The sequence below is a fragment of the Runella sp. CRIBMP genome, assembly GCF_009905605.1.
Lineage (GTDB): Bacteria > Bacteroidota > Bacteroidia > Cytophagales > Spirosomataceae > Runella.
Genome location: NZ_JAAAKZ010000023.1, coordinates 1 through 57,671 on the forward strand (window position 1 = coordinate 1; position 57,671 = coordinate 57,671).

At 45.2% G+C, this 57,671-nt stretch carries 49 protein-coding genes (1 of these 49 running past the window's edge); 20 read left to right on the forward strand and 29 right to left on the reverse strand.

The window, feature by feature from the left end; translation table 11 throughout:
- From GVN20_RS27095 to GVN20_RS27155, 13 genes are all read right to left on the reverse strand, one after another.
- On the reverse strand, positions 1 to 5,321 hold a 5,321-nt coding region (locus GVN20_RS27095), incomplete at its 3' end, for a Calx-beta domain-containing protein (protein WP_166561354.1).
- Positions 5,322 to 5,586: 265 nt separating this feature from the next.
- Complete coding sequence (locus tag GVN20_RS27100) at positions 5,587 to 5,883, reverse strand: DUF6916 family protein (protein WP_114464135.1); 297 nt, start codon at positions 5,881 to 5,883, stop codon at positions 5,587 to 5,589.
- A gap of 13 nt (positions 5,884 to 5,896) precedes the next feature.
- Positions 5,897 to 6,385 (reverse strand): GNAT family N-acetyltransferase, encoded by a 489-nt coding sequence (locus GVN20_RS27105; protein WP_166561355.1) that lies wholly within the window; start codon positions 6,383 to 6,385, stop codon positions 5,897 to 5,899.
- Positions 6,386 to 6,398: 13 nt separating this feature from the next.
- Complete coding sequence (locus tag GVN20_RS27110) at positions 6,399 to 6,914, reverse strand: phage tail protein (protein ID WP_166561356.1); 516 nt, start codon at positions 6,912 to 6,914, stop codon at positions 6,399 to 6,401.
- A 91-nt stretch (positions 6,915 to 7,005) separates the two neighbouring features.
- Positions 7,006 to 7,515, reverse strand: a complete 510-nt coding sequence (locus GVN20_RS27115; RefSeq protein WP_166561357.1) for a phage tail protein — start codon at positions 7,513 to 7,515, stop codon at positions 7,006 to 7,008.
- Between the two features lie 35 nt (positions 7,516 to 7,550).
- Positions 7,551 to 8,060, reverse strand: coding sequence for a phage tail protein (locus tag GVN20_RS27120; protein WP_166561358.1), 510 nt, complete (start codon positions 8,058 to 8,060; stop codon positions 7,551 to 7,553).
- A gap of 347 nt (positions 8,061 to 8,407) precedes the next feature.
- Positions 8,408 to 9,049 (reverse strand): hypothetical protein, encoded by a 642-nt coding sequence (locus tag GVN20_RS27125; protein WP_166561359.1) that lies wholly within the window; start codon positions 9,047 to 9,049, stop codon positions 8,408 to 8,410.
- A 97-nt stretch (positions 9,050 to 9,146) separates the two neighbouring features.
- Entirely contained in the window at positions 9,147 to 9,470 is a 324-nt protein-coding gene (locus GVN20_RS27130; protein WP_114464154.1) for a hypothetical protein, read from the reverse strand.
- Positions 9,471 to 9,877: 407 nt separating this feature from the next.
- Positions 9,878 to 11,014: a hypothetical protein gene (locus GVN20_RS27135; protein WP_114464142.1), complete on the reverse strand. Its 1,137-nt coding sequence runs from the start codon at positions 11,012 to 11,014 to the stop codon at positions 9,878 to 9,880.
- Between the two features lie 14 nt (positions 11,015 to 11,028).
- Entirely contained in the window at positions 11,029 to 12,270 is a 1,242-nt protein-coding gene (locus GVN20_RS27140; RefSeq protein WP_114464143.1) for a toprim domain-containing protein, read from the reverse strand.
- 39 nt (positions 12,271 to 12,309) lie between these two features.
- Positions 12,310 to 13,290, reverse strand: a complete 981-nt coding sequence (locus GVN20_RS27145; protein ID WP_166561360.1) for a hypothetical protein — start codon at positions 13,288 to 13,290, stop codon at positions 12,310 to 12,312.
- Between the two features lie 12 nt (positions 13,291 to 13,302).
- On the reverse strand, positions 13,303 to 14,247 hold the full coding sequence (locus tag GVN20_RS27150) for a ParA family protein (RefSeq protein ID WP_114464146.1): 945 nt from the start codon (positions 14,245 to 14,247) through the stop codon (positions 13,303 to 13,305).
- A 672-nt stretch (positions 14,248 to 14,919) separates the two neighbouring features.
- Positions 14,920 to 15,192, reverse strand: coding sequence for a hypothetical protein (locus tag GVN20_RS27155; RefSeq protein WP_166561361.1), 273 nt, complete (start codon positions 15,190 to 15,192; stop codon positions 14,920 to 14,922).
- 176 nt (positions 15,193 to 15,368) lie between these two features.
- On the opposite strand from GVN20_RS27155, the gene GVN20_RS27160 reads away from it, so the two are divergent.
- The gene (locus tag GVN20_RS27160; protein ID WP_166561362.1) at positions 15,369 to 15,773 is read left to right on the forward strand and encodes a nuclear transport factor 2 family protein; all 405 of its coding nucleotides are present in this window, start codon (positions 15,369 to 15,371) and stop codon (positions 15,771 to 15,773) included.
- A 43-nt stretch (positions 15,774 to 15,816) separates the two neighbouring features.
- Here GVN20_RS27160 and GVN20_RS27165 read toward each other — a convergent pair whose 3' ends face one another.
- Together GVN20_RS27165 and GVN20_RS27175 are read right to left on the reverse strand one after the other, a co-directional pair.
- Positions 15,817 to 16,995, reverse strand: coding sequence for an ATP-binding protein (locus GVN20_RS27165; RefSeq protein ID WP_166561363.1), 1,179 nt, complete (start codon positions 16,993 to 16,995; stop codon positions 15,817 to 15,819).
- Between the two features lie 1,080 nt (positions 16,996 to 18,075).
- A complete protein-coding gene (locus tag GVN20_RS27175) occupies positions 18,076 to 18,819 on the reverse strand; it encodes a DeoR/GlpR family DNA-binding transcription regulator (protein WP_166561365.1) in 744 nt (247 codons plus the stop codon).
- 237 nt (positions 18,820 to 19,056) lie between these two features.
- Between GVN20_RS27175 and GVN20_RS27180 the strand changes: the two genes are divergently transcribed.
- Together GVN20_RS27180 and GVN20_RS27185 are read left to right on the forward strand one after the other, a co-directional pair.
- Entirely contained in the window at positions 19,057 to 22,242 is a 3,186-nt protein-coding gene (locus GVN20_RS27180) for a SusC/RagA family TonB-linked outer membrane protein (protein WP_166561366.1), read from the forward strand.
- A gap of 21 nt (positions 22,243 to 22,263) precedes the next feature.
- Positions 22,264 to 23,589, forward strand: a complete 1,326-nt coding sequence (locus tag GVN20_RS27185) for a RagB/SusD family nutrient uptake outer membrane protein (RefSeq protein ID WP_166561367.1) — start codon at positions 22,264 to 22,266, stop codon at positions 23,587 to 23,589.
- Positions 23,590 to 23,775: 186 nt separating this feature from the next.
- Here GVN20_RS27185 and GVN20_RS27190 read toward each other — a convergent pair whose 3' ends face one another.
- From GVN20_RS27190 to GVN20_RS27245, 12 genes are all read right to left on the reverse strand, one after another.
- Positions 23,776 to 24,519 (reverse strand): RraA family protein, encoded by a 744-nt coding sequence (locus GVN20_RS27190; protein ID WP_166561368.1) that lies wholly within the window; start codon positions 24,517 to 24,519, stop codon positions 23,776 to 23,778.
- Positions 24,520 to 24,571: 52 nt separating this feature from the next.
- Positions 24,572 to 25,384 carry an SMP-30/gluconolactonase/LRE family protein gene (locus GVN20_RS27195; protein WP_166561369.1) on the reverse strand — a complete coding sequence of 271 codons (813 nt, stop codon included), beginning with the start codon at positions 25,382 to 25,384 and terminating at the stop codon, positions 24,572 to 24,574.
- A 2-nt stretch (positions 25,385 to 25,386) separates the two neighbouring features.
- Positions 25,387 to 26,652, reverse strand: coding sequence for an MFS transporter (locus GVN20_RS27200; protein WP_166561370.1), 1,266 nt, complete (start codon positions 26,650 to 26,652; stop codon positions 25,387 to 25,389).
- Positions 26,649 to 29,549, reverse strand: coding sequence for a glycosyl hydrolase 2 galactose-binding domain-containing protein (locus tag GVN20_RS27205; RefSeq protein ID WP_166561371.1), 2,901 nt, complete (start codon positions 29,547 to 29,549; stop codon positions 26,649 to 26,651). Before GVN20_RS27205 ends, GVN20_RS27200 begins: the two co-directional genes overlap by 4 nt.
- 37 nt (positions 29,550 to 29,586) lie before the next feature.
- Positions 29,587 to 30,378, reverse strand: coding sequence for an SDR family NAD(P)-dependent oxidoreductase (locus GVN20_RS27210; RefSeq protein ID WP_166561372.1), 792 nt, complete (start codon positions 30,376 to 30,378; stop codon positions 29,587 to 29,589).
- A gap of 1 nt (position 30,379) precedes the next feature.
- A complete protein-coding gene (locus GVN20_RS27215) occupies positions 30,380 to 31,807 on the reverse strand; it encodes a cellulase family glycosylhydrolase (protein WP_166561373.1) in 1,428 nt (475 codons plus the stop codon).
- A gap of 11 nt (positions 31,808 to 31,818) precedes the next feature.
- Positions 31,819 to 33,009 carry an enolase C-terminal domain-like protein gene (locus tag GVN20_RS27220; protein WP_166561374.1) on the reverse strand — a complete coding sequence of 397 codons (1,191 nt, stop codon included), beginning with the start codon at positions 33,007 to 33,009 and terminating at the stop codon, positions 31,819 to 31,821.
- A 31-nt stretch (positions 33,010 to 33,040) separates the two neighbouring features.
- Positions 33,041 to 34,369, reverse strand: coding sequence for an endo-1,4-beta-xylanase (locus GVN20_RS27225; RefSeq protein ID WP_166561375.1), 1,329 nt, complete (start codon positions 34,367 to 34,369; stop codon positions 33,041 to 33,043).
- A gap of 2 nt (positions 34,370 to 34,371) precedes the next feature.
- Positions 34,372 to 35,268: a LamG domain-containing protein gene (locus tag GVN20_RS27230; RefSeq protein WP_166561376.1), complete on the reverse strand. Its 897-nt coding sequence runs from the start codon at positions 35,266 to 35,268 to the stop codon at positions 34,372 to 34,374.
- A 7-nt stretch (positions 35,269 to 35,275) separates the two neighbouring features.
- On the reverse strand, positions 35,276 to 36,727 hold the full coding sequence (locus tag GVN20_RS27235) for a RagB/SusD family nutrient uptake outer membrane protein (protein WP_166561377.1): 1,452 nt from the start codon (positions 36,725 to 36,727) through the stop codon (positions 35,276 to 35,278).
- Positions 36,728 to 36,760: 33 nt separating this feature from the next.
- The gene (locus GVN20_RS27240) at positions 36,761 to 39,748 is read right to left on the reverse strand and encodes a TonB-dependent receptor (RefSeq protein WP_166561378.1); all 2,988 of its coding nucleotides are present in this window, start codon (positions 39,746 to 39,748) and stop codon (positions 36,761 to 36,763) included.
- A gap of 191 nt (positions 39,749 to 39,939) precedes the next feature.
- On the reverse strand, positions 39,940 to 40,677 hold the full coding sequence (locus GVN20_RS27245) for an IclR family transcriptional regulator (RefSeq protein ID WP_166561379.1): 738 nt from the start codon (positions 40,675 to 40,677) through the stop codon (positions 39,940 to 39,942).
- A 574-nt stretch (positions 40,678 to 41,251) separates the two neighbouring features.
- Here GVN20_RS27245 and GVN20_RS27250 point away from each other — a divergent pair.
- From GVN20_RS27250 to GVN20_RS27310, 14 genes are all read left to right on the forward strand, one after another.
- Positions 41,252 to 41,443, forward strand: coding sequence for a hypothetical protein (locus tag GVN20_RS27250; protein WP_166561380.1), 192 nt, complete (start codon positions 41,252 to 41,254; stop codon positions 41,441 to 41,443).
- A 310-nt stretch (positions 41,444 to 41,753) separates the two neighbouring features.
- Entirely contained in the window at positions 41,754 to 42,194 is a 441-nt protein-coding gene (locus tag GVN20_RS27255) for an HYC_CC_PP family protein (protein WP_166561381.1), read from the forward strand.
- A 120-nt stretch (positions 42,195 to 42,314) separates the two neighbouring features.
- Entirely contained in the window at positions 42,315 to 42,878 is a 564-nt protein-coding gene (locus GVN20_RS27260; RefSeq protein ID WP_114464113.1) for an AraC family transcriptional regulator, read from the forward strand.
- A gap of 35 nt (positions 42,879 to 42,913) precedes the next feature.
- A complete protein-coding gene (locus tag GVN20_RS27265) occupies positions 42,914 to 44,401 on the forward strand; it encodes a multicopper oxidase family protein (protein ID WP_166561382.1) in 1,488 nt (495 codons plus the stop codon).
- A 7-nt stretch (positions 44,402 to 44,408) separates the two neighbouring features.
- On the forward strand, positions 44,409 to 45,695 hold the full coding sequence (locus tag GVN20_RS29965) for an efflux RND transporter permease subunit (protein ID WP_166561383.1): 1,287 nt from the start codon (positions 44,409 to 44,411) through the stop codon (positions 45,693 to 45,695).
- Positions 45,692 to 47,626 carry an efflux RND transporter permease subunit gene (locus tag GVN20_RS29970; RefSeq protein WP_114464116.1) on the forward strand — a complete coding sequence of 645 codons (1,935 nt, stop codon included), beginning with the start codon at positions 45,692 to 45,694 and terminating at the stop codon, positions 47,624 to 47,626. Before GVN20_RS29965 ends, GVN20_RS29970 begins: the two co-directional genes overlap by 4 nt.
- Complete coding sequence (locus GVN20_RS27280; RefSeq protein ID WP_166561384.1) at positions 47,613 to 48,884, forward strand: TolC family protein; 1,272 nt, start codon at positions 47,613 to 47,615, stop codon at positions 48,882 to 48,884. Before GVN20_RS29970 ends, GVN20_RS27280 begins: the two co-directional genes overlap by 14 nt.
- Positions 48,859 to 50,352 (forward strand): efflux RND transporter periplasmic adaptor subunit, encoded by a 1,494-nt coding sequence (locus GVN20_RS27285; RefSeq protein ID WP_114464117.1) that lies wholly within the window; start codon positions 48,859 to 48,861, stop codon positions 50,350 to 50,352. The genes GVN20_RS27280 and GVN20_RS27285 overlap by 26 nt, the downstream gene beginning before the upstream one ends.
- Positions 50,349 to 51,557 (forward strand): efflux RND transporter periplasmic adaptor subunit, encoded by a 1,209-nt coding sequence (locus GVN20_RS27290; RefSeq protein WP_166561385.1) that lies wholly within the window; start codon positions 50,349 to 50,351, stop codon positions 51,555 to 51,557. The genes GVN20_RS27285 and GVN20_RS27290 overlap by 4 nt, the downstream gene beginning before the upstream one ends.
- Positions 51,558 to 51,641: 84 nt before the next feature.
- On the forward strand, positions 51,642 to 52,115 hold the full coding sequence (locus GVN20_RS27295; protein WP_166561386.1) for a DUF3347 domain-containing protein: 474 nt from the start codon (positions 51,642 to 51,644) through the stop codon (positions 52,113 to 52,115).
- Positions 52,115 to 52,882, forward strand: a complete 768-nt coding sequence (locus tag GVN20_RS27300; RefSeq protein WP_166561387.1) for a hypothetical protein — start codon at positions 52,115 to 52,117, stop codon at positions 52,880 to 52,882. Before GVN20_RS27295 ends, GVN20_RS27300 begins: the two co-directional genes overlap by 1 nt.
- Positions 52,883 to 52,909: 27 nt before the next feature.
- Positions 52,910 to 53,185 (forward strand): hypothetical protein, encoded by a 276-nt coding sequence (locus tag GVN20_RS29860; RefSeq protein ID WP_229599202.1) that lies wholly within the window; start codon positions 52,910 to 52,912, stop codon positions 53,183 to 53,185.
- 194 nt (positions 53,186 to 53,379) lie between these two features.
- Positions 53,380 to 53,667 carry a hypothetical protein gene (locus tag GVN20_RS29865; RefSeq protein WP_229599203.1) on the forward strand — a complete coding sequence of 96 codons (288 nt, stop codon included), beginning with the start codon at positions 53,380 to 53,382 and terminating at the stop codon, positions 53,665 to 53,667.
- A 35-nt stretch (positions 53,668 to 53,702) separates the two neighbouring features.
- Positions 53,703 to 54,917 carry a DUF563 domain-containing protein gene (locus GVN20_RS27310; protein ID WP_229599204.1) on the forward strand — a complete coding sequence of 405 codons (1,215 nt, stop codon included), beginning with the start codon at positions 53,703 to 53,705 and terminating at the stop codon, positions 54,915 to 54,917.
- 324 nt (positions 54,918 to 55,241) lie between these two features.
- Here the strand turns inward: GVN20_RS27310 and GVN20_RS27315 are convergent, their stop codons facing one another.
- Positions 55,242 to 55,403 (reverse strand): Tn3 family transposase, encoded by a 162-nt coding sequence (locus GVN20_RS27315; RefSeq protein WP_114464124.1) that lies wholly within the window; start codon positions 55,401 to 55,403, stop codon positions 55,242 to 55,244.
- Positions 55,404 to 55,534: 131 nt separating this feature from the next.
- Entirely contained in the window at positions 55,535 to 55,687 is a 153-nt protein-coding gene (locus GVN20_RS27320) for a hypothetical protein (RefSeq protein WP_206023385.1), read from the reverse strand.
- Between the two features lie 93 nt (positions 55,688 to 55,780).
- Between GVN20_RS27320 and GVN20_RS27325 the strand changes: the two genes are divergently transcribed.
- The 3 genes from GVN20_RS27325 to GVN20_RS27335 all read left to right on the forward strand — a co-directional run.
- Positions 55,781 to 56,251: a flavodoxin gene (locus tag GVN20_RS27325; protein ID WP_166561388.1), complete on the forward strand. Its 471-nt coding sequence runs from the start codon at positions 55,781 to 55,783 to the stop codon at positions 56,249 to 56,251.
- Between the two features lie 88 nt (positions 56,252 to 56,339).
- Positions 56,340 to 56,795, forward strand: coding sequence for a (2Fe-2S)-binding protein (locus tag GVN20_RS27330; protein ID WP_114464130.1), 456 nt, complete (start codon positions 56,340 to 56,342; stop codon positions 56,793 to 56,795).
- 38 nt (positions 56,796 to 56,833) lie between these two features.
- A protein-coding gene (locus GVN20_RS27335) for a xanthine dehydrogenase family protein molybdopterin-binding subunit (protein ID WP_166561389.1) crosses the window boundary here: on the forward strand, positions 56,834 to 57,671 show its start. The gene runs 1,424 nt beyond the window's last position; only the first 838 of its 2,262 coding nucleotides appear in the window; its start codon is at positions 56,834 to 56,836; its stop codon lies beyond the right edge, outside the window.

Here is a 57,671-nt window from a genome sequence, read left to right on the forward strand (position 1 = left end):
CCCGCAGCAAAGGTTACTACTTGGTTGGTGATGCCGGTGTAATCATTATCGGCCGTGGTGGCGGTGCCATCTGTGGTTGAGAAATTTACCGTCACTGCTACATCCACTGGATTACTTAATGAAACACTAAACACCTGGGGTGTTATCGCTTCTGACTGACTCACATTGCCGACCAAAGCTACCGTGGCCGCGTCGTCGTTCGTTATGGTGCCTGTCTGTGGGCTGCCCGCCGTAGTCACTTCCACAGGAGCAAGCGTAATAGCTCCCAAAGCCACCGTAAAGGCTTCATCCAATTCGACTTTGTTATCGCCATTGACCAACACAGTAATCGTTTTTTGTTCTCCCGACGTTCCCGTAAATGTCAATGTACCGTCGTTATCGGTATAATCGTTATCGGCCGTAGAAGCGGTGCCGTTAGTGGTGGTATAAGCTACCGACAAGCCACCCTGTACGGGGTTATTAAGCGTAGCCGTGAAAGTGTAACTGGTCGTACCTGCGGATCCTTCGTTTTTGGCAGTGCCGCCACTGAGCGTAACTACGGCCGCATCGTCGTTGGTAATGGTACCTTGCCCTTGCCCATCGGAAATGGAACCATTGCTTAAATTGGACAGGTTTACGAAGAAGGTTTCATTGGGTTCTACCTTTAGGTCTCCGTTGAGCGTAATGACAATATCCTCTGAGGCATCCCCAACTGCAAAAGTAAGCATTCCATTTTTGGCAACATAATCATTGTCGGCAGTGGTGGCCGTATTATCAGCGGTTTGATAATCAATGGTTTCAGCCGTAGCTGTGCTGTTACGCGTTACCGTAAAAGTCAGGGTTGTTGTTCCTGAATTTCCTTCTGAAATGGTGGCATCGCTGATGCTGAAAGAAAGGTCATTATCCTGAATGGTTCCCAACCCTTGATTATCAGCGAAGGTGACATCCGCTGCTCCCATAATATTGGTCAGATTCACAAAGAAAGTTTCGTTTGATTCGCCAACAACATCTCCCAAGACGGACACTGAAACGGTCTGCGTTTGTCCAGCACCGTTTGCCGGAAACGTTAATGTACCAGAATTAGTGGTATAATCCCCACCAGCGTTAGCAGTGCCGGGAGCGGTGGCAAAATCAACCGTCACAGCGGAGCTTACCACTTGACTGAGGGTTACGTTGAAGGTAAAAGTTGTGGTACCCGCATCCCCTTCCGCCTGCGTCACATCGTTGATAGAAATCGTAGCGGCATCGTCGTTGGTAATGGTGCCGGTACCGGTGCCCGAAGGCCCTGAAATGACTACATTTCGCCCGGAGGCCACTACCGAGCTCAGCGACACTGTAAAGGTTTCATTGGGTTCTACTTTCAGGTCACCGTTGACTACTACGTTAAATGTTTTGGTTTCTCCAGCCGTACCCGTAAAGTTGAGGGTCGTACTGTTGGCCACATAATCATTGTCGGCGGTGGTCGCGGTACCGTTTGTAGTGGCGATATTCACCGACGCAGCGGCATCAATAGCTTTGTCGAGGGTAACAGTGAAGCTGTAATTCTGGGTTCCAGCATTTCCTTCATTCTGAGAGACACTATTGACCGAGAAGGTGGCTTGGTCGTCATTGGTAATGCTTCCCGCTCCAGTCGCATCGGTCAGGATTACTCCAGCGGGTGCTCCCGACAAAATCACCGAAAAGGCTTCATTTAATTCCACAATATCATCGGCATTGACAGACACATTCACCGTGGCCGTTGGACTTCCATTTGCCGCAAAGCTCACGGTACCATTGGTGATAGCGGTAAAATCCGTTCCACTGACGGCTGTTCCTCCCAGGGTATTAACCGTCAAATCAAAAGCGGTCGTAACGTCATTGCGCGTAACGGTGAATCCAAAAGTAGTCGTTCCTCCACCGTTACCTTCCGCCAATGTTACATCAGAAATGGTAACGTTTATCGGCGTTTTAAACCCAAAATCAAGGGTCGTATTGTTTTCTACTAAACCACCAGCAAAGTCTAGCGTAATGGCCTGACTCGCAATTGACCCCGAAAGAGCATCTTGCCCGTTGTCGTCATTATCGGTATTATTGTCGGGATCAGGAGCAGCTCCTTGCGGGCTTGACAGTAACCCATCAAGCTCTTGCCCTGCGCCAAACTCGGCGGCGGGAATTTGTACGATATAATCACCAGAACAAAGGTTTGAGAAAAGGTATAGACCTCCACCGGCAGTGGTGGTGGTGCTTACAAAAGCGTCTGTACCATCCAGTACTCCCGGAACTGAGCCATTGTCCTGATAAAGGTTAACGACCACGCCAACGATGCCTGCATCGCCCCCGTCAAAGGTGCCATTTTTATTATTGTCTCGGTATACCAGATTGCCCAGGCTGTGTTTGCTGAGTTGGGTCACCGTTGGGTTAACAGGGCTTCCGGCTACATCATCCGTCTGAATGGTGGTGAAGTTGCCGCCACTCACAGTGCCTTGATTGGAGATTTGACATACACCAGCAGGCAAAGGAGTATCGATGGATACTTGGAATTTGATTATAATATTTTGTCCGGCAGGCAGCAGAAAGCCTCCTACACCACCCACCGTTACAGTTTCTCCGGATAATACCACAGCTCGGCGAGCGGCTTCTTCCACTTCGTTGGTTGCCTTGGAAGGACCCGGAATGGTTGTCAGCGCATCGGGTTCATTTTTGACTTCTTCCCGCACTTGAGCTACTTCAACCTCAGGCCTATCTTTCTCTATAATAGCGAGCGGTTCGGCGGCAATGCGGGCGGCAGAGTGGCCGGGTGTAAGACAGGTAGCGGTACTAACAAAGTAGGCAGGAGTACCGGTTTCGGTTTGCAACATACCTCCTGTGTTAGTGTTGCCCCTATCTGCCCAATAGGTAGGGACGTTGGGGCCGTCGTCTCCCTGCAGGCGCAAATCACCCGAGGTAGGGTCAAGATCTCTAACCCGGATGGCTCGCGTGCCTGAAGGACCAGTGACATTGTTGTTTAGTACATCACTACAGAGGATGTTGAATTCATCATTAGCTACTCCGGTTCCACCCACTCTCAGTTCAATACCTTCTGTACTGTTTGCATCTCTCGTAATGTTATTATTGTCTACAAAAAAATCAAGGCGACCGGCTGAGGTTGTAGCAACCCGGGCAATTCCTAAGACGGTTTCTTGACCATTGACATTGGTAATGTTGGTATTGCTGCGGATTTCGTATTTGGCTGAACTGTTTTGTTCATGCAGCATTCGTATGGTCGCAAATATTGTAGCTGCAGCGTTACTATGGCCAATATTGGTATTATTATTGAGTCGACCATTCAAAGTAGAAGTGTTAAAGGTAGAACTGAGTACTGCTACTTCATTAGAAGCTTCAATATCCGTGCAGTTAACGATATTGTAATTGATGGTTGCCGTACCTACTGACCCCACTTCAATCCCTGCCATAGGGGTTCCAAAACGCTGAACCTTACAGTTGTTAATGTTAATATTCATGGTAGAACTACCCTCAGCAATGACTTGGATCCCTTTCGTGCCCGCTCTTTGGAAAAGGCTATTCGTAAGATTAATCGTAGCGGTAGCCGATGATTGAGTACGGGCTTCAAAACAATCCGCTCCAGTTGGGTCATTGAAAGTACAGTTATTGACCGTCAAATTAAGCGACCCGGTGTTGTTGATGAGGTGGAAAGTTCGAACGGCGGATGTTTGAAACGTAGAGTTGGTAATGGAACAGGTGCCACTCAGGTTGCGGAACTTCAGGGCATTTTCATCTTCAGAACTAGCATCACCATTGTTCACGGCAGTACAGTTGTCCATGGTAAGATTGCTCACATTCAAGCCCACAATACCGTGCTCTTTAGTAGCCCCGATGTCTATATTATGAAATGCAACCGTATTTACTATATTCATGTAAATAGCCGCAAAACAAGCCGCTACATCGTCTTCGTCGCATTGGGTATCAAAACCGGCATCACTGACTGAATTGGCAGAAGGCAAACTCATGTTTCTCAGGGTGATGTTGGTAGCGTTCCTTATCTCAATACCCCGGCCGGAAATATTGGTCAAAGTACCGCCGGAAGCATCCGTAGTTCCCGTACCCGTTACTTCAAAGCTACCCGTGGTAGTGAAGATACTAATGGCATTGGCAGAATTGGAAGCGGTAATACTTTGGATAATCACATCCAAAGCACCATTGTTAAAATTGACCCCTACACCTCCGGTATTTGTAATGCTAACTTCCCGAACCAAGGCAGAGGTAAAGTTATTCCCTTGCAGCGCCGTACCACCGGTGTTGTTGATATTGACCCCACGCACTTGGTTCTGTGACTGCATGTTGATGGTATTGGCAGCCTGATTGATGGTGGGGCGGGTACCACCGACCGTAGGAATAGTCGCCGGTGAGATGGGTGGATGAGTGGAAAAAGTAACCCCTGCCAAAGCAGCGAGACTGGCCCCTGTGGCACCTTGCCCGATCAGTTTTTGCTGGCCCAGTAAAGCGGTGTTGGTCGTATTTGTATAAGTTCCTGTATAGACAAAGATATTGTCGCCCGTTTCATCAAGGGATGAGCTGTTGAAGGCGTTCATGGTATTAAATGGCGAGTTGATGCGCCCATCTCCACCGCTGGCAGCACCGGCATTGATGAACCAAATCATGCCGGTCATTGTGATAGTGACCGTATTAATGGAGGTGAATGTACCATCGGAGATAGTATAAGTGAACGTAGTGGCACCTGTAAAGCCCGGATTGGGATTAAAAGTAAAACTACCATCGGCAGCAAATGTAACCTGCCCCTCCGTACCGGTCTGATTAACTGCGGTTACACTGATCACGTCGCCAGCATCTAAGTTGACATCATTTGAGGTAAGTCCCGATGCCGCAGGAACGGAAATAGATACGTTACCTACGGTAGAATAGGCATCCTTAACCGCAATTGGTGCCGATTTGACTGAGCCGGGTACCAACGTAGTATTGGGATCAACGGTATCTGTAAAATTCACCGCAGTGGCATCGTCCGGACCCGTATTGGCAATGGTGACTGTATACTCAATGACATCACCGGGGGTAGGGCCCGCAGTACCGTTGTCTGTTCCTACCAACACGGCGGTTTTAATGGCTGTAACGGCCGGTGCCAACAACGCGGCCGTACCCTGAGTGAGGACGGAAGAAGTCACCGGTTCGGTGATAAATGGGCTGGGGCGACGAGGAGAGGCAGGAAATGTCCCTTTGGTGCCATTGACCGCATGAGGATTTGAACGTTGCGTTGTGCCATTGACCGAAAGCGTTTCCTCCGGCGGATTCAGCATTCCAATCAGTAAACTGAGCAGAATACTCACAGAAAAAGGTAGTGTAAATTTCATGACATAGAGCTTTTCTTTGTTTGAGAAGTAAATCTGATTTTAATTTATGGGCAGTTATTATGCACCCATAATTCAATAAAATGGCCTTAAAAACTCCGCCTGATTTCAATGTGATTTAAGTTGAATTCACGGTATCTAAGGTCATAAAATGCAATGTTATCAATGATTTATATTTAATGCATTTTGGTTTATGCATTGTTATTGTCCTGTGCTTTCCATCCTACCTTTTACAGAGCGATTGGTTCATTTGCTCCCGATGTTTATGCTAACTTATAACCACCTCATAGCGCATACCTTTTGTACCAAGTCCGATGGGTACCATAAAAAGTACCAGCTCGCCTACGGTGGGGTGCACCAGTACAAAAGTTCCCTGTAAATAGTAGGTTTGAGTCAGCCCCGTCTCAAATTCGAGCGTAAATGGCTGACGAAATTTATCTGATTCACTTCCCCATGTCGATACCCTGATAAGTTGGGAAGACTGAATTGTGTCAGGCGTAAAACGAATAGAAAAGTTTTGATTTAAGTAGGGTTGAAAATCAGCAACAGTAATTTTTTCTACCATAATAAATAGTGTTTTAAGGAGTATTGGCCGCTGGCTTCCACTCATATAAGTAATACACAGAATTAAACTCCCCAATTTTTCGGAAATTGAGGCGTTCGTATAATTTCAGGGCTGGGTTATTATATTCCACATGAATCGTTACTGTTTTACCTAATTCTGCTCCTTTGTTAAGCACCGATTCGAGCATTTTTTTTCCAATGCCTCTACGGCGATAATCGGGTAATAAAGCAATATCCATTATCCTGACTTCGCTGGGGCTGTAGTTCCAATGTACATACATCCTACCCACAGAAACTCCATCATTCTCAATAATTTGCAAATTTGCACCTTGATAAAACTCCTGATAATACTGGTGCTGGGCCATGAATTGCTGCGTCAGAAACGCTCGTTTATCGGCTTCACTCCATTCAGGCACCAGGGCCATTTCATCGGCCCTGGTGCTGGCATAAATGTCTAATAGCGTAGGAAGGTCTGCTTCCGTGATGGGTCTCAACGATACCATACTTTACTTTTAACTAGGTTCTTGGCGGAAAAACGCCCTGCAATGCAATGTTGAAATAAAAGGTTAGATACGGCATCATGTTGTTGTGCGGGTTATCCCCACCCGCGGGCGCTATCGTATTGACCGACATTTGAGTCCCTCCAGGGGGTGGATTTGTCTTGTACACATTGGCCCGGGCAACAAATGCACCTCCGGGAGTTGATTGTAACCCGCTGTCATTGGCGGCCCGAACTATATGACTGTGCGACGGTATTTCAGATTCCAGCAACGTTACCGTTTCACTTCCACCAGTTTCTCCCAAATCGTGTAGGGACAATCCTGGCCCTTGTCCAGGGTGCATTGGAGCACGTCCTTGCAAATCAGGCAAGGCAAAATTTGACTTACCGTTGCCTCCATAAGTTGTTCCCAAGAGAGAGAAAAGCGCGGTATTTTGTGAAAGTGGCAAAAGCTGACCATCGCACCAAGCCCAGCCTTTAGGGGCAAAATTGAAAGGAAAGATACGTATTTCTGCTACAAATGGATCTGCCATGATTATGTATATTTTGTAGTCAGTAGCCGTGTTTTAAGCATATTGGCCTACTAGACGGGGATGAAAAAATCTATTTTTAATTTTCAAACAATTAGGTAGGCGATGGAAAAATTCCAAATAATGAAATGATGAAATCAACGCACAGATAGGGTTGAAAATTGGTGTGGGGTTGTGAGCCTCCCACAGGATTGACCATTGAGGGAGACATATCCACTAAACCACCCGAACTATCTGTTGTATATGCATCTGCGGAGGCATTTCTAGCCAATACCGCCCCCGCAGGGCTGCCACCACTGCCATTCGTATCTGTACCCATAAATGAATGACTATGCGCAGGAATTTGCTGCGTGGTAAGGGTAATTTCTTCTGCCCCTCCTGTTTCGGCCAAAACAAAGCCGTTTCCTTGATGAATGGGGATTCTGCCGCGCAAATCTGGCAAGGCAAAGGTAGATTCACCGTCACCACCGTAGGTTGTTCCAATCAATTGAAACAAGGTCTCATTTTCTGAAATGGGCAGCAATTGTCCTTCACAGAACATCCACCCCGCGGGAGCAAAGTTACCAGCAAAGATTCTTACTTCACCAACATAAGGTTGTGCCATGGTTTTTCATACGTTATAGGTTTGCAAAATGGGTTTTAATTCGGACTCGGGAAGATTCCCTGCAATGCAATCGAAAAACTTAGCGTTAGAAACGGTTGCATATTGAGGTGAGCCTGACTCCCTCCCGTAGAAGTAACCATTGCGGGATTCATCGCAACCAACGCTGATGCCCCTCCCCCATAAAACTCCGAAGGACTTGTAACAGCAAAATACGTCGAACTGTTCGGTGTAATAGAATCTTGGGTTAATGGAGATGCACTTACAAGGTGACTATGCGTAGGCAACTCTGCTACTGAAATCGTATGCGCCTGCTCACCTCCACGCTCGCCCAAGGTATGCCCGCTACCAACGTGAATCGGTGTACGCCCTCTTAAATCTGGCAAGGCAAAATTGACCCGCCCATCTCCGCCAAATGTGGTCCCCAACAATGAAAAGAGCGCCTGATTTTGGTTAATTGGCAATAACTGACCATTGCATAATGCCCAGCCTTTGGGCGGAAACACAAAGCTCATAATTCGAATTTCTGATAAAAAAGGTTCTGCCATAACAATGAGTTTTTAGATAAATAAACGAGAACGAAACTGAAAAGTATGAATAGAAAAATATCAGATTTCTCAAGCGCTCAGCACATGCCAATATTCAGTTTTGGATGGGTGGTTGATCGTTTTTAAATGCTTTTTAGTACCTTGAAAAAAATCAAATAAATCAATCCGTCCACAAATCACAGCACTTTATTAAGAAATAATGGATTGTCTTTTAAAAGACTTTTAAAGTAGGGGAGATAATAAAATAAATAACCAAACTATTGCTCAAAGCAAGCAATCACCGAAAATTATGGAAAGGTTTAGGTTTTGATAACGAATTTATGTGCAACATACTACGGGGAATGTAGCTATACAGCCATCTGTAGGGCATGCTCCAGATGATACTCTTGTTTAAAAAGAAGCTCCGACTGATTCCAAATTTGGATATTGGCCTGAACACTCGTTGAATTTAACATTATCTTCAAGTCTATGTGCCCTTTTCGGGTATTGTAACTCAAGGATTTTGTTTCTCTGACATAAGCGGGCAACAGAAAATCTGGCAACTGTCCCTCTGGAAGCTGTGTCTCAAGTGAATCGACTGACTTTAGAATTGTATCTGCTTCGTATGCATTGATTGATTTTACGTACTTCCATTGTTTATCATGAAGTTGTTCGTAAAACACAAAAGCCCAATCAATACACCCCAATGAAGCGACTTTTAACTGCATCGGCACGAGCACTAAGTTGAAGTGAGCTAACTGAAACGCCCTTGTTTGAGAAAATTGGTAATTACTTTTAAGGAAATTATGAGATGTTTCCTCGAATACCTTCATAAAAACGGGATCAGACCAACATGCATCAGATACCTTAAATTCAAACGCTTCCACCAGACGCTCCAACAACCCTTTGTTTAAATTTTTAGTTTTTTCCGTTGCTTGTATCAGTGACGAATCTAACAATGTCAATGAAATTGCCGATAACGTATTCCCAATAAAAACACGTCTTTTCATAAAATACAGAGTTCATAAACAATTAAGTAGTGCTAATATATTACTATTTATATTGCGTTAGTAAAATATTCATAATTTATTTTTTTAAAATACAATTTTAATGTTCTTTTTCTCGCTGTATTGTTCTATTATTTTGATCATTATCTATCTTTTGTTTTAACTGTTCATTTTCTAAAATGTATCGCTGTAGCTGGCCTTTTAGGTAGGCATTTTCAGAAAGCAAAGCCGAAATCATTTTTTCTGTTTCGTCATAAGGTACTGCTTCTTCTGATTGTTTGGCTTGATTTGCGTATCCACGACAAGTGCCGCAACAATATTTAGCCGTTGAGCGACTAGCATAGAAAAGCGTACCGCACCAAAGGCAGTTTTTTTCAAACACTTTGGCGTTGTATTTAAAATCGGAGCGGTCTAATTTTGGCATTGCTTTAGTTGTTTTTTTATCGTTACTATTTCGTTTTAAATATACACAAATCATTTAAATAATTTTTCAAAAATATAAATATTTTTTTCCCTCATAACTATATAAAAATTATATTATATTATATATATGGTCGCAATCTTATAGCGGTAAAAAAACATAAATATCTATTTATCAAGTAATTAAGAAATTTAATCAGGTCGCAATCTTATAGTGCTCTGTCTTTTGGTCGCAATCTTATAGCGGTAAATGGCGCTCTGGTCGCAATCTTATAGCGGTAAATGGCACTCTGGTCGCAATCTTATAGCGGTCGGTCGCAATCTTATAGCGGTAAATGGCACTCCGGTCGCAATCTTATAGCGGTAAAACCCCCTTCCGGTCGCAATCTTATAGGGGTGAGTTGTATTTTTCTAAGAATCCTCTTGTTTTTCTTCGTTCAGATTTTTGATGTAGCTATCCAAAAGGTCTTGAAGGCTCAAATCCTCCGTTTTTTCATGTTCAGACATAAAACTTGCCTTGTAAACATCCCGAATAATTCGGTCTTTTAGTTCTTTATCATACTCCCGATTGGTAAGCCACTGCTGAAACAACTCAAAATTGTCGTCATACTGTGGAAACTGATCATCAAACGCCTGGCGCAAGCGTTCATTGAGCAATTTAAAGAACAGGTTCTTTTTGTTACCCTCCAGATGAAGTTGTGAAGAATCAAAAATAAGGCGAATACTGTAGGCTTGTTTCTGGCCTTTTTCGGCAAAAAATTCAATCTGAAATTTTAGGTCAGAGTTGTCTGCGATGTTTTTAAGGTACTTATGTAGCGTAAATTTTCGGTGTTTTGGAAGCTGGTCTTCAATATTGGCAATCTCACAAAGCAGGTCAAAATTGGGCGTCAGCACGTTTGTATTGTTATAAATCAGCACATTTTGCATACCCGCCAAATAGATATACAGGTTTTTGATTCGGCCACTATTTTTATTTGAAGCTACCCGAAGATAATCTTTGAGGCTCAGCGTGACATAAAAACTGATTAAATTTTCGACAAATCCACGGCCAAGCTTAAACGAATAAAAGCGTTTCTGAGGGCGATTCACGTTGTAACTCACCCGTATGTCACTTATTATCTGCACAAAAGACACGTTAAGTTCTTTCATGCTCGGGATTTGAGTTTTCTCAATACGGGAAAGCGGAATATTATTGGCAGCCAGTCGATAAAGAGTATACTCAAATACACTTTTAAACTCATGCCCCAACAGTGTAGGCGGCTTAATCATACCCGCCTCAAAAACAGGATGTGTTTTCTGTAAGTTAGGCGATTTGTAGCCCATTAGTTTACAAAAATCATTGATACCGAAGTTGGTATACCCAAACAAATCAGTTTTGTATGAATGCGCCAGAAAGATGATAATGTCCCGGGCCAAGGTGGCATCTTCTTTAAAATTACGCTGTATATCGGGCAGATTGTAAAAAAGGTTCCGGTCTAGTCGGACCCTGTCCAACCACTCCTGTGCGTTATTGGGAATAAAGACTAAGGGTTCTGATTTGGAATTCATAGGGGTGTAATGTATCAAAATGACATATCGCTGTAATTAGGGTCTCGCTTTGCCATCAGCTGTAAATCTTCGTTAAAGTCTTTCGTGTAGGGCCGGTGTATTTTCAGCCAATGATGAGGTGGCTTTTCATTCACCAATAAGGTTTCAAGTTCTTCAAAGTGAATCGGTGCCGTATCCAGATGTACATCCACCCAACCGTCTTTGCGAGAAGCCACAAATTTTTGAGCAGTTTTGAAATACCGTTTGACCATTGCTTCAAGCTCATGAATCAGCGTCTCGGGCTTCTCTATCTCATAACGCAATGAAAAAAATAGTTTTTGTCCCTGTAAATGAATGGTTGTTTTAAGGTTACATGGGCAAGTAGGGTGCAGGAGCAGTCCCATCAATTTTACATTCTGTTGCGTACCCGCTTTGTCATTATCATTAGCCAATATGATTTGTTGTGGTTGGTAGAGTTCTATCAGGTATTGAATAAGGTTTGGTTGGGTTTCGCTTAGATTACCAGCAGTTGCTACATACAGTCGGCTTTCTTGGGGCCCAGGTCCATAAAGTTGATGGTACGAAAGGGCATCAATGGGGCTTTCGGTAATTACCATCGTACACTTTTTGGGGGGAGGCAATGCCAAATTTGAAATCCAGCAAGCATCACCGCGCGGGCGCTCAATCTTATTATAATGCGTATTCCGAACAATCGCGGCTACCACGCCCGTTTGATTTCGCAACGGGAAAACGGTGTTTACATAATGGATTCCGTTGTGTTCAAAGGTTTTGTTAAACACTTGGCCATGAAAGCAATCTGCCATAATGGTGTCTGACTCAATTCCACGTTGAGTTAAGTAAGAGATGTCAAAAAGTGGCTCAAACTTAAAGTCGTATTCAGCGTCAAATTGCGCTTCGGGCGGGGCTGTGGGCCGTAATACCTTTTTAGGTTTTTTAAGTTTACCAGTATTTTGTTCATTCAAAAAACCATCTAACGATGCAAAAACAACCCGCCAATTACGGTTGCTACGGTTGTATTCAAAAGTCAAGATACTGCCGTTATCTTTTGTGTCCAACGGATTGAAGTAGCCCTGATAGCCAGTATTTTGGTTTTGGTAAACAACAATTATATCTCCATCTGACTTCAACACCACATAGTTACGGGATGTTTTTAGAGAATTAATGGTATAACCTTTCCACTGCGCAAATTCAACTAAATCGATCTGCGCTTTGTAATATTCCCATTGGTGTTTTCCTTCTAAAGTTAGTTTTTCCATGAAATAGGAAGTTTAAACCCACTCATTACCACTATAAGATTACGACCATGAAGGGATAATTTTCTTGATTTTTGAGGCGCAACGTATAATTTCATCACAAATAGCAGCATCTCCCGTTTGTTGCAGTTGCTTGGTTAATTCAGTCAACTGTCGAATCAGGGCTTCACGAGGCGTTTCTTCCACTGACTTGACAACTACTTTTTTGACAATGCTCGGCACCTTTGCCACCTCTTCAATTTCTTCAATCGTAGCTATTGGTAATGTTTGCACCTCTGACTTACCAATCTGCTGGATGAGCGTCTTATTAACCTTGGTTTTACCCGCCAATATTTCAGATTTCAAGGCAGGTTCTAGCTTCTCCAAACCCGACGCAAACTCAGCATCACGCTTGATTGTTTTACCGCTAACGTTATAACGTTTCCCAAGTTTTTCGGACGTTGAAAGGGTTTCTTGAGCATAAGGGACATTTTGTCCCTTATGCTCTCCCCCCCCTAAAATTGAGGTACTTTCAACTACTTCATTACCATAAGGGACATTTTGTCCCTTATGCTCTAGTCGTTCATATTTTCCTTTTTCTTTTTTCTCAGTGAGGTACTTCATTCCCCTCAAATAAGAAATTTGTTCAGCAGTTAAATTGCGCCTACCCAATTGATTATCAATCATATACTGCCTAACGTCATATAAATTTTTAAAATCCACCAAATGAATTTTAAAGTCTATTCCGTGTTTTGAGCAAATACTATAACGATTGTGTCCGTCGATTAGGACATAAATAGCGGCTGTCCCTTTTGTCTCGGGGGCAATGATTTCTTCCGTTGTCTGCCAAATCAGCAAGGCTTCCCGACATCCTTCTCGCAATATATTTTGCTCCAATTGGTGCAATTCATCGGATAGTAAAGGCGGGATGAGTTGTTCTAATTCTGGCAAAATCTGAATCTGTTTTTTGATTTCTTCAAACTGCAACAGACCCTGATCTTTGATGATTTTTTTCTCCCCCAGAGAAATCTGATACTTTTTCATGGACAGTTAATTTTAGTGGCTCGAAAGCTCCTGTGCTAACTTGAGGTAATCCTGCGCTCCGTTGGAATCGGATGCATATTCAAAAATGTCTTGTTGAGCAATCTGCGATTCTTTCAACGCAACATTCTGACGAATGATGGTATTGAAAATTTTAAAACTGGCTAACGACTCTTTGATATAATCAATCATATCGCGGTGCACTTTGAGACGTGCGTCCACCATCGTCAACACAATTCCTTCAATGGTCAATTCGTAATTGATACGGTCACGTACTTGCGTAATTCGGTCAAACAAGTTATTGACACCCTTCAACGCCGACGCTTCGGGCTGGAGCGTAACCAAGCAGCCAGTAGAGGCTACCAGCGCCGAATTGGTAAAAATATTGAGGGCCGGTGGACAATCAATAAAAATGTAATCGTATTGATTACGAATGGGGGCAATGGCGTTTTTGAGCTGATTAACGCCACCAACGGCCTGTACTAATTCTAAATCAGCATACGCCAATTCTAAATCACTAGGCGATAAATCATAATTTTCGGCGATGGCGTACACTGGCAATGTATCTCCCTTCAAAAGTGCCTGTACTACTTGTTTTTCTGGACTATCGTAGCCTAATGCCTGCGAAAGATTGCCCTGAGAATCCATGTCAATCAGCAGCACTCGATAACCTAATTTTACCAATGCTTTGCCAAGATTCAGGGTAGTCGTCGTCTTACCTACGCCGCCTTTATGGTTCACCACGGAAATAACCTTTGCTCGGGTACTGGCAAACTCCTTAAATCCATATTTGATGAGTATAGGATACAAGCTCGCCAAGTGCTTAGGATTGAGTTGGCGATCTCCAGTTAAGGCTTTTGAAAGGGTACTGCCTGGCAATTGGGCCTCTTTCTCCAATACAGATAAGGAAAGGGCAGGGTTTTGTTTTAAAAAAGAAATGGCTTTTTCGTGGGTAAGCATAAATCAGTAATTTGTCCTAAATTTAAGACAAATTGTTTTTTTTGTCAAGAATGTTTGACAAAAAAGTAGCGCATTGTCGGAAATCCAGTCAAATTTCCGTTTATAAAGTTCTTCCAGTGTCTCAACCTTGTCCTATTACAAAACTGGTACTACTCAAAAATTGCCAACCCCTAATTTGCAGTGTCGATGCTCACGTATTTTTTATCAGGTCGATAACTGATATTACAATTTTAGTTGAAGTGGAAAATCTCATTTAACAAATTTTGTAAATTCCTATGAAAGTGGTTCATCGTCACATTTGGTGAAAGTCGGGGTTTCCCATCAGAATGACTCTTTTGCGGAGCAGCTCAAAATTCGCCCTTCCATACATTTGAAGTTTAATATTTTTTTGCCGATTAACCGCTCCAGCGGCCTGGTTGCCCTTTGGCCTGTCCATTGCTCCGTTCGGAGGGGGAGGCTTGGAAAATAGCTTAAAGATGCGGAACGCCGCCCGCCTCTTTAATTCCTCTGACAAATCCTTTCAGCGATTCCACTCCTCATTCAGGCGCTTTATTACACTAATCAATCCTGAAGCTGATTCCCTTGCTTTGTCTTTATAAGTTGCCTAAACTCTAAAGCAATTTCTCTGACGGCCTTGATGAGTGGGTTTTCTTCTTAAAGTTTCCTTAAAAATTAAATAGGCATATAATCTTCCCAATCATTCTGATACATCTCTAACCAAATACTTAATTGTTTGGAAGAATAGTAAGTTACTTTTACCGACGCCAGCAGTGGTTCCAAGACTGATTGGGGATACTTTCTTTCCATCTTATAGACTGTAGCTTGAGAATAAGTGAATCCTTTATCGCTAATTTCTTCATATAATACTTTGGCCGACTGCTGCCCTTGCTGCCAACGCTGTTGCAGATAGGTCTCAAAATCAAAAATATTACAACGATATTGCATCCCATTGGGAATCGCAGGATGGCCCGTGCCATCAGTTTGCTAAACTGCTTGGTCATTTCTTTGTTGTTTGCCAGGCCGCCGTCGAGGTCACTACAAAGATGAGACGATTCCCATTACTTTTCTATTTCCAAACAAGCTCTTAGCTTTGTCAAGCTATTTTAAAGAGATACAAAAAAATGAATACCTCAACTAATATTCAACTTGTTCAAAACAATTATATGGCTTTTAGTAAAGGCGATATGAATACCTTCTTTGGTAATTTATCCGATCATTTCGTTTGGGAGTCTCTTTATCCCGAAATAGTCCCATACGGAGGAGTGTATGTAGGAAAACAGCAAGTGGATAACATGCTTCAAAGTATGGGGAGTAATTTAGATATTCGTATGTTTTCCCCAGAGGAGTTTTTTATCAATCATAATAAGGTAGTCGTCATCGGACAAGAAACAGCCATTGTCAAAAATACAGGCAAGACCTATCATCAACGTTGGGTACACATTTGGGAGGTTGACGAAAACCACAAGCTTACTCGTATTACCTCTTATAACGACACGGATGCCATAAAAGAGGCTTTTTTAAAATAATAAATAGGGACAGAGCATGGTAAGTGATAAACAGTAAGTGAAATCAATTGAAAGCGTTAAGCCCGAAACGGCGCATATTTTTGGATAAAGTGGCAATACTACATACCCATACATTTGGTTTCAGGGCATAATCGTTGGCCGAAGGAGTGACGATCAGCAACGGGGGATTGCCCAAATCCTGTAAAGAAATTGTATTCCCTTTGGAAATTGTCGGCGAATCAGACAGTTTAATTTCAATGGCCAGTGAAATACCCAGCCCCTGTTCAATGACCAAATCAAGTTCTGAGCCGTCTTGCGAACGATAAAAAAAAGGCAGAGCTTCGGGTGGTAGTAAACTGATGATTTCCTGAATGATATATCCTTCCCAAGAGCCTCCAGCCACAAGATGCCCTAATAAAGAATCCAACTCTTTAATATTGAGAAGATGATGTAACAGTCCGCTATCTCGAATGTAAATCTTCGGTGATTTTACCAATCGTTTCCCAATATTGATAAAATAAGACTGAAGCCTTCTGATAAGAAATGCCTGTTCGAGAAAATCAATGGCATTTTTAACAGTTGGTTGGCTAACACCCAATGAATTCGCTAACATACTGTAATTCAGCACCCCACCCTGCATACCAGCAATCATCATCAAAAGACGGCGCATCAATAGAGGAGAAACCGAAAGTCCCAATTGTGGCAAATCTCTTTCCAAATAACTCCTTAAAAAATCGGTAAGCCACAGATTTCTGCTTTTGTCGTTTTTGGCAAGGTAAGACAGCGGAAACCCGCCCCAAAGCCAATGGTCTCGGTAGTTTGCAGGTGCAATTTCTCGATAGTGAAACGGGTGCATTTCAACATAAGAGATTCGCCCAGCCAACGATTCTGCCGAATTTTTGAGCAAATCGGGGGAGGCTGACCCTAATAAAATAAAGCGTCCGGCTTCCCGTTTTTGGTCAATCAACCCGCGTAATAAAACAAATATATCAGGCAACCGATGGATTTCATCAAATATGACCGTCAAATTATCATTGTTCTTTAAATACAACTCTGCATCAAATGACAGTTTTGCCAAATCAGAGGGAATTTCTAAATCTAAATAAAGGCTTTCTTTCGGTAGCACTGCCCGAAGGATTTTTACTAAAGTGGTTTTGCCTACTTGACGCGGCCCTAAAATGGCGGTTACGGGAAAATGATTTACCCGAAATAACAATTCGTTTTCTACTTCTCTCTGAATCATTTATGAGAAAATTATTCCTGCAAATATAAATTAATATTTTAAATATGCAGGAATAAAAATCGCGTATTTTAATGGATAATAAACTAAATATAAACTAGAAATCCTCAATAACTAGCTCTGTAGGACTCATTTACCAACGGGTATTTTCATCAGTCTTTAGCCGACAGAGATTTGAAATTCATCACTCACACAATAGCCCAAAATTGCCAAAATCTTCCAGATATTGGTCATTTTGAGTACAAAAAAACGGGTAAAAACGTTAGGGGCAGCGGCTGGATAGTGCAAATAGCTAAGGCCCAAAGGCACTATTGCCTCCATCCTTAATCATATAAGTGTGTAATATGGTTACCAAATAGGGTATTTTGCGGGCGATTACAACGTCCAGAACTTCATCCTAGCCTTGTTTGGTGAGCGCACTTACAACAACGTCACCCGTAAAAACCACCAAATCGGGTTTTATTTCATCAAGAGTACTCCGCATCAATGCTATTGATTTTTTGGAGGGCGCCGCCCCCGCTTTATAATGAATGTCAGTGAACTGAACAATACGTAAAGTACTATCGGAGCGAAACTGAAGCTCTTGCGATCTAGAGTCGATACTGAAGAGTAAAAAGAATGTAACAAAAGAAAGAGAGAGGAAAAAGAGTTTCTGATATTGATTAATACTCAATCTCCAAGAAAGTGGCCTACTGGTATGGGTTGCATTCTTTTGTATGAATAATAAAATGAGTAAATATTGTAACCTATTCAAATAGTAGTTTTGGAGAACTCATTGGTCGAATTAACTTTTGTATACTTTTATCTATTTAATGCATTTAATTTTGCATACATAGATTAGTATACAGGTTTATCTTACAAAATAGCCTTAAAAACGAACGACAATTGTTCGATCTTGTTTACTAAAATCATTGCTCGGTTTGTACAATTAGACCTGCGTTTTTTTGTACATGACAAGTCATCACATTTTAAATCAAAACTCAGAAATACTGTACTTTCCATAATGGAATGGTGGGATCCGATATGGCTGTTTTGTTGAGGTGTGGCTGGCTTAGTAAATTCTTGGATAACGTTTTTATTTATCTACAAAATAATCATTCCTCTTTGGGTGTATTTACTAAATCGAGGAGAGTCGGGAGAGAGCTCAGTGATTAAGAAATCAATATCATTCAGCTCACAAACGCGAAGGCGTTGTGTACTCCCGAGTTTTTCACTAATAGTGACAATCGCCGTTCTTTTACAGGCCTTTATCATTGCTTTTTTTACCTGAACTGCCTCCAAATCAGAATCTGTAATCCCTTCGCTATCAATAGAATTTGTTCCTAAAATACACAGATCTGCACTGATGTCATTAATTCGACTGATTACTTCCCCGCCAACACTTATTTGAGAGTTTTTTACCAATTGACCTCCAAAAAAAATAACTTCCACATTGGGGTGGTCGCAGAGTTGCAACGCAGTGGTCAAGCTTACAGTAAAAAAAGTTGCGTGTAAATTCTGCGGCAATGCCCTCACTAATTCTCGAACGGTGGTTCCCCCACCAATCATTACAAACATCCCATTTTCAATCAATGAAGCTGCTTTTTGGGCAATTATTGTTTTCTCAGAGAAGGCATAAGTACTACTCGGAACATAATCATAATGATACGATTTTGACAGTGCACCTCCGTGTACTTTTATCAATTCACCCGCCTCCGCTAATTCATTCAAATCTCGACGAATTGTATCTTCCGATACGTTCAGCATTGCTCCTAAATCTGCCGACAAAGCCCGGTTATGAAGGTTCACTTGTTTCATTATGAATGCCTGACGTTCTCGTTTCAGCATGTGTGCTTGGACTTGGTGCATATTCATACTACCTTTTGATGTAAACCTGCAAATAAATGCAATTATAACAACTGCTTTTAATTAAAAAAGTAAAATCTATTAAAAATCTATGGTTTATTTATCAAAAAAATCACAAAAAGCGAAAAAAAAATAAAATTTCGTGTCGAGATATGCAGTTTTTTTGCATATTTATTGCGGTTTTTTGCCGATTTCAATAAACATCTTTTTTCAACCACTATGAGCCAAAATAATTACATTAAAAACAACGCAGAAAGACTGCGTTTGGTAGTGCGGCGAACGGTTGGAACAACCTTAGCGATTTTATTTTCGCTTAACGTTTGGGCCCAATCGTATACCGTAAAAGGAAAAGTAACCGACACCAACGGACAGCCAATACCTGGTGCTACCGTACAGGTGCCTGGAACTGCGACCGGAACCGCCGCCAACATTGACGGCGAATTTACCCTGCCTTTGACAGGAAACGTAAAACTAACTTTCAGCGCCGTGGGTTACAGTTCGGTTAGCCGCGACGTTACTTCAAGCCAATCTATTGTCAATGTATCTCTTCGGGAAGACCAACTCAATCTGGACGAAGTGGTCGTGACGGGGTCTACCTTACGCGCCGAGCGCCGTCAATTGGGAAATGCCATTACGACCATTAAAGCCGATAATTTGGAGAAATCAGGCACACCGAACTTAGTAAGCGCCCTCCAGGGTAAAGTACCTGGAGCCCAAATCACCCAAAACTCTGGTGACCCAGCGGGTGGAATTACGATTCGCCTGCGCGGCGTAAAATCCATTCAAGGAAGCTCGGATCCGTTGTACGTTATTGACGGGGTAATCGTCAACAACGAAACATCTTCCGTGTCACAACTCGCCCTTTCGTTGGGTGGGCAAGCACCGAATACGTCGCTGGGGACCAACCGTTTGGCAGACATTAACCCTAACGACATTGAGAGCCTAAACGTCATTAATGGAGCCGCGGCAGCAGCCCAATATGGCTCACGAGCTGCCAACGGCGTAGTCATTATCACGACCAAACGTGGTAAATCAGGCGCGCCTAAAATCAACTTTTCGACAAGTTTTTCTTCCAATGAACTCCGAAAAGGCGTCTTTATTTCTACGCTTGGCAAACAATTCGGATTTCCTGCTTTACGCTTACACACTATTGGCGTGATTACACCAGCTCAGGTAGCCGCCAACCCAGGTACAACGACCGTAGGAATCGTACGCGATGGCGCCACATCGCAATTGGCTTCCAACCTAGTGGACGTAACCCGTTACAATTATTTCGACCAAATTTTCCGTACGGGACTCGGCAACGACAACACCGTCTCCATTTCGGGCGGAACAGACCGCACCCAGTATTTCATTTCAGCGTCTTACATGAAAAACGAAGGAATTGTGAAAGGAGTTGATTTTCGGCGGGTGGGCTTGCGCGCACGCGTTGACCAACGACTTACCAACTGGGCTAAGCTATCGGCTGGACTAAATTATTCCAACAGTTTTTCCAATGAAAAACCCAACGGAAACGTGTTTTATAGCCCCATTAATTCCGTCACAATTACCAACAACATTTACGACATCACACAACGCGATGCCGCTGGTAACTTGTTGGCGGTGGAACCAACACGCGTAAATCCATTGACTACGGTAGAAGCCATGCAGTTTACACAAGCCGTAAACCGCACAATTGCCGACGCACAACTTAACCTTACGCCTATCAAAGGATTAGGAATTGACTGGATTGTGGGAGTTGACACTTATTCTCAATTAGGGAAAAACTACATCCCACCGTATCCTTACCAAGCAGTAGCAGGATTACCAGCCGAGCGCTATCCTGATGGTTTTGCCGCCAATGCCACCAACAACGTAACGCAATTCAACAGTGATATTAACGCTACCTACGAAATCGACCTGAGCAAAGACCTTAAACTCAATGCGGCGGCGGGCTTCAACTATCAGTTTTACCAAGCTGATTTTACCAGGGCAAGCGGTTTGAATACGGCACCATTCATCGAAACGGTAAGCGGAGCCGCCAGCACCACCGTAACGGCAGGGTATGGCTTAGACCGTTATAATTTGAGCGGCTTCTTTGCGCAAGCAACCATTGGTTACAAAAACTTAGCCTTCCTTACTGGAGCTATTCGTCGCGACCGTTCTTCTAAATTTTCACCCGCTGAAACCAACCAAACCTATCCTAAAATAAGCGGTAGTTTTGTCGTTTCAGACTTAGAATTTTGGGAAAACAGCGGCCTGACTGGTATTTGGGATGGTTTTAAACTTCGTGCTTCGTACGGACAGGCGGGTAACCTGACGGGAATTGGAAGCTACAGCCGTTTTTGGCAGTTCTCTCCCGTTCCATTCTTGGGTAGAAACACCATTATCCCAGGCAGTACCTTGGCCAACCCTCGCGTACGTCCAGAGCGAATGGAGGAAGTTGAAGTGGGAGCTGACCTTTCCTTCTTGAAAAGCAGAGTGAACATCGGTGTTTCGGTCTATAACCAGCAAATTAAAGACCTCGTTGTTAACCGCGAATTAGCTCCTTCAACGGGTGGTACTGGTATCGTAAACAACGTAGGAACGATGGAAAATAAAGGTTTTGAAATTAGCCTGAACGCATTGGCCGTAAAGAAAAATGATTTCTCTGCCGACTTTACGGTGATTTACAACCAAAATCGTAACAAAATTTTGGACATTGACCAAGGCAATCCCAGAACGTCAACCCTCACCATCGGCAACTCGGCAGGCGCGCCAGTGTTCTTGATTGAAGGACAGCCGGCCAGTGTATTTTATGGATGGCCCTATGCTTACAATTCCGACGGCTCACTACTCTTGACGCCTCAAAACCTTCCCCAGCGAGAGCGCGGAACCCAAGACCCCAATGATCCTACTAAATTTACCGTGAGTCGCGCGGCTGATGGGCAGCCTACTGGTGCCTTTGTACGGACGGTTATCGGAAATCCCAACCCAAAATGGACGGGTTCATTCAGTGGGAATTTTACTTATAAAAAAGTAGGCCTTCGCTTTTTATTGGATGCCGTTCAAGGCGTACAGGTGTTCAACGCCGACAAACGCACGCGTAACAACGTCGGTATCGGTGACATCGCCGAAGCAGAAATGCTCGGAACCATGGCACGCGGCTACGTATTTTCACTGGCCAACATCGAAGAATATCGCGTAGATGACGGCTCATTCACCAAATTGCGTGAGTTGGCGCTTACGTACCAATTGCCTAAAGTAAAGGGAATCACGAATTGGAACGTTTCTTTGATTGGACGGAACCTGATTTCTTGGGATAAATACAACGGTTTTGACCCCGAAACCAACGCTGGAAACAACAGCGATATTTTGCGCGGGGTTGACTTCGGTAACGTGCCCATTCCCCGTACCTATCAGGTGCAGTTGAACCTATCGTTTTAATTTGAAACCGTGAATTTTTCTATGAAAAAGATCATCCTATATTCCATTTTATCAGGACTTATGCTCACGGCTACGTCCTGTGACCAAGAGTACCTCAACCCAAGCGCCGCGAGTGAAACGCAGGTTACGACCGACCTCAACGGCTTGATTACACTTTGCAATGGATTGCAATTTCGTTATACCAGCACCCGAGCGGGTGTTCTATACACTGCCATTACGGCCAGCGGCCTTACTACACGTGAGTTGACCGTTTTGAACGCAGGAAACACCGATGAAGATCAACTCCGAATCGGCGGTGCTAACGTAACACCTAGCAACGGCGTTTTGCGTAATTTATGGTCACAAAATCAATTGGTGAAAGCCAATGCCGATTTAATCTTGAAAAGCGTAGGCAGCGTTGCTGGCGATGCAGGGACCAAGAGCGGGATTACGGTTTATGCTTCCATATTCAGAGCCTTGGCGCTTGGTACTCAGGCCCAATTTTGGCAGCAGTTACCCGTAGAAACCGCAGACAACGCCAAATTTGTAACCCGCGAAGAAGCATTAAAGGAAGCTGTTCGCACGCTTGAATCGGCGGCAACTACCCTTGCGGCAACGCCCGTTTCAACTACGTTTACAGGCCGTATTGTTCCGGGAATTGATTTAGCAAATACCCTTCAAGCATTGATTGCCCGTTTCAGCATTATGACTGGCGACAATGCCAAAGCCTTGGCGGCCGCCAACAAAGTTGATTTGACCAAAAAGTCATCGTTTAATTTTGACGATGCTGTTCAAAACCCGCTGTTTTTTAACACCTTCGGAAACCGTAACGTGACCGAACCCTTGAATGCTACATTGGGCTTGCCTGAAGCATTACGCCCAATAGCCACCGACAAACGATTGGCATTTTATTTGTCTAATCCCGCTGGGGTACCAGTAGGTGGGGTAAATCTAGGTCGCGCCAGCTTCTTTACCGCCAACAACGCTGGCATTCCAGTGTATTTGCCAGGAGAAATGTTGTTGATTCGTGCCGAGGCGAGTGCCCGTCTAAATGATTTAGCGGCTGCCACAACCGCTCTGAACGCAGTCCTAACCAAAACCACCGATGCGTGGGGAATTGGGGCAGCATTGCCTGAGTATGCAGGTGCCAACACGGCCGACGCTATTTTGACCGAAATTTATCGTCAGCGTAGTATTGAACTGTACCTGTCGGGATTGAGATTAGAAGACAGTCGACGTTTCAATCGTTTGGCCCCAGTTGCTGGCAATACCGCTTCTCAAATCGAGCGTAATCGTACTTTCTACCCTTATCCATTGGTTGAACGAGATAACAACGGAGCCAATACCCCTGCCGACCCCGCGATTTAAGTGCTGAATTTGTTAATGCTATATTATACAAAAAATCCCTGCCTCACGACAGGGATTTTTTGTATAATATAGTCATCAGAACTTTCACAACCCGTTTTAAAATATCAATCAAGGGGTTTGAACATTAACTGAATCTTGCCAAATAGACTGCGCGGGCAACCCAGCATACTTTCTCTATTTGCAAATTTAGAAGTAGCCTCCTTTTTCGGTAATTTCCTGAATGCTTTGCCCTTCATGGACCCATTCAAAAATCACCCTTTCGTTTTCTTTGATTTCCTCAGCTCGAAGCAACACTTGATAGGCAATCTCCCTCGGCACGACCAATACCCCGTCAATGTCGCCCAATACCACATCCCCAGGTTTGATGGTAACATCTCCAATCTGTAAGGTCACCTGATAATGGGTGATCAGGCAACGGCCAAGACTACCGTTGGAAATACGGTATTTGTAAAAAATAGGAAACCCTTCGGCAATGATCTGGTGGGTATCTCGGATGCCGCCATCAATGCAGGCAGCTTTTACTTTTTTCCCTTTGGCGGTCGCAGTCATTACTCCACCCCAGAGCGTAGCTTTTTCGTCGCGTGAGGTGTCCCACATGATGAATGTATCTTCCTGTATTTCGTCCAGCATCTTGACCCGGAACTCCATTTCTCCCTTGATCATGGCATTGGGAGAGCTTTTAACAGTAAACGCAAATCCCGCGACGGTGTGGTATTCGCGCAGGGGTATTATATGATTGGGCAACGCCTGATTAAGAAGGCAAAATTCCCGCAATACGTCATTGACCGCTCCGGTGTAGAGTTGCTCAAAACGAGTTAAGAGTTCTTTTTCAGCAATGGGAAATGTGACGTCAGGTTTGCCTTCGCGGGCTTCGATGAGTTGTTCGAGGTTCATCATGCCCACCTCTTTTTGATATTGATCTACACTCATATTTTTATTTTTTATTTGATGAATTTGTTACCTGTTTGGATATATACTCCATTTAAAGGGGCTTACAGCTTAAGATTTGTCCTTTTTCGGCTTCGGTAATAACCAATCCCGATTTTCTGGTAGGGTCAAAGGCGCAGTTGGTGGGATTTTGCCCCGGCATTGGTATTTGCCCGATGAAGACTCCTTCCAGGCTTACCACTCTGACCGACGCGGTACCGTAAACGGCCACATAGAGATTTCCATCTTCCCCGAAGGCCATTCCGTCCGGACCACCGGGGCCATCAGGGCCGCCGATGTTACATTCTATTTTTGCATTTTGCCAAACTGCGGCATCTGCATTCCATTGGCCTTTCCAAAGACGGTGTCGGTACGTCTCGGCTATTACGAGCTCCATTCCGTCAGCGCTGAACGCCAATCCGTTGGGAAAATACAGGCCTTCGGCAATTTTCCTGACCTCACCTAATTTAGTCAACACACAAACATAACCGGTCGGCTCTCGGCGAGAATTGCCGGGACAGGTAAAAACCAAGTTACCGTTAATGTCAAAGGCAAGGTCGTTGGGGTTGCTCAGAGCTTCGGTTCCGCATTGATAAACAATGGTTTGTGTTTGTCGGGTTACAGGGTCAAACCGACGGACTGAGTTTTGTTCCGAATCACAAAACCAAATATATCCCGCTCCGTCAATGGCAACGCCGTTGGGGCCGCCTCCGACGGGAAAGCGATGAAGTCGGCCGTCTTTGAGTTGAACCAAACTTCCTCCTTTTAATTCTACCGCCCACAAACTTCCATCCACTGCAAAAGCAGGGCCCTCCGGAAAATTCAGACCTTCTGCCATTATATTTACTTCCGCCTCTAACACCTTCATTTTCAACGGATTTTATCTTTTTCAAAAAACCAAACCACCGCCATCCAGATAAGGGCCGCTCCCAGAACGTACATAAATGAAAGATAGGATAACCCCGCCGACAAACCCAGTGTAGGTTTAAGTACCCCCAAAATATACGGCGAAGTAGCCCCCACCAAAAAAGCACAGGCCAGCATTAGCCCATACGCCGACGAACGGATGTTGGGCGCCACCACTTCATACAGCGACGCAACGATGTTGGAATCATACCAACCTCGAAAAATGCCAAAGAAAAACAGCGCGGTATAGGTTACTGTTGGAGAAAGGCTGACGCTCATCAAATAGATAAACGGCGCGCCTAATAATAGCCCTAATGCCTGCACGATCAGACGGCTCTGCGGTTTTTTGGCGGCGTAGCGGTCGGCGATTTTGCCGCCCATCAGTACACCCAAGAATGCCCCAGCATGGTGATAAAACAGTGAAGTAAAGCCCGCTTCGGTGAGCGATTGGCCAAATTTTTCGGCTAAAAACGATGGCATCCACGTCAGATAGCCCACGTTGACAAACACCATACAGGCAAACGCCAAAGTTAGCATCCAAACTGTAGGTTTACGAACAATAATGCGGGCAACCTGACCAACACCGGGCGTATTTTCAGCATTAAAATCATTTCCGAAATTATTTACAAACGCCGGTACATCTTTTTTTACCCGCAGAAAAAACACAATGCCAAGCAGTATACCAAAACTGCCGAAGAGAAAAAAGGCTCGTTGCCAACCGTAATGCTCACCTACATACCCCGCAATCAATCCGCTCAAAATAATGCCGAAATACACCGCCGTTTGATGGATCGATAGGGCCAATGAGCGATTTTTAGGGTGGTGCTCACTCAATAGGGAATTGGCCGAAGGCGCATAAAATGCCTCTCCCCCACCCGTTGCCATACCGCGTAACAGCACGAATTGAATCAGCGTGGTACAAAAACCTGTACTCAACGTAGCCAATGACCAGAAGACAAGGCTAACACCCAGAATATTACGCCGCGAAAAACGATCACCGATAAAACCAGCAACGGGGACGAGCAGACCATAGGTCCAGACCAAGGCCGAGGCAATGAGTCCAAGTTCGGCATCCGACAGACCCAAATCTTTGCGAATCAGCGGCAGTACTACGCTGAAAATCTGACGGTCGGCCTGATTCAGAAAAAAGGCCAGCCACAGCAGTACCAGCAGCTCCCATTTATAGTTTTTGCGGGTGGCAAGCGGCGGTATTTCCAATGATTTGTTCATAATTTCACTTCCGTTTTAGGGGAGTTCCACGCTGAGAAACTCACTTTTGCATTGTTTTGTGTCTCAGGTTCGCGCCAGAGTACGTCCAGCGTTATTTGGCGGCTTTCACCAGGTGCCAGCCAACTGTAATTATCGCTTGCCACGATGGCCCGCTTGGTGCCGCTGATGTCCACTTTGGTCATAAAGGCGGGCAGATTACCTTCATTTTTTACGCGCACGGTAATTCGGCTGTGTTGAGCATCTATTTTTTCATGATTTACAACCGCCAACTGACAATGGGTAACCGATTTGGCCACGGTGGGTTTCAGCCACGGGCCTTTGTCGAGCGTGATCCATTCAATGGGTTTGGTGGTGTAGTCGTCATAAAAGGCGGCATCTTCCATTTTTGACAACACGCGCGGATAATAAAAAGAGCGCGAAATCAACTTGCCGGCAGCATCCTTCAGTTCAGTCAACACCAACAAAAATCGGTCTCGGTAATCGGCCGGAATCTGAAAATCACCCGTTTGTAAAGCATTAACTGATGGCCCTGCCTTAATTGTAACGGGTTTTTGTTGGTGCCAAAGCGATTTGAATGAATCATCCAGCACCGTCACGGACACCTGCGCTCCCTTTATCGGCTGTGTTTGTGCATGAGTGATTTTGACAGGCAGGTTGATTTTTTCCCCCGCTTTCCACAACATCCTTTCTAAATCAACAGCTACGTGGGTAGGTTCATAGGTTCGTTTAAGAAAATAATACGGCGCGCCAGCGTGGCCAAACCAATCCATGAGTTGGATGGCGATAACGGGCCAATGACGCTTAAACACCCACGGCATCAGTCCCGCTGTAACGGGATAATTGCCCTGTATTTTTTCCGAAAAAATCTGATAAAACTCACCCGCTCCCACCTGCGACGCCTCCGAAATGGCATCAATGCTCGGGTCGGTTACGTCTGTAATGTGCGAGGCGCGGCTCAGCATACGCGGTACACGCCCAGGGCCGTATTCGGTGAAGTGGTGAATCAACTCAGGGTGGGTTTTGTAGAATTCTTTGTCCCACATTTTACCCAAATCCGTAAATTCTTTGTTATCAACGGTTTCATAAAAAACGCCCGCTTCCGGGATAGAGTGCATGCCTGTTTCGGAAATCCACGGCGCTTTGGCATAGCTGCGGTTGTACCAGATCGGGTCCATGTCGGGGTAGGTGTGAATGGCACCGTGGTCGGGCGTAGTCCGCTTAAAAACGCGGGAAGGATCAAAGAGTTTGAGGTTACGCTCAATGATTCCGAGGGAAGCAGCATTACCCAATGAATAGGCGTTGAATTCATTGCCCCCGCACCAGATGGCCAGCGATGGATGATTCCGCAGCCGCACAATGTTTTGCACTACCTGTGCTTCCCACACATCCTGCGGATAGTCGGGCGTATCCTGATTTCCGATGGGGAAGTCCTGCCAAACCATGATACCCAATTCATTACAGAGGTCGTAGAAATGCTGCGTTTCGAGCAGACCCCCACCCCAGATGCGAATGAGTTGAACCCCCATTTTTTTTGCAGCTTCTAGCGTCCAGCGGTAGCGCTCGCGGTTTAGGTCGAGCAAAATATCCTGCGGTGTGAAGTTCATACCTTTCACAAATAGCTTTTTGCCGTTGATGACAAACTGCCAGTTATCCCAGCGGTCGCGGGTGCGCTCTCCCGCCGTGGGCAGGTACTCAATACGGCGCACACCGTACGTAAACCGCAAATTATCAACGGTTTTACCCTCTTTTAAGAGCGTGATTTTTACTTCGTACAGCTCCGCTTTCCCCAATCCAGTGGGGTTCCACAACTTCGGGTTGGGCAGCGCAATGTCTTTTTCGAGCCAGTTGCGACCTTTGGTCAGGTTGACCTGCCATGTCTGTTTGAGTGCGGAGGTTGTCCCCGACAGCATCTCAAACTGTACGGTATAATTTTCCGTAACAGGCTCAAATTTTTGACCATAATTGTTGGGATGATCGAGTTGCGCATTGACCCACGGGTGGAGTGAAAGGTTGGTGGAGGCTTCGTTGGCCAAAAGTTCTAAAGAAAGGTGCAGGGTAGCGGATTGTAAATTATTCAGGCCTTTTAGGTCGGTTGTGGTCAAATAAGGTCGCTCCAAATGTACTTTCGGGACCACTTCCAGCCGCACGCCCTGCCACATACCCACGCTGAAGAAAGGCTCCCCGCCCGAGCCGCCTGAAATCACCCAGGGCTTGATGATTTTCCCGCTTGCGCGGGGGTTGTAACCAGTACGTTTTGAGTAGTCAAATTCGCCCGAAGCCGAGCGCGGTAAATTCTCATAATACGTGGCTTTGTTGCCCCAATTGCCGGCACGCACTTCCACTACAATTTCGTTTTCGGCTTTTAAAAAACGGCTTATTTCCACGGTCGGTCCGCCAAACATGCCTTCGTGAACGCCCACAAGCGAGTCATTGACCCATACTTTTGAAAAATAATCCACGCCCTCAAAGCAGAGAAAAACGTAGTCGTCGGCTCCTTTTTCGGGCAGTTTGAACGAACGGCGATAATACCAAGCTTTTTCGTCGAGCCAAGTGTATTGCAGGGAATTTTTGTGGTAATACGGATGCGGCAGTTTTCCCGCTTTGAAATACGACCAATGCACTGAATTGGGCACCGAGGTGCTGAAAACGTCTTTCAGGGCCTTTAGTTCTGAAGTATTTTTAATGGGTTGGTCGGCGTGGCCAAGTGACCAGCCCTCTCCCGACAACTCAATGTGCTGATTGCCCGACCGCTCCGTGACACGGAAAGGCTGCCACAAAGCTTTGTCTTTGACCTGCGAAAAGGCGGCCTCCGGCCATAGGATGAAAACCAACAGCGCGACCTTCCCTGCCGCAAGAGATATTTTGTATAAATGATGGAAATACGTTTCTTTCTTCATGAGTAACGCTCTTTTATTCTATGTTCAGAAAAGGGTTTTATTCTTCGTTTTGATAAGGCGACGGTTTTCCGTAGCCGCGCATTAGCAGCAGACCGCCGTCGAGGGTCAGACTTGCGCCCGTTAGGTAGCTGCCCGAAGCCAGCAGATCCACCACGATAGCAGCGGCTTCCTGCGGTTGACCGAAGCGTCCCAAGGGAATACCGTCGTTGACTTCTTTGAGCAAAGCGGAATTTTGCCAAACTGAGGCCGTAATATCGGTCTGAAAAGCGCCGAGCGCGATGGTATTCACCTTGATTCGGTGCGGCGCCAATTCCATCGCTACTCCCTGCATGAGAGTTTCGAGAGCGCCTTTGGTGGCTCCGTAAGTGCTTAATCCCAAGCCAGGCCGCAGGGCATTGACCGACGTAATAGTGTAAATACTACCTTCGGTTTTAGTTTCTACCATTTTTCGGGCAATGGTTTGGGTGAGGAAAAACGTACCTTTAAAATTGACATTCGTAAAGGTTTCCACATCTTCGACGGTCACGTCCAGAAAGTGTTTTTTATACGAAACACCCGCGTTATTTACCAAAAAATCAATTCCCTGCATCGTTTCCCAGGCTTCATTTCCCAGCCGTTGGGCTTGAACGGGCTCAGACAAATCAGCCTGAAATACCTGCGCAATCCCGCCCAATGCCTGAATCTCTTCGCTCACCTGTTGAGCTTCTTCCGCTTTGTCCAGAAAATGAATGCCCACCGCACAGCCTTCCCGCGCCAATTGCAGGGCAATCGCTTTTCCAATACCGCCAGAGGCACCCGTCACAAGGGCTTTTTTATGTTGTAAACGCATGTTACTTTTCCAATTTTACAATTAGTGAACGCCCAAACTCGGGTAAATGGAATGTACCATCGGCCGTAATTTTACCTTTGGTCCAACGGTTTTTCCACGGGTCATAAAAGGACACATTACGGGCATTTTTCATGGGATTTTGTAATAATTGCCCTGAAACTGTGCGCGCAGGTTGCCCTTCTACTAATTCAGTTTTCCACGTAGCAGCCCCGTCGCGAAGCCAAAGCAACGTTGTTTTTGTGCCATACAACCCGTACATTTTCAGTTGATCGGGCAACGATTTTACCAACGATTCCGCTTTTTCGGCAATGGGGTCAAAGCCTTTGACGGCTTCCGCAAAGCGACCGAAATGCCACCAGAGGTTATTTTTTTCAACGTAATAATCCCAATGCCACGACTGCCCGGGAGCCGCCGCACCTGAAAAGAAAGGCGCAAACAAAATATCGTGGAGCAGGGTACCAAGGGTGTCTTTTTCATACAGTTTTAACGGTCCAGCATGGTGCGGCTCTACGCCCCCCACTTCCGACAAAATAACGGGTTTGTCGGGACTGAAAAGCTTCAACGTCTGCACGGCATCGCTGCCCAATTCATCCATCGGGGCCTGACAAACAGCCAACGCCGCCCCTGTATCCAAATACCGATGCACCTGTGCCAGTTGATTTTGAGGCAGTTGTGAATAGGTACGGTATAATTCCGACGCCGATTCACTGTCAAAACTTCCCAAGGTCTGCATCACCAATTGACGCGGCAGGCGTTTTTTTACTTCCACCAGCATTTCCCGCGTCCATTTCAATAAAATTTCTTTTTGTTTGACATTGACCGCATTAACCTCATTCCACAACTCCCACCCGAAAACGGTCGGGTTGTTTCCGTAGCGTTTTGCTAAAAAATCAACCCGATCCAAGTAGTGTTTTTTGCCCTTTTCGGACAAAAAGAATTCTTCCATGGTGGCTATGTCTGCGGCATAGACGGGACGGTCAAACGGCACAGAAGACGGAAAAGGCGCAGGGGAATTGGTAATTTTTCTAAAATGTTCCAAACAAAATTTGACCCTGATATTGTATTTTTTGGCCAGTATTAAGACTTTATCAATGCGCTCTGCCTGCCGTAAATCATAGCTTCCCGCTTCTTTGTTTTCCACTTCAAAAAGCGGCACACTCAACCAGATGCGGGTAAAATTGCCACCATTCGCCGCCAATCGCCGAAAGTAACGGTCGTAATACGCCAATACCTCCGTTTCTTGGGTAATAAGGCGGGGAAAGCAAATATTGGCCCCAACGGGAATGAACGTACTCCCGTCGCTGAGTGCCAAGTACCGTGCGTCCCGTTGGCTTATTTGCACAAAAAAGGTTGAGTCAGGAGGTATTTGCGCAAAACACTCTCCGAACGAACAATACAAAAGCGTGATAACTAACTTACGTACAGACATATAAGCTGAGTTTATATTCCTCCCACCGTCGGGTACCAGTCAGGTTGGTAGGGATCTTGGTGAAAACGGGCGTAGTAATCGCCTTTTTCTTCGTAATATTTTTCGTAAAACTTCATCTTGTCTTCGTCAAGCGTGACCCCCAGCCCGGGCCCAGTTGGCACTTTGATGCAGCCATTTTCGTACTTCATCAATCCACCTTCGATAATATCGTCGGTGAGGTAATGGTAGTGCGCGTCGCCCGCGAAGGTCATGGTCGGGATAGTAGAAGCGGTATGAATCATGGCCGCGAGTTCAATACCGAATTCGGCGCCGCTGTGCATGGCCACGCCCAGATTGAATGTGTTGCATACGGCCACCAGATCCTTCACGCCTTTAGGGCCTTCCCAATAGTGAATATCGGTGAGGACAATATCTATGGCATTGAGTTTGATGGCGGGGGCAAGGTCATCAAAACGGGCAGGGTACATGTTGGTGGCTATCGGAATTCTGATCTGTTTTCGTACTTCGGCGTTGCCGTTGAGACCCCACGACGGGTCTTCAAAGTATTCAATTCCAAGCTCTTCCAGTCGTTTGCCGATTTTAACAGCAGTCGGTACCGACCATACGCCGTTGGGGTCGATGCGCAGTCCGAAATCATCGCCCAGCCGTTCGCGGCACAGTTCCAGTACCCGCGCCTCTTCGGTCGGAGCCATTACCCCAGCTTTGAGCTTCATGGCATTAACGCCCAATGTTTCGTGCAGTTCTTCGCAATAATCGGCCAGATCTTCGGCTGTCTCATCATGACCACCGCCCGGACGGTCGTAGCGCCAGAACAGATATGCAATAAAAGGCACTTCGCTGCGTACACTGCCGCCCAGTAAATCGCACATGGGTCGGCCCAGCACCTTACCCTGTATGTCGAGACATGCCATTTCGATGGCTGCGTACAAACGGGCATTAGACATATAATAAATACTCCGCAGCACTTTCAGCTTGAGCGTTTCGAGGTGAAACGGATCCAGACCGAGAATACGAGGTTTGAGTTTTTGGAGTGCGCCGCGCTGATCGCCGCCGCCCACTTCTCCGAGTCCGATGATGCCTTCGTCGGTGACGAGTTCCAGAATGGTCCGCAAAAAATAACCCGGATGTACGCCGGTATTGTGACGCAGTTGTGCATTAAGTGGAATGGCTACGCAACGGGTTTTTAAGTCAATGATTTTCATGTGAATTGTGATACAACTTTTTGATAATTAGTTACAACCCGGTAAGCTTAAATTCTTTGGGTTGATTTTTATGAATGGCAAATCGCCGCTCCGTGGTTTTTCCGTTGACTGTGATTTTGGCTACGTATTCTCCATAAAAACCTCTGAAAGAATAACTTTTACCCGAAACGGAAGCTTTCAAATTTGTTTTCCACTCCCGGTTGATTAGCCCGTCCAGTACGTCAAAAGCGGGTTTAGGTTTGAGGGCTTCGTCCAAAAATCCTCCGCGCCACTTGTCTTCTCCTGCTACGGCCGTTCCGTCGGCTACGTTCCACCAAATGATGGCCTCCACCGCGGGATGACTGAACCACAGGCGGTAAAAATTACGGGTCAAACGCGCCTGATTTTCAAGTCCTTCGGGGCCCGCAGGCAAGGCTGGAATGGTGATTTCGGAAACGTGTACGGGCAGCTTATAGCGACCGTATAGATCCAAATTCCGAAATAAATCCGACGGTGTCATGGCCTTTCCGGCTACGACATTGTAATGCAACGGCTCACTGAAAAAGTGAAATTGCAGCCCAATGCCGCCAATCTTGGCCCCTTGGTATTTCAGTTTATCAATCAGCAATTTGTAAGGCGTGTAATCGCGGTGGTAGTTTTGCCACGATTCAGTGGTTACTTCATTGATAAACAGGCGTGTATCGGCGGGATAATGCTTTTGCGCCGTTTTGAACGCTTTCAACGGATATTCGGGCGGCATGGGTACAAGCGGATGGTCTTTCAGTACCTCATTGACCACGTCCCAGGTTTTTATTTTTGAACCGTACCGTTGGGCTAAATCCCTTATTCTGGCATCAATCAAGGGTTGAATTTTGGCCGTATCGACTGGAATCCAAGTAGGAACTGCGTGGTCAGTATTATCCCACACCAACGTATGTCCTTTGGGCGTAATGCCGTTTTTCTCACAAAAATCCAACACCAAATCAGGTGGCGGACGGCGGTAAATGGCAGAGCTGTTGGACGCATAGCGGGGCTTTCCCTGCTCGGGTTCGAGGGTTTTCCAATAAAAAGGGACACAAGCCAAATTAAAAAGCGATTTAAACACTTCTTCATAGCGCTGATTTTCAGCTTCCGTTTTAAATCCTTTTAACATGAAAATATTGGCACCGAACATAAAATCATGTTTTACCTGCTGAATTTCGACCACAGCTTTTCCTTGAAGATCGGGAAACAACAACGTGAAATCGCCCTTTCGATGTTGCTCAATGCCTTCGGCAATGCGTTTTTCGACGGTTGGGTCTTTCCAAAGTGAATCATAACGTTCGGTTTGGGCGAAGGTATGAAATCCACTGAAAATGAGCCCAATAAGTAATTTTTTCATTTTTATTTTTTGGGTAAAAAAGGTGTTGATAACTTTTTCAATTCAGCATCGCTAAGAGCACGGTCAAACACGGCCAAACCGCCGATTTGTCCCTTAAAGAAATTGCCCATACCCGCTTTGAGCAGTACGGCTCCTACCGTAAAATCCGACCCATTGCTGCCTATCCCATCGGGAAAGTAATACGGATTTTTGGAGTGCGTCAGGCCCTCTGGATAGCCGGTAAATCCTTTGGTATGCTCAATTAATTCGGGCTGACGCGCTTCAAAAGTGCCATTGAAATACGACCGAATATGCGTGCCATCGTACGTAAATGCCACACAGCACCATTCGTTGGCAGGAACAGTCTGCGCACTTGCCGAGTAATCAATGGAGTAGGGAAACGGCGGCGTGGGCTTGCCAGTAAGGGAAATATGCCCGCAGACCTGATTGCGACCGTTATAATGCGGCAACGATACAAACAGTCCATACTGCCGTTTGCCGCCGTCTTGGTATTCATTCCAAATCCCCCCCACAAACCCCGTTTGTTCACCCGTCCATTTCACCCAAGCCATTACAGTCACGCCCTGATTTTTTCCATAAATATTGAGCTTGCCGAGTTCGGCATTGGGCAAGGAAAGAAAGGCTTTATTACCGAAAAGCGTCGAGTAGCCCGACAACGGCCCTTCATTGATGCGCGGCAGGGTTCCGTTTTGTTCCGTTAACGGAAACTCAGCTAGTCCAACGGCCTTTCTGGTTTGCCCTTCTTGCTCTTTAAAATCCCAGAGGGCCACTAAGCCCTTGGTTGTCAGCAGTTGCTTCATAGGTTGCCTGTTGGGTTGCCCATGCACTGCGCCTGCCCGAAACAGTATTCCGATAAAGAGCAGCAGGCATGAGCAAAGGAAAAGAATGGTTTTTTTCATACGTATGTTAATACCCAGGATTTTGATCTTTGCTTGGGTCGAGGGCGGTGTTAAAATTCAATTCTCCCACTGGAATCGGCCAAAGTAAATGCTTATCTGCCACGTCTTTTCCTGTGGCGGCTTTGATGATCTGTTTCAATTTAGGCGTACCGAGTCGTTTGAGGTCCAGCCAGCGTTTGCCTTCGTATTGGGTTTCGTAACCTCTTTCCTTTAATACCAGGTCATTAAAGGTTTCAGCGGTATAATCCGCCAACTTGAAATCAACGGTTGAGGGTGTCGTTGCGGGTTTGCCATACGCCCGGCGGTGTACCTGATTGAGGGCTTCCATCGCGGTAGCCGTTGGAGCATTTCCTGCCCGACAGGCTGCCTCTGCATACATTAGAAGCACATCGGAGTAGCGATATATCGGAAAATCATTGCCTGCCGCCGTACCTGAAGGCGCGAGAGCATCCGAAAATTTCTTGCACAACATGCTGTTCGCTCCCAATCCAATGTTCCAATTCACCCAATTATAGCTTTTCCGCAAATCGTTGTTGTCCCAGTTTTTATATATGGGGTTGGTTTGAGAGTCAGTGTAATGTGCGAAAAAACCGCCCGCACCGTGCAATCGGGTGCCTGGGTGATGGGCAAACATGGCCAAATACATGCCCTGATTATTCTGTCTTGTCATTTTCAAATAAAAAATCTCTTCCGGAGAAGTGACTACGGTGGGGCCAAACACTTTGTCAAAATCGGCGGCAACAGTAACAGGTACGAGGGAAAACTGCCCCGATTTGATGATTTCATCGGCTTTGTCGCGGGCTTCGGCGTATTGGTTACGAGTAAAATAGACTTCGGCCAAAGCGGCTTTGGCTGCCCATTTGGTGGCTCGCCCTACTTGCGCGCCTTTGTCGGGTAGGTTGGTTTCAGCTTCTTTGAGGTCAGCAATGATTAAATTGTATACCTCATCGGCGGTACTTCGTTTTACATTGGGCTCAGTGAGTGTGGCTTCGGTCCGAATGGGTACGCCGCCCCAATTTCTCACCAGCCAAAAGTAATTGTAAGCCCGTAAAAATTTGGCTTCTGCCACGTACTTAGCGATGTCGGCCTGACTGATGCGAGCGCCTTTGGGGGCATTTTGAATGACTAAGTTAGCATTGCGAATGCTTAGGTAAAACAATCGCCATCCTTCGTCGGTACGGGGAATATTGGTACTGTTGAGTCCCTGAAAATCGCTCAATACCTGATAACTGCCGCGGCCGTAGCTGTAATCGGTATAAGCTTCTACCTGCGCGCCGAGTTGTCCGCTGATGCCATTGACAGCTCGCAATTCCTGATAAGCGGCATTGACGGCGGTTTCTACTTCGGCTGCAGTATTGTAAAATGTTTCTACCGCTACGGCTTTGGGGGCTTCTTTTAAAACATCCTCGCAGGACATCAAAAAGAAACCCGATACTGCGAAAAAGAGTATTTTTTTCATTTTTTTCGATGATTAAAGTCTTAAGTTCAACGATTAAAAGCCCACACGTACACCAAAGGTTACGGCTTTGGAAGTGGGATAGCTGTAGTGGTCAATGCCCTGACCAATGGAGTTGGCACCTCCCTGTGAGTTGGTTTCGGGATCCCACCACGAGTATTTGGTAAAAGTCAGCAGGTTTTGACCGCTTGCGTAGATTTGGGCTGTGCGCATCCAATTTACGTTCCATTTTTGCAGCGGCAGACTGTAGGCCAACTGAATATTGCGCAGGCGCAGATAAGAACCGTCTTCTACCAAACGGTCGGAATAATTGTAGCTATTGGACCGCGAAATCACGGGATATTTAGCGTTGGGATTGGTGGGTGACCAGTGATTATACAACACTTCGCGGGGCATATTGAGCCCGAAACCATAATCGAGCGTATTGTTGATAGAACTTACATTCAGCAAATCGTTGCCCTGCGTTCCCTGCAAAAACAGCGTCAGCTCCAGTCCTTTGAAGCTCATCGTGGAGTTGAGACCGTAGATAAAATCAGGGTTAGGATTACCGATAATGGTTTTATCCAATTGATTGATCAGTCCGTCGGCGTTCAGGTCTTTGTATTTTTCTTTCCCCAAATCGGTATAGCCGTCTTTCACATAACCGTAAAATACGCTCATCGGTTGGCCTTCACGAAGTAGGTTAGCGTTGTCGCTGATGAGCGTAACGCCCACCGAACCGCCTAAAATATCTGCCCCGTTGTAGAGTTTTACCACTTTGTTGCGATTGAAGGAAATATTACCGCCGATGTCCCATTTGAATGTTTTGTCAATCACGCGGGCGTCCAGCGCAATTTCCACCCCTTTATTTTGAATTTGACCCACATTCTGAATCGTACTGGTGAAACCAAAACCAATAGGCAACTGCACGGTATTAAGCAGGTCGCGGGTGTTTTTGACGTAATAATCCAGCGACAGGCGGTAGCGGTTGTTTTTAAACGCCGCGTCAATTCCGAAATCGGCCTGCTCGGTGGTTTCCCATTTCAGATCTCCGGGCAGACGGGTACCGGGAGCAAACGTATTGTACAAGGCATCGTCAAAGACCGTTTTACCCGCCCCTAAGTTGTTGAGCGTGGCATACGCACCGATGGCCTGACTGCCCGTTTGGCCCCAACTAGCGCGTATTTTCAGGTCGGAAATGAATGAGGAGTTTTTAAGAAATTCTTCTTCCGACACCCGCCACGCCAGCGCTGCCGACGGGAAATAGCCCCATTTGTTGCCTTCACTGTAGCGGGAAGAGCCATCTGCCCGAAAACTGACGGTGGCTAAATACTTGCTGTTATAGCTGTAATTAACCCGACCCAAATACGAAAGCAGCGTAGCAAAGGAATAACCAGAACTCGGAATACCGGGTGTATTGGCCGACCCCAAGTTGGCCGTTTCGGTCACGTTACTCAAAAAGCCCACACCTGATCCGCCCAGCGATGTATTCAAAAAGTCCTGATACGTAAATCCCGTCACCGCTGAGAGGCTGTGTTTGCCAAAGCTTTTGGTATAGCTGACGGTATTTTCACTCAATAAACTCCGCCCCTGGGTGGTAGAAACGCTGGCCGAACCCTGTGAATTGATAAAATTGGTGGTGGTATAACTGTCATTACGGTCGTCGCTATTTTCGATACCGCCCGAAATTTTAATGGCTAAACCCTCAAACGGCTTGAACGTCAGGGCAACGTTGGCCAAGACTCGGTTGGCGGTAATATCGTCGGTCTGCTCATTGACGTAATTCAATGGGTTGGTAATTACGTTGGAAATAAAGGGATAAGCCGTGGCCAACACCCGATAGCTACCGTCATCGTTGTAAGGAGTCAGCGTGGGAGGAGCTGAAATAGCCGCCGAGATCAGGGATCCGCCCCGGTTTCCGCCCCCGTTGTTTTGTCGACTCGTCTGAATATTGGTCAGTGTGGCCCCGTACGAAAGGTTAAATTTCTTGCTGACGTCAGTGGTCACGTTAGCACGCAGCGAATACCGATTGTAGTCGCTGCCGATGATAATGCCCTGTTGCCCAAAAATACTTCCACCAATTGAATAACGTGTTTTTTCAGTACCTCCGCTCACTGTCAGGTTGTGGGTTTGCATGGGCGCTTTGCGAAAAATGAGGTTTTGCCAGTCGTATCCTTCACCGAATCCGTCAATCTGTGCCTGCGTAAAGTACGGAGCCACTTTGTCGTTGACGGCCTGCTCATTGTAGAAGGTGGCGTATTCTTTGGCATTCATCAGATCCAGTTTTTTACGTAGGGTTTGAATGCTGTAACTTCCTTCATAATCCACCTGCGTTTTACCCGCTTTGCCCTGTTTGGTCGTGATCAACACCACGCCATTGGCCCCCCGTGACCCATAAATGGCCGTAGCTGAAGCATCTTTCAGGATTTCGATCGACTCAATGTCGGAGTTGTTGAGAATGGTGGGATTGCTGCCTGAAGTGGGAAAACCATCGACCACGTACAGCGGCTCGTTGCTGCCCTGCACGGAGTTCGTTCCCCTGATCCGAACACTTACCGCACCGCCCGGTGCTCCCGTATTCTGTGTTACCTGCACGCCTGGCGCGCGGCCTGACAGAGCCTGCAAAACATTAGTAGCAGGGAAAGCATTGATTTCCTTCGATTTTACGGAGGCCAATGAACCAGTTAAATCACTTTTTTTCACGGTCCCGTAGCCTACAACTACTACCTCGTTGAGTTGGCGGTTGTCCAACTCAAGCGAAACATCCAACGCGGTTTGGTTTCCTACTGTCACTTCTTTAGGGTTGTAGCCCACAAACGAAAAGACCAACACCGCGTTGGCTGGCACCCTCAGTTTAAAGGCTCCGTCACCATCCGTCGTGGTTCCGGCATTGGTTCCTTTCACCAAAATACTTACTCCCGGAAGCGGAGCACTGTCATTGGCACCCATTACCCGTCCTGATACGGAGCGGTCCTGTGCCATCATTGGTAGTGCCGAAAACAGGAGGCATATTCCTGTGATCCATGCATAAAGTTTGAGTTTCATTGATCGTTGGTTTGGAATAATTTTATAATATAAAATTTAATTTTATTTTATTACAATTATTGCAACAAATACCAATCAGACCAAATTTTTCAGGGATTTTTTTTCATTATTCTCATAAACTGACCAAAAAGAAACCCCGTCTGATTCCTGAAAATCAAACGGGGTAAAAGGTAAAAACACGTTGGATACTTTTATTTCAAGCGTTGTGAAATTCGTTTGGCCGCCATTTTCAATTGATACACCAAGCCCGTTTTATCGGTCAGCATATACCGGTATTCAGGCAGGTAAATGCTCAGACTCGCAACCGTTTTAGTTCCTTTCTGAATCGGTACCGCGAGTCCGATCACCTGCCGCCCGGCCAGCATTTGAAGGGCACATTCCTCTTTTTTGAATTGAGTAAGTTGCTTTTTTAGGTTTTCAACCGTTTCTGCTTCTTTCCAACTTTCAGGATTCGGGAGTCCGTATTTTGCGATAAAGCGTTCAATATCAGCCTCAGGTAGCATTGCCAGCAGCATTCTGCCCGAGGCTGAATCGTATACGTGTTTTTCGGAAGAGGTTCTTACCTGCAATTCCTGCTCGGCGCTAGTACTGTGAATGACAATTCTTTTTTCTCCGTTCAAAATGGCCAGTAAACAGTTCTCATTGGTAATTGCGGTGAGCTTTTCCATCTCCGCTTTGGCCGCTTCGACGAGGTCTTTCCTGTAAGCGTCATTGTTGGTCAAAGCATATGATTTAGCACCCAAAATATAGCCTTTTTTGGTCCCGACCTGCTCCAGATAGTTGCGGGTAACGAGGGTTTTCATGATGTTGGCACACGTTCCGTGATTGAGGCCTAGCGCGTCTGCAATTTCACCTAAAGCGGTAGGCTTTTCGGGATCAGCGGCCACTATTTCGAGAATATCCAAAGCTCTGTTGATTACTTGTATCATTGTTGCAATTTACTTTTATAATGTAAAAGTAAATTTTTGTCATTTTATTCCAACAGACTTCCTGATTTATTTTTTCCTAAGGAAATATTGTATGAGCAGTTGTTCAAAAATAGTTTATTGAATTAAGCAATTTTGCGCTCATGTGACGTACTGATAAACCGACACTAAGCCAGAAAGACCAAGCAGAATTAGAGAAAATGTTGAAAACAAGCGATAACCACTCTTTTCATAAACGTTGCCAACTTTTTTATTAAAGGCCGCCGGCAGAACTTTCATTGATGTTGGCAAAATAGTCGGGATGAATCCGGTGAGCAGGGGCCAGCCGTGCGATTACACATTTTAATGTCCGTTTCAATATGACCCAATCCACTTTTCTTTTCTTGATGGCCTTGGTTTACGTAATCAGAGCCGTATGAGTAATTTTATATTACAATGATAAAATCAAGATATGCGGAAAATTCTGTTATTTTTTCTGCTCTTAGGAGCCTGTTCCAAACCTAAAACTCATATTACACCTTAAGATTGTTCTGTTTCAACAAACCTTTCTGCTTCCTCCATATTTTCGTGAACAGAAATGTTTCTTTATAAATTTGACGAGCAAACGCACATAGCATCTGTGGAGCGAGCCAATTCGTCAACCAGTACTACTTATACTTATGAAGCGTCGAAATTAGTTATTGTGGATAAATCGCCCTCAGGCACAACTAAAAAATATCAATATATGATTACTAAAGACAGTCAGGGTCAAATCATTTCCATTTATTAAACGGCATAGCAGACGGTATTTATAACAGGATTTAAACCTTAGTATAAATCAATACATCTAAGCCCATTTACAAAGAATCATCTGAGTTCACCCCTCGTTTATTCGAGTCGGACAACTGCTACTCCCATCCGTTGTGATAGTTTATGCCGTTGTCAACTGCCAAAAACTCAACCGTCATTCTTAATAAATTAGGCTAGATTTTATCAGTTACAGTCATAATCTGAAAATTCTATAAATGATTCAGGTAAACATGTAATCAAGACAGAGCCTACAGTGTTGTATATTTGCAGTATAATATACAAAACCGCAAATGACTCTCTTCAAGCGTATTTTATGTTTTTACATGGCATTTCAGGTACTGCTAGCCAGTACTGGATTTGCAATGTATGAACATTGGTGCCTGATGAGAGGCTCCAAAACGGTCTCTCTCGTTCATAAAGAAACCTGCTCGATTCGGCACAATGAAATCTTAAAGCCATATTCTAAAGAGTGCACCAACTCGATTCAACGCAGTAAATGTTGTGCCGAAAAGGTGTCACTTCAAAAGATACAGACTCCTTCTGCCCATGGTCATTCGGGGGATTTGGTGGGTCAATATGTGGGGGCTATTTTGGCTTCATTACCCCTTTATTTTTCACCAAGGACATGGTTCAGTCCAGCTATTTCGTTTCGTCTTCCGCATTATTACAGTGCGGCGCCTCCGCTTCACGGGCGTAGTATGCTCGTTTTTATCCAGTCTTTTCTGATTTGATTAGGTAATAGCTCCGTAGCGGGCTAAGGGCAACCATCTTCGTTGCCTGTTGGTGTTTTCTTCTTTCCACCAATATCACCTGATTCACAATGTTATCACTATTCTTATCACCTAGTTGGGATGAAACTGTACATTAAAAACATGGTGTGCAGTCGCTGTAAAACAGTGGTCCGCCAAGAACTTGAAGCCCTCGGGCACGAAGTCCTCACGGTTGAGTTAGGGGAAGTTACCCTCAAAAAACCTGCAACAGAGGCGCAACTCGAAAGCATCACCGAACGTTTGCTTAAGCACGATTTTGAGTTGCTGAGCAATAAAAAACAGCAACTTATCGAACTGGTCAAAACGGCCATTGTCGAATTAGTGCATCAGCAAAACGATGGGCTGCGTCGACAAAAACACTCCGACTACCTCGCCGAAAAAGTCAACCGCGATTACCGCTACCTCAGCACGCTTTTCACAGAAGTTGAAGGTATAACAATTGAACAGTTTATCATCAACCAAAAAACCGAACGCGTTAAGGAGTTGCTGGTCTACGATGAGCTGTCGCTTTCCCAAATTGCAGACCTGCTCAATTACAGCAGTTTGGCGTATTTGTCAACCCAGTTTAAGTCCGTGACTGGCATGACACCCAGTCAATTTAAACAGTTACGGGATAATCAGCGAAAGTCGCTGGATAATTTATAGTGTAGAATTCCTCACACGGATAAATCAAAATTAAGATGAAAAGAGGCACATTTTTGAAAACACTTGGTTTCGGAACGGTCAGCACGCTGGCTGGGGGAGCCATTTTATCCAGTTGCATGAACCACGACATGGCAACCATGACCCCTGCCGTAGCTCCCGATGTATTAGAGGGGAGTTTTTCGACACCGTTATCATTTCCTGAAACTTCTCTGACGGGTACCGCCCTAAATGCTGGCAGCCAAAACATCACTACTATTACGGGAAAAAATACACAGGCATGGGGATATAAGAACGGCATTCTGGGGCCTACTTTCCGTATCCAAAGTGGAAGCACCGTTTCGATTCCGTTTACCAATGGATTGACCGAAGAAACCAATATTCACTGGCACGGCATATTGGTTCCAGCGGCCATGGATGGTCACCCCGACCAAATGGTAATGCCTGGAAAAACGTTTAATTATTCCTTTAAAATTGACCAACGGGCGGGCCTATCGTGGTACCACCCGCACCCGCACGAAAAAACGGGGAAGCAGGTTTTTATGGGTTTGGCGGGTTTATTTATTATTGAATCTGCCGAGGAAAAAGCCATCAATCTACCCGCAGGTGCATTCGAACTGCCATTGGTGATTCAGGATAAACGCTTGAATACGAGCGGGGGAATTGATTACAGACCTACCATGGATGAGGTAATGATTGGCTATATGGGCGAAACGATTATTGTCAACGGAGTTCATTCGCCTTTTCACAATGTGGCCACTCGTACGTACCGTTTGCGCGTTCTGAACGGTTCCAACGGACGTATTTATAACTTGGCCTTGAGCAACGGAAATGCCTTTACGGTCATTGGCTCTGATGGCGGGTTACTCCCTGCCCCTGAAACCGTCACAGACCTTTTGTTAGCACCTGGGGAGCGGGTTGATTTATTGGTCGATTTCAGCAAATCAGCCCTCAACAGCGAGGTATATCTACAAAGCAGCGTTTTTTCGGGGGTAAATTTTCAGGGTCGTCAAGCCTTCAAAATTGTAAAATTTGTCGTCAATAAAGCAGAAACGGATAGTTTCAAACTACCGACTTCACTCCCAGAGATTGCTCCGATTTCTTCATCTGCAACCACCAAAATCCGAACCTTTGATATTGGGGTAGGCATGGGCACATCGGGCGGCCATGGTGGTTCAATGGCGATGAAAGGAATGCACACCATCAACGGAAAAGTATACAGCGGTGAGCGAATTGATGAATCTGTACCCCTCAATAGCACCGAAATTTGGGAATTTAACAACAGCGCCGGCGACGAGCCGCACCCTATGCACCTGCACGGTACATTCTTTCAGGTGGTCAGTCGCACGGGTGGACGTAGTCGTTTGATTGCTTCCGAAAAAGGTTTGAAAGATACTGTGTTAGTCATGCCAGGCGAGAAAGTCCGCATCATCATCAAGTTTACGAATGCTGGAAAATTTGCCTTTCACTGTCATAATCTCGAACACGAGGACGACGGGATGATGCTCAATTTTGAAGTAAAATAGCAGAATCATGGTAGAGAAACTCATCCAGTTTGCGGTTCACAACAAATTTGTTGTGCTCACCCTGTCGTTCTTTTTGTTTGGCTGGGGTATCTATTCTGTCCAGACCAACCCCATTGACGCCATACCAGATCTTTCTGAAAATCAGGTAATAGTCTTTACCGAATGGATGGGGCGTAGTCCGCAGCTGATTGAAGACCAGATTACGTATCCGTTGGTTTCCAACCTTCAGGGCATTCCCAAAATCAAGAATGTACGCGGTACGTCGATGTTTGGAATGAGCTTTGTCTATGTCATTTTTGAAGACAACGTTGACGTATATTGGGCCCGAACGCGGGTAATGGAGCGACTTAACTACGCCCAACGATTGCTGCCTCAGGGCGTTACTCCCTCATTAGGCCCTGACGGAACGGGCGTTGGGCATATCTTCTGGTATCACCTCGAAGCGCCGCGGATGGATTTGGGTGAACAGCGGGCGTTGCAGGATTGGTATGTCAAATTTGCACTGCAAACGGTCAAAGGTGTTAGTGAAGTGGCATCATTCGGTGGTTTTGGCAAGCAATACCAGATTAATATTGACCCCTACAAACTGAATTATTTCAACGTACCGCTCATGGATGTACTCAACGCAGTGCGGAAAAACAACAATGACGTGGGTGGTCGAAAATTTGAAATGTCAGACATGGCCTACATCGTTCGGGGATTAGGGTACATCAAAAATACCAAGGATATTGAAGACATCCCCATCGGTAATTACGGTTCTGTTCCCGTTCGAATCAGAGATGTAGCATCGGTACAAATGGGTGGAGAATTGCGTTTGGGTATTTTCGACGTCGACGGAGAAGGCGAAGTGGTGGGCGGTATCGTAGTGATGCGTTATGGCGAAAATGCCGATGCGGTCATCAAAGACGTAAAGCTTAAAATGAAAGAGGTCGAAAAAGGCCTACCGCCCAATGTCAAGTTCAAGGTCTCATATGACCGAAGTGAACTTATCGAAGCAGCCGTTGCATCCGTGAAAGGCACATTAATTGAAGAAATGATTACCGTGTCGATTGTGGTCCTCATTTTTCTGCTCCACTGGCGCAGTGCTATCATCATTCTGATTCAGTTGCCGATTTCGGTCGCTATCGGTTTTATTCTGCTCAACGCTTTCGGGATTTCATCAAACATCATGTCGCTAACGGGGATTGCGCTGGCCATTGGGGTAGTAGTAGACGACGGCATCGTGATGGTGGAAAACGCCTACCGCCACCTTTCAGAAGCCCAATTGAAAAAAGAAAAAAATGAGTCGCTATGAGTTGGTTTAAAAACATATTTCGTCTCAAAAAGGACCCACTTACCCCCACTGAACGAGCGGAGATTATCGAAAAATCGTCAAAACAAGTGGGTCCAGGGGTGTTCTTTTCGACTGTCGTAACGATTGCGTCATTCCTGCCCGTTTTTTTGCTGACGGGCATGGAAGGAAAGTTGTTTTCGCCTTTGGCTTGGACCAAAACGTTTATCTTGCTCGTTGATGCGTTTTTGGCTATCACCCTCACTCCAGTATTGATTGTGTTGCTGCTAAGGGGGAAACTAAAACCCGAAAGTGCAAATCCTATCAACCGTTTTTTGGAAAAAATCTATACGCCCATTCTCAAATGGTGTCTGAAGTACCGAAAAACAACAATTGGTATTAATCTGTTGGCGTTGGCCGTAAGCGTGCCGATGATGCTCAACGTCGGAACCGAATTCATGCCGCCGCTCGATGAGGGTTCGTTGCTCTTCATGCCCGTCACACTGCCAGACGTTTCCAATTCGGAAGTAAAACGTTTGTTACAAATTCAGGATAAATTAATAAAAACCGTTCCCGAAGTAAGCCATGTGATGGGAAAAGCCGGTAGGGCCAATACCGCTACCGACAATTCACCCATCAGCATGTTGGAAACGATTGTGCTTCTCAAACCCAAAAATGAATGGCGAGAAGGTAAAACCAAAGACGACATTATCAACGAGCTGAATGCCAAACTCCAAATTCCGGGTGTAACCAACGGCTGGACGCAGCCCATCATCAACCGCATCAATATGCTTTCTACGGGCATTCGTACCGATGTTGGCTTGAAAGTCTACGGCCAAAGTCTGGACTCCATCAACGGGGTTTCGCAGATGCTCAAAAAACAACTGGAAGGAATAGAAGGAGTCAAAGATTTGTATGTAGAGCCAATTACAGGCGGAAAATACATCGACGTAGTGGTAAAGAAGGAGGAAATTGGCCGCTTCGGCCTGAGTGTAGATGACGTAAACATGATTGTAGAAAGTGCATTGGGGGGTATGATTCTCACCACCACTGTTGAAGGGCGACAGCGGTTTACGGTCAATGCCCGTTTTGCACAGGATTTCAGAAACAACATTCAGGCCCTCAAACGAATGCAGGTACAGACGGCAGGTTATGGCCCGATTCCACTGGAATCCGTAGCCGAAGTAAAGATTTCAGAAGGCCCTCCCATGATTAATTCTGAAAATGCCATGCTGAGAGGCACCGTCCTGTTTAACGTCCGCGACCGGGATTTAGGAAGCACCGTTGAAGAAGCAATGAAGAAATTGGAGGCTTCGGTCCAAAAACTACCCAAGGGTTATTTTATTGAATGGAGCGGGCAATGGGAGAATCAGCTTAGGGCCAATCGTACACTCAAAATCATCCTGCCGATTGTACTCGTGATTATATTTTTCGTGCTCTATTTCACCTATAACTCTATGAAAGAGGCGCTTATCACGATGATTACTGTACCATTTGCCCTCATTGGTGGGGTGTTCATGGTGTATTTTTATGGCGTAAACCTTTCCGTAGCGGTGGCGGTAGGCTTTATTGCGCTCTTCGGAATGGCCATCGAAACCGCGATGCTGATGACCATTTATCTAAACGAAGCCATGCAGCATTTGGTGTCCGAAAAAGGAAACTCCAAAGAAACGATTACCAATGCTGACCTGCGGGAGTACGTGATTCGGGGTGCTGCGCAACGCCTCCGTCCTAAATTGATGACCGTCTCGGTGTCGCTTTTTGGGTTGATTCCCATTTTGTGGGCCACGGGTGTAGGTTCGGATGTGATGCTGCCGATTACGATTCCGCTGATTGGCGGGACTATTTCGTCCACTATTTACGTGCTGCTGGTGACGCCGGTCATCTTTGAAATGACCAAAGAATGGGAACTCAAACGCAATGGAAAAATTGAAATTTACGATGTCAAAGAATAAGATGTGGTGGGGTTTGTTGATTGTTTGGTCAACAACCACTCAGGCGCAATCGGTGCTATCGTTGGAAACAATATTACAACACATTGAGGTTTCTCACCCCAATTTACAGCAACTCGATGCCAAAGTAAAAGAACTGGATGCTTACGCTGAAGGCGCCCGAAACTGGGAAGCCCCCAAGTTTGGGGCGGGCTTTTTCATGACGCCCTATAATTATATGATGTGGAGTCGAAAGGGCGCACTTTACCACGAAGGAATGAGTCAGGGGATGGGTTCTTTTATGGTGCAGGGCGAGCAGATGATTCCTAACCGTAAGATGCTCGACGCCGAAGAACGCTACATGAAATCCATGTCAGGCATGGAAACGGCCCAAAAAGGCATGGTGCGTAATATGCTCTTTGCCGAAGCCAAAACGGCCTATTATAAATGGCAGGTGCTTGAAAAGAAAAAAAAAGTGTTGAGCGAGAGCCAATCCTTGCTCAGTTACATGATTCAATCGGCCGAGATTCGCTACAAATTCAATCAAGAAAAATTGAGCAGTATTTACAAAGCCCAAGCCGCCCTGAGCGATTTGAACCGCATGAAACTGATGCTCGACGGAGATATTCGTCAGCAAAAAGTAATGCTCAATACACTGATGCTTAAAGAAAAAACCTTTGATTTTTACATTGATACGCTCACGACGACCTCCTCGTTCACCAATGGTTTGATGGCGCTGGATACTGGTATTATTGGCAATCGAAGTGATTTACGGATGATTGAACAAAGCCTGTTGATCTCCCGCAACAAAAAGGAAATAGAACTGCAAAAGCTCAAACCTATGTACGGCGTTCAGTACGGACACATGTTTGCGTTTGGCAATCAATGGCAATTTACCCTGATGGGCATGGTGACGATTCCGTTTGCAAAATGGTCGAGCCGACAGATTAAAGCCAACCTTAAAGGACTTGATCATCAACGTCAAACGTACGTAAAACAACGCGAAGGACTGGCCAATCAAATTTTAGGAAACTTGGCAGACCGTTGGGTAATGATGGAGACCTTTCAGGCACAAATCGACCAATACGAAAAGGAACAGATTCCCGTTTTGCGCAAGCGCTATCAAAGCACACTACTAGCGTATGAACAAAATACCGACGAGTTGTTTATGGTGTTGGATGCCTGGATGGAGCTTAAAATGGCGCGAATGAACCAGCTGGATTTAGTGCAACAATTACTGCAAACCCACGTAGAATATGAAAAAGAACTGGAAAAAAGGTAAGCTATTCCATTGGCTTATCGTGGCGCTGCTCAGTGGGCTAACGGGTTGTGACTTTGTCGGCCAATACTTCAAAAAAGAAGTCACCCAGCCCCAAGATACCTATGCATGCCCCATGAAATGCGAAGGCAATAAAACCTACGACGCCCCTAGCTCTTGTCCCGTCTGTGGCATGGATTTGGTCAAAGTGACTTCTCATTCATCGCACGCCGATACGGCCGTGGTAATGATGGGCCAACGACGAAAAACGGGCAAAAAGTACTATTGCACCATGAAATGCGAAGGCGAAAAAACCTACGATACCCCTGGACAATGCCCAGTGTGCGGGATGGATTTGGTGGAAAAAAAAGAGACCGTCACTGACGAACAACTCTCCGCCGACGATAGTTTGGCAATACTGGTCAAACCTACTTACGAATACGTATTAAGTGGGGTCAAGACCGTTCAGCCCCAACGTCGCTCGCAACAGTTGGTGGTTAATGCCTTTGGTTTTTTATCCTATGATGCTCAGGCACTGAGCAGTATTGCCACACGATTTGGCGGTAGAATTGAGCGTTTGTACATCCGTTACCCTTTTCAAACGATACGCAAAGGCCAAAAAATCATGGACATTTACAGCCCTGACATCGTTACAGCGCAACAAAACTTAATTTTTCTACTCCAAAATGACGCCGAAAATCAAACGCTTATTGATAATGCTCGTCAGCGCCTGCTCCTTTTGGGATTAACTTCCGACCAACTCAAATCAGTAGAGCAGAGTAAAAAACCAATCATGCAACTCAGCATTTATAGTCCCTACAGCGGCATCATCGTTGAAGGCAGCGCAGGGAAGATACCCATGCCTTCTGCTGGAAGCAATCGAATGAATGAAGGCATGGGGGGAAACAAGTCTGCCGCCCAGATTGCACCGCCACCCATAACTACAAATGGCGAATTGGCATTAAAAGAAGGAATGTACGTACAAAAAGGACAGCGTTTGTTTGAGGTTCAAAATACCCATTCAGTATGGGCAATGCTAGAGTTTTATCCGACGGATGTTCCCAAGGTTAAGGTGGGACAATCGGTAATGCTTGAACTTGAGGGGGGGGCGGAGAATCAATTTTTCGGTAAAATCAATTACCTCGAACCCCTGATTACGACCAACAACCGAAATCCAAGGGCGCGGGTGTATGTGCCCAATCCAAGTGGTAATCTAAAAATTGGTTCATTGGTCAAAGCATCAATCAATGCGGGAACTCAAAACGGGCTATGGGTCCCATCTTCTGCGCTTCTTGATATGGGTCGCGAAAAAATGGCATTTGTGCGTAAAGCAGGCGTTTTTCGTTCACGAACCGTCCAAACAGGATTGCAGGAAGGAAACTGGGTGGAGGTGTTGTCGGGCCTTACGAGCGAGGAAACCATCGCAGAAAATGCCCAATTCCTGATGGACAGCGAAAGTTTTGTCAAATCAAATGAACTATCAAGAAGATGAAAAGAAGGGCATTTATACATACAGTCAGTTGGGCAAGTCTCACGGTAGTATGGGAAGCTTGCACGTCCAAAAACGGCGAGCAGGTGCCAGATAACGTATTTTACACCTGTTCGATGGACCCACAGGTGATGGAAAAAAAGCCTGGTACCTGCCCCATCTGCAAAATGGCATTGACCAAAATTGTAGTAGACCCAAATATGAAAAATGCGGGGCTGAAATTGAGCGACCAACAAAAGCAATTGGCCAATATTCAAATCGAAACGGTTGCCCTGCGCCCCTTGGGGGAAGAGATTACGCTAGCCGCCATCCTGACCGAAAACAAAGATAAACTCGCTACCGTGACGGCACGGGTGGCAGGGCGTATTGAGCGCTTATTGGTGCGGAATGTCGGTGAATTTGTGCGCGTTGGACAACCCATTTATGAGGTATATAGTGAAGAACTGTCGGCGGCGCAACAGGATTACCTTATAGCCGTTCAAAAACAAAAAGTACTGAAAGATGCTGATGTCAATTTCAGGCAATTGACCGAAGCCGCCAAAAACAAACTGTTGCTTTGGGGGATGAATGAGGGGCAGATTGCAGAACTGGAAAAGGAAGGACTTCCTCAGAAAAAGTTGACGGTTTTCAGCCACTACGCGGGAGCCGTCACGGAGGTGCTGGCCGACGAAGGAACCTACGTGAGTGAAGGTACAACCGTATTAAAGCTCGCCGATTTGAGCACCCTTTGGGCAGAGGGCCAATTGTATATGACGGAGTTGTCTTTTCTGAACCAAACCCAAGAGGCTTTAGTGGAGATGCCCTATTTCCCAGGGCGTATTCTCAAAGGAAAAGTCAATTTCGTCAATCCAGAAGTGCAGACTTCTAGCAAAATCCTGACCATTCGGGTGGATATCGCCAATGGAAAAAAAGAATATCAACCAGGAATGCAGGCCTACGTTACGCTGAAAGGAACCGTAAAAAATATGATTGCGGTACCGACAAACGCGCTTATTCAGGACACAAACGGCGTGACGGTGTGGCTAGAAAATGCCGAAGGTGCATTTGAAAGCCGCATGGTAAGCGTAGGCATGACCAATAAAGATTATACAGAAATCACCGACGGCCTAAAAGCAGGTGAAAAAGTGGTGATTTCCGGGGCCTATCTGCTCAACAGCGAATACATTTTCAAAAAAGGCAGCAACCCAATGGAAGGACATAAAATGTAACCTCAATGCATCAAAGCAATATTATTCTACTGATTTACAATCAAATACACATAAATAATCAATTCACTTAAACAATTCAAACCAATGAAAAAAACAATCATTTTCGCCTTTGCACTTTTGGTTTCCGCAGTATCGTTTGCCCAACACGAGGGACACAACATGACTAAAATGGGCATTGAACCCGTTTTGACCGCATACTTTAAAGTCAAAAATGCACTGGTAGCGTCTGATGCCAAAGCCACTGCGGCTGAAGCCAAGGTATTGTCAGCAGCCGTAAAAAAAGCGGGTAAAATGATCGGTGCCGATGCCGTCAAAGCCGCCGATGCCATGGCAAAAAGCTCTAATATTGATACCCAACGCGCCCAACTTGGCACCTTGACAACGGCAGTGTATGCCGCCGCTAAAACCATGAAGCCCGGGAGTACGGTGTATTATGATTTCTGTCCGATGGCCAATAATAACACAGGCGGCTACTGGTTGAGCGAAAAGAAAGAAATCGCCAATCCCTATTTTGGAGATGCCATGCTTAAATGCGGAAAAGTGAAAGAAACACTTTAATGAAAAAAAGTGATTTCCACCGTAAGATTCGCAAGAGCCACCGCTATTTAGGGGTGGCTCTTGGAATCCAATTTTTGTTTTGGACCATCAGCGGGCTGTATTTCAGTTGGTCCAACATGGATGATGTCCACGGCGACCCTCAAAAACGCGCCGTCCCGTTGTTTAAGGTCAATCAAGTGTGGGTCTCTCCTTCCATTATTATTGATTCCTTGCGGGCCCATGCGCCCGTTGACTCCATTATTGGTTTAGAAAGCATTGAGTTATTTGGAAAGCCATTTTATCAAATTCACTATACTGTATCAAATGTGCACCTTCATTCGGGCAGCTACGTTTGCCTAGTCAATGCCGAAACTGGTAAACTTCGCCCCGCGCTTAGTCAGGCCGAGGCGGTAGAGCTTGCTCAAAATCGGTTTGTCGGCGACCCCAAGGTGGAAAAAGTAGAATTTTTGACCCAAACAAATGGGCACCATGAATACCGTAACCTTCCTTTGCCCGCCTATGCCGTTACTTTTGGAAAACCCGTAAGTACTACGGTTTATATCGCTGCGGAGCTGGGCACTGTCCAGAAATACCGTAATACCAAATGGCGGATTTTTGATTTTTTGTGGATGTTGCACCTGATGGATTATGAAAGCCGGGATAATTTATCCAATGGATTGTTACGTGCCTTTTCTCTCTTTGGGTTACTGACAGTTGCCTCGGGGTTTACCTTATTTTGGGTGAGTCGAAAAACCACAGTTCAAAAAAAGAACCTGAAAATGAGTTGATTATCTACGTTTTGATAAATACTATTTATGAACCACGAACATCTTCATTCGGCCAGCGGCGAGCATCAGCCACCTGCTGGCCACGCAGCTCACTCCGCTGAGCATCTGGGAGAACATTCTGGACATGGTAAAAACCCAAAACACGGTGAAGCCGGGCATGACCATTCTGGCATGATTGACGATTTCAAGAAGAGATTCTACGTAAGTTTATTTCTTACGGTTCCAATCTTGGTGTTGTCAGACATGATTCAGCACTGGTCAGGTTTTCAATTAGAATTTGAGGGGAGAAAAACCTTCTTTTAGCCCTTTCAACCGCACTTTTTTGGAGGGTTGTTGGGAGGAACTAAAAAATCGCTTACCGGGAATGATGACCCTCATCACAATGGCGATTATTGTCGCGTTCGTATATAGTGCAGCTACCGTTTTTGGATTTCCAGGGATGGATTTCTTTTGGGAACTGGCCACCCTTATTGTGTGAAAGCTACCTAAACGAATCTATGTTCACGGGAGAATCGACCCCCGTACTAAAAAAGTCAGGGGAAAAAGTAATTGCAGGAGCCATTAATGGGAATGGTTCACTCGACATAAGCGTAGAGCAAACAGGAGAAGGAACGTACCTTGCAAAGGTAATTCAAATGGTAAATGAAGCCCAAAACACAAAATCTTCTACCCAACGATTAGCCGACCGTGCCGCTTTTTGGCTTACCATCGTGGCATTGGTGATGGGCGTCGGCACCCTGGCCGCGTGGGTGGCTATTGATACGCAAATGCTTCGAATTCGATAGCGTTTTAAAGAAAATATACACCACATTTTATAAATATGGTTCTAACCTCCAGCAAGGGTAAAAAATGGCTCTTGATATTAGACCGCTCAATAGAAAAAATCAGGGGAGCCTATCATTTGTTTCGTCACATGATGTTGACGAGAGGATTATTCTGGATTTATGGGGTTTTGGGGGTCAGACTCTTAAACAAGCAGGAAACGGACGATTATTTATCTCCTTTTCAATTGATTGAGCACCCCGAAAACCTACTTCACATGCCAGAAGTAGTTGATGTAATAGATACAAAAAAACGTTACTTTTTACCCACTTTGGCTAAAACCGACCGTATCATGGTCTGGAAGTTTGCCGCCCAGAATGGTAAAATTACTTTACTTCCTTATGGCGCAGTCCACCTAAGCAATAAAGTAGTTTGTACCGATACCAATAATACTGACTTTTATCGTAACACATTGCATCGAAAAAAACGAATCCATCTTGACGCTGAGGTACTGATTGTACCATGGAGCCACTATATCGACGGATTTGTATGGGGAGGATATTATGATTTTTTACTGCTGGTGGTTGGAAAACTTTGTCGAATGAAAGAGGTATTACCACCATCAACCTTCGACAAGGCAATCATCTCCTACCCCCTTTTTAATACTTCTTATGAGCGCGAGTATTTTGAATTGTTAGAAATTGATTTGCACCGCGTAAAAGACAGTAGAAGCTATCGAATTACGTCTAAAGAATGTATTCTTGGAAACAATGGGCATTGGTTTTATCCAAATGCGGCAGACATACACGCCCTTCGTAAATACATTCTGCCTAAGTTTGTCGACCCAAGTGGAATACACAAAGAAGCGCGGATTTATATAAGTCGTAGCGGTCGTCGTCGAATTAAGAACGAAAATGAATTGATTACCCTCTTAAAGAAGTATGATTTTCAGATTATTGAAGACCGACCACGGACGGTTTTCGAGCAAATAGCTCTTTACCGAAATGCCACTTTTATCATTGGGCCTCACGGCGCTTCATTTTCCAACATCATATGGTGTCGATCTGGCACACATCTTTTTGAATTATTTTCCAAAACCTACACCCCAGATTATTTTCGATATTTGGCAGAATTGTTGGGGCTTAAATACACTGCATATTATTATGATCAGGATGTTTCTCTCAAGTATTGGGCCGACGGATTAGAAGATGATTTTACGGTGAATATTGAGGAAATCAAACAAATTCTGATGAGAGTGTTGACACAACTTTAGTGATTATAACTGTATGTTGTAAAGTGAAAGTGGCAAGAAGCCGCTGGAAATAAAGAGAGATTTTAGGCAGCCAAAATGCTCTGACAAATCTAAAGGCCGCAGCGATCAAACTTAGGTTTGAGAACAGCTTCTTTTTCAAACAATTTGGCAATTGCCTGCTTAGTTTCAAGGAGCTGTTTATCATAAAGTTTAATTAACTTCTCTAAGTGGGGTAGTTCTGCGGAATTTGAGATAATTCGTCATTTGGCGGATTGGGTTGGCAGAGAAGGTCTAGATAAGGGGAAATTTAACAGAGCCTCCCGGTCAAAAACAGTTTCCAGGCTTTCAATCCGTAAAATCATATTCCCCTCTCAGATTGATGTGATGCCAGGAATGGGTCGACGATTGTAGGATGGTACGCAACAACTCCTGCAGTTCACTTTCGGTCGAGCATTGCCGTAACCGCTCCGATAGATACAGCAGGTTGTAGTAGTTAATAGCATTCATTTTGACGGCAGGGCTTTCTCATAAAAATGTAAAGCGGGGATAATTAGGCATCTTTGGGGTGTTCTAAATCTCAACATGATGTCACCTACCCACTCTTTACAGGCCCAAAATAACACGTTTTTCCATCTACTTTAACAACAATTAAATTTTATGGAATCCACATCTCCCCATTCTCGTGGATTCGCCTTTGAGTAATCAATTACGGTTACCAGAGGGTGCAGCGTTTTGTGGTTATTGGCGGCATTGAACCCGCTGATGCTGTCTATGTCTACTATCTTTTCCATTTTCTTTTCTTTTGAAATCCATTCAAAATTAAGATATAAAAAATGCCATACTTCGCATGAATACCGTAATCAGTAAAAAGAGGTAATATCCTCATGAAAAACAACTTAGTTTTCTTCTTGTTTTTTACAACCGCTATTTGCCTCTTTGCAGGTAGTTCGTCGGCACAAACGCTGGTTACTGACAAAAAAGTACTGATTGTGTATTTGTCCCACACCAACAATACCAAAGCAATTGCCGAAATCATCCACAAAGAAGTAGGTGGAACATTGGTAGCTTTGAAGTTGACAAACCCTTATCCCGAAAACTATACGGAAACGGTGCCGCAGGTAGTCAAAGAAAATGAAAAAGGGTATTTGCCACCGCTCAAAACAATGATTGACAGCATAGCTCAATACAACGTAGTGTTTGTTAGGTTTCCTACTTGGTGGATGAAATTGCCACCGCCCATAAAAAGTTTATTACATCTGTATGATTTAAAAAAAGTGGTTGCAAAAGATAATGATACTATAACCCTTTTTTACGGCAGAAAAAAGCAGCGACAAATTCGTTATTTTTCTGTTTGATTTTTGTAAGTATTCGATTGAAAAGTGTTGTTTTTTACGGAATTTTCGGTATACTTTTGATAAATTTTTTTATAACATATTCCTGCTCATGGCAAAGTATAATCTTAAAATCAATGGCAAAGCCCGCCAAGTGGATGTAGATCCAAGTACGCCAGTGCTTTGGGTACTACGCGATAGTCTCAACATGGTAGGTACTAAGTTTGGCTGCGGCATGGCTCAATGCGGCGCCTGCACTGTTCATTTAGACGGAAATGCCGTTCGTTCGTGCGTGTTGCCCGTTTCGGCGATTGGCAAACAGGAAATTACCACCATCGAAGGCCTTTCTGCCAACGGCGACCACCCCGTACAAAAAGCATGGCTCGAACACGACGTGGCTCAATGCGGCTATTGTCAATCGGGGCAAATTATGAGTGCAGCGGCGTTGCTCAAAAGTAATCCCAAACCAACCGATGACGATATTGATGCCGCCATGAGTGGGAATATCTGTCGTTGTGGAACGTATTTGAGAATCAAAGAAGCGATAAAAACGGCCTCTAAAGTATAAATTGTGTAGCGGTAGCACTAAAAAAAAGCAAAATAGCAATGAAAAATACACATAATCGCCGTTCATTCCTCAAATCTTCGGCGTTGGCTGGTGGTGGAATGATGCTAAGTTTCAGCTGGTTTTCGACTGCGAAAGCCGCCGAAAAAATACAGGAGCGGAACGCCGCCCGATTAAATCTCCCCGACCAATGGTCAGAACTTACGGGCTATGTTAAAATTACCCCCGATAATGTCGTTAAAATTCTTTGTCCAAACCCCGAATTCGGTCAAAATGTAATGACCTCATTACCAATGATTGTGGCGGAGGAATTGGATGTAGATTGGAAAAACGTAGTCGTAGAAATGGGACCGCACGACAACGTGAAATTGGGACCACAATTTACGGGCGGTAGTAATTCGGTTAGAATGTACTGGAAACCCTTGAGAAACGCTGGCGCAGCGGCCAGACAGATGCTCATCGAAGCCGCGGCTCAAACATGGAGCGTTCCTGCGTCTGAAATCACAACCAAGGCAGGGGTTTTAACGCACACAAGCGGGAAAACGGCAAAATATGGAGAGATGGCAAGCAAAGCCGCCGCCATTGCCGTGCCTAAAGAGGTAAAATTGAAAGCTCCCAAAGATTTTTCAATTGTCAGAAATTCAAAGAAAAATACGGAAGGCCTAAAAGTAGTTACGGGCAAACCACTATTTGGAATGGATTATCGGGTTGATGGTATGTTGATTGCCATGATTCAGCATCCGCCAGCCTTCGGTATGAAACTTAAATCCTTTGATGCTTCGCAATCTCTGAAAATGCCCGGCATCAAAGATGTATTTAGCTTTAAACTGTACGATGATGGTTTTGAACAAGGCGGTTTTGATACCCGTACTTTCAATG

What these genes read in the sequence shown, in the direction of transcription:
- GVN20_RS27100 (WP_114464135.1), bottom strand. Translation starts at nt 5,883, where the DNA reads ATGGTAGAAAAAATTACTGTTGCTGATTTTCAACCCTACTTAAATCAA.
- GVN20_RS27105 (WP_166561355.1), bottom strand. Translation starts at nt 6,385, where the DNA reads ATGGTATCGTTGAGACCCATCACGGAAGCAGACCTTCCTACGCTATTA.
- GVN20_RS27110 (WP_166561356.1), bottom strand. Translation starts at nt 6,914, where the DNA reads ATGGCAGATCCATTTGTAGCAGAAATACGTATCTTTCCTTTCAATTTT.
- GVN20_RS27115 (WP_166561357.1), bottom strand. Translation starts at nt 7,515, where the DNA reads ATGGCACAACCTTATGTTGGTGAAGTAAGAATCTTTGCTGGTAACTTT.
- GVN20_RS27120 (WP_166561358.1), bottom strand. Translation starts at nt 8,060, where the DNA reads ATGGCAGAACCTTTTTTATCAGAAATTCGAATTATGAGCTTTGTGTTT.
- GVN20_RS27125 (WP_166561359.1), bottom strand. Translation starts at nt 9,049, where the DNA reads ATGAAAAGACGTGTTTTTATTGGGAATACGTTATCGGCAATTTCATTG.
- GVN20_RS27130 (WP_114464154.1), bottom strand. Translation starts at nt 9,470, where the DNA reads ATGCCAAAATTAGACCGCTCCGATTTTAAATACAACGCCAAAGTGTTT.
- GVN20_RS27135 (WP_114464142.1), bottom strand. Translation starts at nt 11,014, where the DNA reads ATGAATTCCAAATCAGAACCCTTAGTCTTTATTCCCAATAACGCACAG.
- GVN20_RS27140 (WP_114464143.1), bottom strand. Translation starts at nt 12,270, where the DNA reads ATGGAAAAACTAACTTTAGAAGGAAAACACCAATGGGAATATTACAAA.
- GVN20_RS27145 (WP_166561360.1), bottom strand. Translation starts at nt 13,290, where the DNA reads ATGAAAAAGTATCAGATTTCTCTGGGGGAGAAAAAAATCATCAAAGAT.
- GVN20_RS27150 (WP_114464146.1), bottom strand. Translation starts at nt 14,247, where the DNA reads ATGCTTACCCACGAAAAAGCCATTTCTTTTTTAAAACAAAACCCTGCC.
- GVN20_RS27155 (WP_166561361.1), bottom strand. Translation starts at nt 15,192, where the DNA reads ATGCAATATCGTTGTAATATTTTTGATTTTGAGACCTATCTGCAACAG.
- GVN20_RS27160 (WP_166561362.1), top strand. Translation starts at nt 15,369, where the DNA reads ATGAATACCTCAACTAATATTCAACTTGTTCAAAACAATTATATGGCT.
- GVN20_RS27165 (WP_166561363.1), bottom strand. Translation starts at nt 16,995, where the DNA reads ATGATTCAGAGAGAAGTAGAAAACGAATTGTTATTTCGGGTAAATCAT.
- GVN20_RS27175 (WP_166561365.1), bottom strand. Translation starts at nt 18,819, where the DNA reads ATGCTGAAACGAGAACGTCAGGCATTCATAATGAAACAAGTGAACCTT.
- GVN20_RS27180 (WP_166561366.1), top strand. Translation starts at nt 19,057, where the DNA reads ATGAGCCAAAATAATTACATTAAAAACAACGCAGAAAGACTGCGTTTG.
- GVN20_RS27185 (WP_166561367.1), top strand. Translation starts at nt 22,264, where the DNA reads ATGAAAAAGATCATCCTATATTCCATTTTATCAGGACTTATGCTCACG.
- GVN20_RS27190 (WP_166561368.1), bottom strand. Translation starts at nt 24,519, where the DNA reads ATGAGTGTAGATCAATATCAAAAAGAGGTGGGCATGATGAACCTCGAA.
- GVN20_RS27195 (WP_166561369.1), bottom strand. Translation starts at nt 25,384, where the DNA reads ATGAAGGTGTTAGAGGCGGAAGTAAATATAATGGCAGAAGGTCTGAAT.
- GVN20_RS27200 (WP_166561370.1), bottom strand. Translation starts at nt 26,652, where the DNA reads ATGAACAAATCATTGGAAATACCGCCGCTTGCCACCCGCAAAAACTAT.
- GVN20_RS27205 (WP_166561371.1), bottom strand. Translation starts at nt 29,549, where the DNA reads ATGAAGAAAGAAACGTATTTCCATCATTTATACAAAATATCTCTTGCG.
- GVN20_RS27210 (WP_166561372.1), bottom strand. Translation starts at nt 30,378, where the DNA reads ATGCGTTTACAACATAAAAAAGCCCTTGTGACGGGTGCCTCTGGCGGT.
- GVN20_RS27215 (WP_166561373.1), bottom strand. Translation starts at nt 31,807, where the DNA reads ATGTCTGTACGTAAGTTAGTTATCACGCTTTTGTATTGTTCGTTCGGA.
- GVN20_RS27220 (WP_166561374.1), bottom strand. Translation starts at nt 33,009, where the DNA reads ATGAAAATCATTGACTTAAAAACCCGTTGCGTAGCCATTCCACTTAAT.
- GVN20_RS27225 (WP_166561375.1), bottom strand. Translation starts at nt 34,369, where the DNA reads ATGAAAAAATTACTTATTGGGCTCATTTTCAGTGGATTTCATACCTTC.
- GVN20_RS27230 (WP_166561376.1), bottom strand. Translation starts at nt 35,268, where the DNA reads ATGAAAAAAACCATTCTTTTCCTTTGCTCATGCCTGCTGCTCTTTATC.
- GVN20_RS27235 (WP_166561377.1), bottom strand. Translation starts at nt 36,727, where the DNA reads ATGAAAAAAATACTCTTTTTCGCAGTATCGGGTTTCTTTTTGATGTCC.
- GVN20_RS27240 (WP_166561378.1), bottom strand. Translation starts at nt 39,748, where the DNA reads ATGAAACTCAAACTTTATGCATGGATCACAGGAATATGCCTCCTGTTT.
- GVN20_RS27245 (WP_166561379.1), bottom strand. Translation starts at nt 40,677, where the DNA reads ATGATACAAGTAATCAACAGAGCTTTGGATATTCTCGAAATAGTGGCC.
- GVN20_RS27250 (WP_166561380.1), top strand. Translation starts at nt 41,252, where the DNA reads ATGTTTCTTTATAAATTTGACGAGCAAACGCACATAGCATCTGTGGAG.
- GVN20_RS27255 (WP_166561381.1), top strand. Translation starts at nt 41,754, where the DNA reads ATGACTCTCTTCAAGCGTATTTTATGTTTTTACATGGCATTTCAGGTA.
- GVN20_RS27260 (WP_114464113.1), top strand. Translation starts at nt 42,315, where the DNA reads ATGAAACTGTACATTAAAAACATGGTGTGCAGTCGCTGTAAAACAGTG.
- GVN20_RS27265 (WP_166561382.1), top strand. Translation starts at nt 42,914, where the DNA reads ATGAAAAGAGGCACATTTTTGAAAACACTTGGTTTCGGAACGGTCAGC.
- GVN20_RS29965 (WP_166561383.1), top strand. Translation starts at nt 44,409, where the DNA reads ATGGTAGAGAAACTCATCCAGTTTGCGGTTCACAACAAATTTGTTGTG.
- GVN20_RS29970 (WP_114464116.1), top strand. Translation starts at nt 45,692, where the DNA reads ATGAGTTGGTTTAAAAACATATTTCGTCTCAAAAAGGACCCACTTACC.
- GVN20_RS27280 (WP_166561384.1), top strand. Translation starts at nt 47,613, where the DNA reads ATGTCAAAGAATAAGATGTGGTGGGGTTTGTTGATTGTTTGGTCAACA.
- GVN20_RS27285 (WP_114464117.1), top strand. Translation starts at nt 48,859, where the DNA reads ATGAAAAAGAACTGGAAAAAAGGTAAGCTATTCCATTGGCTTATCGTG.
- GVN20_RS27290 (WP_166561385.1), top strand. Translation starts at nt 50,349, where the DNA reads ATGAAAAGAAGGGCATTTATACATACAGTCAGTTGGGCAAGTCTCACG.
- GVN20_RS27295 (WP_166561386.1), top strand. Translation starts at nt 51,642, where the DNA reads ATGAAAAAAACAATCATTTTCGCCTTTGCACTTTTGGTTTCCGCAGTA.
- GVN20_RS27300 (WP_166561387.1), top strand. Translation starts at nt 52,115, where the DNA reads ATGAAAAAAAGTGATTTCCACCGTAAGATTCGCAAGAGCCACCGCTAT.
- GVN20_RS29860 (WP_229599202.1), top strand. Translation starts at nt 52,910, where the DNA reads ATGAACCACGAACATCTTCATTCGGCCAGCGGCGAGCATCAGCCACCT.
- GVN20_RS29865 (WP_229599203.1), top strand. Translation starts at nt 53,380, where the DNA reads ATGTTCACGGGAGAATCGACCCCCGTACTAAAAAAGTCAGGGGAAAAA.
- GVN20_RS27310 (WP_229599204.1), top strand. Translation starts at nt 53,703, where the DNA reads ATGGTTCTAACCTCCAGCAAGGGTAAAAAATGGCTCTTGATATTAGAC.
- GVN20_RS27315 (WP_114464124.1), bottom strand. Translation starts at nt 55,403, where the DNA reads ATGAATGCTATTAACTACTACAACCTGCTGTATCTATCGGAGCGGTTA.
- GVN20_RS27320 (WP_206023385.1), bottom strand. Translation starts at nt 55,687, where the DNA reads ATGGAAAAGATAGTAGACATAGACAGCATCAGCGGGTTCAATGCCGCC.
- GVN20_RS27325 (WP_166561388.1), top strand. Translation starts at nt 55,781, where the DNA reads ATGAAAAACAACTTAGTTTTCTTCTTGTTTTTTACAACCGCTATTTGC.
- GVN20_RS27330 (WP_114464130.1), top strand. Translation starts at nt 56,340, where the DNA reads ATGGCAAAGTATAATCTTAAAATCAATGGCAAAGCCCGCCAAGTGGAT.